Annotated in this window: 50 protein-coding genes (2 of these 50 only partly in view); all 50 read left to right on the plus strand. The window is 40.4% G+C overall.

From position 1 onward, the window contains the following. Window positions 1–95, plus strand: partial view of a ribosome recycling factor gene (gene frr / locus ACE1TI_RS02405; RefSeq protein ID WP_375005974.1) — the 3' end only. 463 nt of this gene lie to the left of the window's left edge; the window shows 95 of its 558 coding nt (coding positions 464–558); its start codon lies off the left edge, out of view; its stop codon occupies window positions 93–95. 152 nt (window positions 96–247) lie between these two features. After that, complete coding sequence (locus ACE1TI_RS02410; protein ID WP_375005975.1) at window positions 248–1,012, plus strand: undecaprenyl pyrophosphate synthase; 765 nt, start codon at window positions 248–250, stop codon at window positions 1,010–1,012. Window positions 1,013–1,036: 24 nt separating this feature from the next. Continuing rightward, window positions 1,037–1,837, plus strand: a complete 801-nt coding sequence (locus ACE1TI_RS02415) for a phosphatidate cytidylyltransferase (protein ID WP_375005976.1) — start codon at window positions 1,037–1,039, stop codon at window positions 1,835–1,837. A 46-nt stretch (window positions 1,838–1,883) separates the two neighbouring features. After that, a complete protein-coding gene (locus tag ACE1TI_RS02420; RefSeq protein WP_375005977.1) occupies window positions 1,884–3,032 on the plus strand; it encodes a 1-deoxy-D-xylulose-5-phosphate reductoisomerase in 1,149 nt (382 codons plus the stop codon). Between the two features lie 13 nt (window positions 3,033–3,045). Continuing rightward, the gene (gene rseP / locus ACE1TI_RS02425; RefSeq protein ID WP_375005978.1) at window positions 3,046–4,308 is read left to right on the plus strand and encodes an RIP metalloprotease RseP; all 1,263 of its coding nucleotides are present in this window, start codon (window positions 3,046–3,048) and stop codon (window positions 4,306–4,308) included. Window positions 4,309–4,365: 57 nt separating this feature from the next. Further along, window positions 4,366–6,078, plus strand: coding sequence for a proline--tRNA ligase (locus tag ACE1TI_RS02430; RefSeq protein WP_375005979.1), 1,713 nt, complete (start codon window positions 4,366–4,368; stop codon window positions 6,076–6,078). Window positions 6,079–6,245: 167 nt separating this feature from the next. Further along, window positions 6,246–10,544 (plus strand): PolC-type DNA polymerase III, encoded by a 4,299-nt coding sequence (locus tag ACE1TI_RS02435; RefSeq protein ID WP_375005980.1) that lies wholly within the window; start codon window positions 6,246–6,248, stop codon window positions 10,542–10,544. A 446-nt stretch (window positions 10,545–10,990) separates the two neighbouring features. After that, on the plus strand, window positions 10,991–11,461 hold the full coding sequence (gene rimP, locus ACE1TI_RS02440; RefSeq protein WP_375005981.1) for a ribosome maturation factor RimP: 471 nt from the start codon (window positions 10,991–10,993) through the stop codon (window positions 11,459–11,461). A 59-nt stretch (window positions 11,462–11,520) separates the two neighbouring features. Further along, the gene (gene nusA / locus ACE1TI_RS02445) at window positions 11,521–12,699 is read left to right on the plus strand and encodes a transcription termination factor NusA (RefSeq protein ID WP_375005982.1); all 1,179 of its coding nucleotides are present in this window, start codon (window positions 11,521–11,523) and stop codon (window positions 12,697–12,699) included. A gap of 24 nt (window positions 12,700–12,723) precedes the next feature. Continuing rightward, window positions 12,724–12,996 carry an RNase P modulator RnpM gene (rnpM, locus tag ACE1TI_RS02450; protein WP_375005983.1) on the plus strand — a complete coding sequence of 91 codons (273 nt, stop codon included), beginning with the start codon at window positions 12,724–12,726 and terminating at the stop codon, window positions 12,994–12,996. Continuing rightward, on the plus strand, window positions 12,993–13,295 hold the full coding sequence (locus ACE1TI_RS02455) for a YlxQ family RNA-binding protein (protein WP_375005984.1): 303 nt from the start codon (window positions 12,993–12,995) through the stop codon (window positions 13,293–13,295). Before rnpM ends, ACE1TI_RS02455 begins: the two co-directional genes overlap by 4 nt. A gap of 18 nt (window positions 13,296–13,313) precedes the next feature. After that, complete coding sequence (infB, locus tag ACE1TI_RS02460) at window positions 13,314–15,419, plus strand: translation initiation factor IF-2 (RefSeq protein ID WP_375005985.1); 2,106 nt, start codon at window positions 13,314–13,316, stop codon at window positions 15,417–15,419. Next, on the plus strand, window positions 15,416–15,694 hold the full coding sequence (locus ACE1TI_RS02465; RefSeq protein WP_375005986.1) for a DUF503 domain-containing protein: 279 nt from the start codon (window positions 15,416–15,418) through the stop codon (window positions 15,692–15,694). Before infB ends, ACE1TI_RS02465 begins: the two co-directional genes overlap by 4 nt. Window positions 15,695–15,711: 17 nt before the next feature. Further along, window positions 15,712–16,062 (plus strand): 30S ribosome-binding factor RbfA, encoded by a 351-nt coding sequence (gene rbfA / locus ACE1TI_RS02470; protein WP_375005987.1) that lies wholly within the window; start codon window positions 15,712–15,714, stop codon window positions 16,060–16,062. Between the two features lie 260 nt (window positions 16,063–16,322). Continuing rightward, entirely contained in the window at window positions 16,323–17,231 is a 909-nt protein-coding gene (truB, locus tag ACE1TI_RS02475) for a tRNA pseudouridine(55) synthase TruB (RefSeq protein ID WP_375005988.1), read from the plus strand. A 79-nt stretch (window positions 17,232–17,310) separates the two neighbouring features. After that, on the plus strand, window positions 17,311–18,270 hold the full coding sequence (ribF, locus tag ACE1TI_RS02480; protein ID WP_375005989.1) for a riboflavin biosynthesis protein RibF: 960 nt from the start codon (window positions 17,311–17,313) through the stop codon (window positions 18,268–18,270). Between the two features lie 154 nt (window positions 18,271–18,424). Continuing rightward, window positions 18,425–18,694, plus strand: a complete 270-nt coding sequence (gene rpsO, locus ACE1TI_RS02485) for a 30S ribosomal protein S15 (protein WP_375005990.1) — start codon at window positions 18,425–18,427, stop codon at window positions 18,692–18,694. 524 nt (window positions 18,695–19,218) lie between these two features. After that, entirely contained in the window at window positions 19,219–21,309 is a 2,091-nt protein-coding gene (locus ACE1TI_RS02490; protein WP_375006038.1) for a polyribonucleotide nucleotidyltransferase, read from the plus strand. A 165-nt stretch (window positions 21,310–21,474) separates the two neighbouring features. Then, on the plus strand, window positions 21,475–22,431 hold the full coding sequence (locus ACE1TI_RS02495; RefSeq protein WP_375005991.1) for a polysaccharide deacetylase family protein: 957 nt from the start codon (window positions 21,475–21,477) through the stop codon (window positions 22,429–22,431). A gap of 37 nt (window positions 22,432–22,468) precedes the next feature. Next, a complete protein-coding gene (locus tag ACE1TI_RS02500) occupies window positions 22,469–23,704 on the plus strand; it encodes a M16 family metallopeptidase (RefSeq protein WP_375005992.1) in 1,236 nt (411 codons plus the stop codon). Between the two features lie 25 nt (window positions 23,705–23,729). Then, the gene (locus ACE1TI_RS02505; RefSeq protein WP_375005993.1) at window positions 23,730–23,993 is read left to right on the plus strand and encodes a YlmC/YmxH family sporulation protein; all 264 of its coding nucleotides are present in this window, start codon (window positions 23,730–23,732) and stop codon (window positions 23,991–23,993) included. 163 nt (window positions 23,994–24,156) lie between these two features. Next, window positions 24,157–25,053 (plus strand): dipicolinate synthase subunit DpsA, encoded by an 897-nt coding sequence (gene dpsA / locus ACE1TI_RS02510; RefSeq protein ID WP_375005994.1) that lies wholly within the window; start codon window positions 24,157–24,159, stop codon window positions 25,051–25,053. 1 nt (window position 25,054) lies between these two features. After that, the gene (locus ACE1TI_RS02515) at window positions 25,055–25,651 is read left to right on the plus strand and encodes a dipicolinate synthase subunit B (protein WP_375005995.1); all 597 of its coding nucleotides are present in this window, start codon (window positions 25,055–25,057) and stop codon (window positions 25,649–25,651) included. A gap of 127 nt (window positions 25,652–25,778) precedes the next feature. Continuing rightward, window positions 25,779–26,831, plus strand: coding sequence for an aspartate-semialdehyde dehydrogenase (asd, locus tag ACE1TI_RS02520; RefSeq protein ID WP_375005996.1), 1,053 nt, complete (start codon window positions 25,779–25,781; stop codon window positions 26,829–26,831). A 13-nt stretch (window positions 26,832–26,844) separates the two neighbouring features. Next, the gene (gene dapG / locus ACE1TI_RS02525; protein WP_375005997.1) at window positions 26,845–28,077 is read left to right on the plus strand and encodes an aspartate kinase; all 1,233 of its coding nucleotides are present in this window, start codon (window positions 26,845–26,847) and stop codon (window positions 28,075–28,077) included. A gap of 40 nt (window positions 28,078–28,117) precedes the next feature. After that, complete coding sequence (gene dapA, locus ACE1TI_RS02530) at window positions 28,118–28,987, plus strand: 4-hydroxy-tetrahydrodipicolinate synthase (protein WP_375005998.1); 870 nt, start codon at window positions 28,118–28,120, stop codon at window positions 28,985–28,987. A gap of 161 nt (window positions 28,988–29,148) precedes the next feature. After that, window positions 29,149–30,816, plus strand: coding sequence for a ribonuclease J (locus ACE1TI_RS02535; protein WP_375005999.1), 1,668 nt, complete (start codon window positions 29,149–29,151; stop codon window positions 30,814–30,816). A gap of 237 nt (window positions 30,817–31,053) precedes the next feature. After that, complete coding sequence (locus ACE1TI_RS02540) at window positions 31,054–31,851, plus strand: ClpP family protease (protein WP_375006000.1); 798 nt, start codon at window positions 31,054–31,056, stop codon at window positions 31,849–31,851. Beyond that, window positions 31,848–32,072, plus strand: coding sequence for a YlzJ-like family protein (locus ACE1TI_RS02545; protein WP_375006001.1), 225 nt, complete (start codon window positions 31,848–31,850; stop codon window positions 32,070–32,072). Before ACE1TI_RS02540 ends, ACE1TI_RS02545 begins: the two co-directional genes overlap by 4 nt. A gap of 179 nt (window positions 32,073–32,251) precedes the next feature. Then, the gene (locus ACE1TI_RS02550; RefSeq protein WP_375006002.1) at window positions 32,252–34,618 is read left to right on the plus strand and encodes a DNA translocase FtsK; all 2,367 of its coding nucleotides are present in this window, start codon (window positions 32,252–32,254) and stop codon (window positions 34,616–34,618) included. 32 nt (window positions 34,619–34,650) lie between these two features. Beyond that, window positions 34,651–35,928, plus strand: coding sequence for an EF-P 5-aminopentanol modification-associated protein YfmF (yfmF, locus tag ACE1TI_RS02555; protein ID WP_375006003.1), 1,278 nt, complete (start codon window positions 34,651–34,653; stop codon window positions 35,926–35,928). Further along, complete coding sequence (gene yfmH, locus ACE1TI_RS02560; RefSeq protein ID WP_375006004.1) at window positions 35,925–37,220, plus strand: EF-P 5-aminopentanol modification-associated protein YfmH; 1,296 nt, start codon at window positions 35,925–35,927, stop codon at window positions 37,218–37,220. Before yfmF ends, yfmH begins: the two co-directional genes overlap by 4 nt. A 2-nt stretch (window positions 37,221–37,222) precedes the next feature. Beyond that, window positions 37,223–37,942 carry an elongation factor P 5-aminopentanone reductase gene (gene ymfI / locus ACE1TI_RS02565; RefSeq protein ID WP_375006005.1) on the plus strand — a complete coding sequence of 240 codons (720 nt, stop codon included), beginning with the start codon at window positions 37,223–37,225 and terminating at the stop codon, window positions 37,940–37,942. An 85-nt stretch (window positions 37,943–38,027) separates the two neighbouring features. Next, window positions 38,028–38,285, plus strand: a complete 258-nt coding sequence (locus ACE1TI_RS02570; protein ID WP_375006006.1) for a DUF3243 domain-containing protein — start codon at window positions 38,028–38,030, stop codon at window positions 38,283–38,285. A 262-nt stretch (window positions 38,286–38,547) separates the two neighbouring features. Continuing rightward, window positions 38,548–39,324, plus strand: a complete 777-nt coding sequence (locus ACE1TI_RS02575; protein WP_375006007.1) for a YmfK family protein — start codon at window positions 38,548–38,550, stop codon at window positions 39,322–39,324. Between the two features lie 16 nt (window positions 39,325–39,340). Then, window positions 39,341–40,255, plus strand: coding sequence for a helix-turn-helix domain-containing protein (locus ACE1TI_RS02580; protein ID WP_375006008.1), 915 nt, complete (start codon window positions 39,341–39,343; stop codon window positions 40,253–40,255). Between the two features lie 412 nt (window positions 40,256–40,667). Further along, window positions 40,668–41,246, plus strand: coding sequence for a CDP-diacylglycerol--glycerol-3-phosphate 3-phosphatidyltransferase (pgsA, locus tag ACE1TI_RS02585; protein ID WP_375006009.1), 579 nt, complete (start codon window positions 40,668–40,670; stop codon window positions 41,244–41,246). Window positions 41,247–41,270: 24 nt separating this feature from the next. Continuing rightward, window positions 41,271–42,512 (plus strand): competence/damage-inducible protein A, encoded by a 1,242-nt coding sequence (locus ACE1TI_RS02590; RefSeq protein ID WP_375006010.1) that lies wholly within the window; start codon window positions 41,271–41,273, stop codon window positions 42,510–42,512. Then, the gene (locus ACE1TI_RS02595; protein ID WP_375006011.1) at window positions 42,509–44,116 is read left to right on the plus strand and encodes a DEAD/DEAH box helicase; all 1,608 of its coding nucleotides are present in this window, start codon (window positions 42,509–42,511) and stop codon (window positions 44,114–44,116) included. The genes ACE1TI_RS02590 and ACE1TI_RS02595 overlap by 4 nt, the downstream gene beginning before the upstream one ends. A gap of 275 nt (window positions 44,117–44,391) precedes the next feature. Next, entirely contained in the window at window positions 44,392–45,432 is a 1,041-nt protein-coding gene (recA, locus tag ACE1TI_RS02600; RefSeq protein ID WP_375006012.1) for a recombinase RecA, read from the plus strand. Between the two features lie 375 nt (window positions 45,433–45,807). Further along, window positions 45,808–47,373, plus strand: a complete 1,566-nt coding sequence (gene rny / locus ACE1TI_RS02605) for a ribonuclease Y (RefSeq protein ID WP_375006013.1) — start codon at window positions 45,808–45,810, stop codon at window positions 47,371–47,373. A 290-nt stretch (window positions 47,374–47,663) separates the two neighbouring features. Then, window positions 47,664–48,458 (plus strand): TIGR00282 family metallophosphoesterase, encoded by a 795-nt coding sequence (locus tag ACE1TI_RS02610; RefSeq protein WP_375006014.1) that lies wholly within the window; start codon window positions 47,664–47,666, stop codon window positions 48,456–48,458. 139 nt (window positions 48,459–48,597) lie between these two features. Continuing rightward, window positions 48,598–48,858 carry a stage V sporulation protein S gene (locus ACE1TI_RS02615; protein ID WP_091270499.1) on the plus strand — a complete coding sequence of 87 codons (261 nt, stop codon included), beginning with the start codon at window positions 48,598–48,600 and terminating at the stop codon, window positions 48,856–48,858. A gap of 593 nt (window positions 48,859–49,451) precedes the next feature. Beyond that, window positions 49,452–51,191: a 2-oxoacid:acceptor oxidoreductase subunit alpha gene (locus ACE1TI_RS02620; protein WP_375006015.1), complete on the plus strand. Its 1,740-nt coding sequence runs from the start codon at window positions 49,452–49,454 to the stop codon at window positions 51,189–51,191. Continuing rightward, window positions 51,192–52,058 carry a 2-oxoacid:ferredoxin oxidoreductase subunit beta gene (locus ACE1TI_RS02625; protein ID WP_375006016.1) on the plus strand — a complete coding sequence of 289 codons (867 nt, stop codon included), beginning with the start codon at window positions 51,192–51,194 and terminating at the stop codon, window positions 52,056–52,058. It begins immediately after the preceding gene. A gap of 111 nt (window positions 52,059–52,169) precedes the next feature. Next, on the plus strand, window positions 52,170–53,846 hold the full coding sequence (locus ACE1TI_RS02630; RefSeq protein WP_375006017.1) for an ABC-ATPase domain-containing protein: 1,677 nt from the start codon (window positions 52,170–52,172) through the stop codon (window positions 53,844–53,846). 189 nt (window positions 53,847–54,035) lie between these two features. Beyond that, the gene (miaB, locus tag ACE1TI_RS02635) at window positions 54,036–55,652 is read left to right on the plus strand and encodes a tRNA (N6-isopentenyl adenosine(37)-C2)-methylthiotransferase MiaB (RefSeq protein ID WP_375006018.1); all 1,617 of its coding nucleotides are present in this window, start codon (window positions 54,036–54,038) and stop codon (window positions 55,650–55,652) included. Further along, entirely contained in the window at window positions 55,652–56,083 is a 432-nt protein-coding gene (locus ACE1TI_RS02640) for a YlbF/YmcA family competence regulator (protein WP_375006019.1), read from the plus strand. The genes miaB and ACE1TI_RS02640 overlap by 1 nt, the downstream gene beginning before the upstream one ends. Window positions 56,084–56,470: 387 nt before the next feature. Continuing rightward, complete coding sequence (gene cotE, locus ACE1TI_RS02645) at window positions 56,471–57,040, plus strand: outer spore coat protein CotE (protein ID WP_375006020.1); 570 nt, start codon at window positions 56,471–56,473, stop codon at window positions 57,038–57,040. 135 nt (window positions 57,041–57,175) lie between these two features. After that, a protein-coding gene (gene mutS / locus ACE1TI_RS02650; RefSeq protein WP_375006021.1) for a DNA mismatch repair protein MutS crosses the window boundary here: on the plus strand, window positions 57,176–57,671 show its 5' portion. It continues 2,153 nt past the right edge of the window; only the first 496 of its 2,649 coding nucleotides appear in the window; it begins with the start codon at window positions 57,176–57,178; its stop codon lies beyond the right edge, outside the window.

The following is a 57,671-nucleotide window of genomic DNA, read 5'->3' on the forward strand; positions in this document are numbered from 1 at the left end:
GATACCAGGATGAAGTTCAAAAAGTAACGGACAAACATATTAATGCCGTTGACAAAGCAGCTGAAGATAAAGAGCAAGAAATTATGGAAGTTTAATGCAAATCACGTTACAATGAGAGCATGCTGATAAACCCTCTTCTTAGTCAGGAGGGTTTTTTTGCACCGTAAAAGAATGAGAATGCAGCATTGCTTTTGTATGCTGCACATACATAGAAACGTGAGACATTAATAAAGGCTGGTGCCCAGTTATGATTGATCGATTTTTTCATACTGAAGATGTAAATAGTGAAAACAACAATACACCGTTAGATCCGCATAATATACCAACACATATAGCTATTATTATGGATGGTAATGGACGCTGGGCAAAAAATAAAGGACTGCCTAGAATCGCCGGACACAGGGAAGGCATGAAAGTGATTAATAAGGTAGTGGAAAAAGCAGATGAACTAGGAGTTAAGTATTTAACACTGTATGCTTTTTCAACAGAAAATTGGAAGCGGCCAAAAACAGAAGTTGATTTTTTGATGAAACTTCCGGAAAGATTTTTATCAAAAGAATTACCGAAACTGCAAAAAAATAACGTTAAAGTGAGAATTATGGGTGATGAATCCCTTCTTCCTTCTCATACAGTCCAAGCTGTTAGAAAAGCAGTCGAAGAAACTAGTGATAATACAGGGCTATTATTAAATTTTGCCTTAAATTACGGAAGCAGGCATGAATTAGTACAAATGATGAAAAAGACTGGAGAAGACATTGCATCCGGCAGCATTAATCCCGAAGATATTGATGAAGAAATGGTTTCTAAACGCCTTTTAAGCAATGGACTTCCAGACCCCGACTTGTTAATACGCACAAGCGGAGAAATACGTCTTAGTAATTTTATGCTTTGGCAGCTTGCCTACAGTGAATTTTGGTTCACAGAAGTATTATGGCCTGATTTTAAGGATAAAGATTTAATAGAGGCTATTCATACCTTTCAACAGCGTAAAAGACGTTACGGCGGCGTATAAGGCGTATAAATTGGAGGATACAAGATGAAACAGCGACTAATCACAGGCATCATTGGTGCTATTGCATTATTAAGCATAGTTATTATCGGAGATACTGTCTTCACTCTAGCTATTGCCGCTGTAGCTTCTATAGCAATGTATGAGCTGCTTAAGATGAAACAAATAAAGCCTTTATCATTTATGGGAATCATTAGTTTAATAAATATGTGGATTTTACTTGTGCCTGCAGCTTGGATTGATATTCCGCTTCTTTTGCATGTATCAAAAGTGGAACTATTCTTAATGATGATTTTATTGCTTTTAGCTTTAACAGTCGTGACGAAAAATACTTTTACATTTGATGAAGCAGGGTTTGTTATCTTATCTTCTGTTTATATTGGATATGGATTTTATCATTTAATATCAGCCAGAAATTTAGAAGATATCGGACTCATCATGGTATTTTTAATATTATTTATTATTTGGGCAACGGACTCAGGAGCTTTTTTTGTTGGAAAAAAATGGGGCAGGCGCAAGTTATCTCCACATATCAGCCCTAAAAAAACGGTTGAAGGGTTTATCGGAGGAATTATTGCTGCTGCTATTGTCGGCGTGCTGTTTCATTCGTTTTTCCCTGTTTTTTCTTCGCTTTATACCCTGGCTGCTTTTATCATTGTTACATCGGTATTTGGACAGCTTGGGGATCTAGTTGAATCGGCATTGAAACGACATTATGCTGTGAAAGATTCAGGCAATGTTCTTCCAGGCCATGGAGGAGTTCTTGATCGGTTTGATAGTTTAATCTTTGTGATGCCGATCTTACACTTTTTACACTTTTTTGGCTAAGATGAAAACAAAACACGATAACCTATACATTTGAAGGAGCGTATCCATGAAAAAGATTGCATTAATTGGCTCGACCGGCTCGATTGGCACCCAGACGCTTGACGTTATCAGGCAGCTTCCAGACCACTTTTCTCTCATTTCTCTTGCAGCAGGCAGAAACGTCGATCTCGTGGTTGAACAAGTGTTAGAATTTCAACCGCGTATAGTAGCTATAGAACGTAAAGAAGATGCAGAGAAGATCAAACAGCAGGTCGGAGAAAATGTGAAGGTGTTTTATGGTAAAGAAGGTTTGATTGAAGCTGCTGTCGTGCAGGAGGCCGATTTTTTGATGAATGCTTTAGTTGGCAGTCTTGGCCTTGAACCGACGATGCAGGCAATAGAAGCGGGTTTAGATATCGGTATTGCCAATAAAGAAACTTTAGTAACTGCTGGTCATTTAGTAACGGAAAAAGCAAAAACATATAACGTAAATCTATTGCCCGTAGACAGTGAACATTCGGCGATCTTTCAGAGTTTGGAAGGGAATCGTTTGGAAGAAGTAGAAAAGCTGATTGTGACCGCTTCAGGAGGAAGTTTTAGAGACCGAACGCGTGAGCAGCTGAAAGGTGTATCTGTAGAAGATGCTCTAAATCACCCAAATTGGGATATGGGAGCAAAAATTACGATTGATTCAGCGACAATGATGAACAAAGGCTTTGAGCTCATTGAGGCACATTGGCTATTTAATATTCCTTATGATGATATTGAGGTTCTTCTTCATAAAGAGAGCATTATTCATTCGTTAGTCGAATATCGTGATAAAAGCGTTCTTGCTCAGCTTGGCACCCCGGATATGAGAGTTCCCATTCAGTATGCAATGTCTTATCCGGAAAGGCTTGAATTAAGAGATACGAACAGGTTAAACTTATGGAAAATAGGAAAACTTCATTTTGACAAGCCTGACTTTGACCGTTACCGGTGTTTAAGCTATGCTTATGAAGCAGGGCGTAAAGGCGGGACGCTGCCGACAGTTCTGAATGCTGCTAATGAAGAAGCAGTGAAACATTTTTTAGATGGGAAAATAACGTTTTTAGCAATTGAAAAACATATCGAAGAAGCATTAGAACGTCATCAAGTAATAAACAGCCCGGCCCTTGATACTATTTTAGAAGTAGATAAGGAAACAAGGGCTTATGTTAGCTCTCGAATAGGATGAAGGTGGGAAAAACGTGGATACATTAATTGCGATTATTATTATATTCGGTGTACTGGTAGCTGTTCATGAATGGGGACATTTGTACTTTGCTAAGAAAGCAGGAATTCTTTGCCGTGAATTTGCTATTGGTTTCGGACCGAAAATCTTCTCCACAAAGAAAAATGAAACTGTCTATACTATACGGCTCCTCCCTCTGGGCGGTTTTGTCCGCATGGCCGGGGAAGACCCGGAAGTGGTGCAGATAAAGCCAGGTTACGAAGTGGGGCTTGTTTTTAACCATCATAATAAAATCCGGGAAATTATAGTAAATAACAAATCAAAGCATCCAGAAGCTAAAATAGTGTCTGTGGAACGTATAGATCTCGAAGATCGCTTACAGATTGAAGCTTATACAGACGATGAAGATGGCCTGCAAACGTTTCATGTGGATGAAAAATGTGATTTGATTGTTGATGAAAAGCCTGAACAAATCGCGCCTCTAAACCGCCAATATGGCTCGAAAAAGCCATGGCAGAAAGCAGTTGCTATTTTTGCAGGACCGTTTATGAATTTTGCGCTGGCTTTTGTTATCCTTGTGGGTTTTGGATTAATTAGCGGTGTCCCTCAAGATGATGCGGTGTTAGGTGAGTTCACAGAAGACAGCCCGGCCAGAGAAGCTGGACTTGAAGAAGGCGATGAAGTCAGGTCGATAGAAGGAGAAGAAGTAAGCAGCTGGGAAGAAATGACAACTGCTATTCGAGAACACCCCAATGAAGAAATTACATTCGAAGTAGTGAGAAATGGTGACACGGTAACCGTTCCTGTTGAAACTGGCTCAAGATATGATGAAATGGCTGAACAGGAAGTTGGTATAATTGGTGTGGCAAGTGTAATGGCACACTCTCCTCTTGAAGCTGTCCAATATGGTGCGGCTCAAGTTTATCAAGTGAGCATGCTTATTTTTGATGTGTTAGGAATGATTGTGACAGGTGAATTTTCTCTAGATTATTTATCCGGCCCTGTCGGCATTTATAATTACACTGGAGAAGCAGCCTCACTCGGTATGGCAGTGCTTATTCAATGGGCGGCCATGCTAAGTGTCAATCTGGGGATTGTGAATTTACTTCCGCTGCCTGCACTAGATGGAGGAAGGCTGTTATTTATTTTTGCAGAAGCAGTGCGAGGGAAACCAATTGATCCTCAAAAAGAAGGAATGATCCATTTTATTGGGTTTGCCCTGCTCTTTTTGTTGATGCTGGTGGTCACCTGGAATGATATTAATAAATTCTTTATGTAGGTGCTATTCCATCAAATTTTTTTGTCGTAATAATTTTAGAAAGAGGGTTCTTCGTTTATGAGACAGCAATTATTTTTTAGTCCTACTATGAGAGAGGTTCCCCAGGGGGCGGATATACCAAGTCATCAGCTGATGCTTAGAGCTGGTCTTATTCGTCAGACTGCCTCAGGGATATATTCTTATCTTCCATTGGGATGTAAAGTACTGCGTAAAGTCGAACAAATTATTCGCGAGGAAATGGACAGAGCTGGCGGCCAGGAATTATTAATGCCTGCTATTCAGCCCGCAGAATTGTGGGAAGAATCAGGGCGGCTGGATGATTACGGACCAGAGCTTATGCGGCTGAAGGACAGGCATGAAAGAGATTTTGTTCTTGGGGCCACTCACGAAGAAGTTATCACCAGTCTTGTTCGCGATGAAGTAACTTCCTATAAAAAGTTGCCTATGAATTTGTATCAAATTCAAACAAAATATCGGGATGAACGCCGGCCAAGATTTGGTGTGCTTCGCTCTCGTGAATTTATAATGAAAGATGCTTATTCTTTTGATACAGATAAAGACGGACTTGATAAAAATTACAAAGCTATGTATGAAGCGTACACAAACATATTTAAACGTTGTGGTTTAGATTTTCGAGCTGTAAAAGCTGATGCAGGGGCAATTGGCGGAAAAGGCGGCACCCATGAGTTTATGGTGCTTTCTGATGTTGGTGAAGACACAATCGCTTACTCTGATGCCTCTGATTATGCCGCCAATATTGAAATTGCTGATTTGCCGGATATGTACGAAAAAGCAGAAGCACCGTTTGAAAACATACAAGAGATAGATACTCCAGAGATGAAAACAATTGAAGATTTGACGACTGGATTAAACACTAAGAGCAGCAGCTTATTAAAATCAGTTCTCTTTCTTGTAGATGAAAAGCCTGTATTGATTGTTTGCCGTGGCGACCATGAGATTAATGAAATAAAAGTAGCGAATGCTTTTGAAGCAGATAATGTGGCATTAGCGGATGAAGAAGACATCAGGCGCATTATGGGGACAGAAGCAGGTTTTATCGGACCGGTAAACGCTCCGGAAGAAGTTACGATTGCTTGTGACTATGCCGTGAAATCTGTAAAAGAAGGAATATGCGGGGCAAATCTAGTAGACAAGCATTACCAAAATGTGCATCCGGACCGCGACTTTAAAGTAGAGACATACGGGGATTTTAGATTAGTGCAGGAAGGGGATCCGTCTCCTGATGGCAAAGGGACGATTCAGTTTGCTAAGGGAATAGAAGTCGGGCACGTTTTTAAATTAGGAACAAAATACAGTGAAGCTCTCAGCGCTGTTTATTTAGATGAGAACGGCCGGTCGCAGCCCATTATTATGGGATGTTACGGCATTGGTGTAAGCAGGACCATTGCAGCGATTGTGGAACAGCACCATGATGATAATGGATTAATTTGGCCAAAGGCTGTTGCGCCGTTTGATTTGCATTTGTTAGTGTTGAATCCAAAACAGGAAGAACAGTACGAGCTCGGTGAAGCATTATATGAAAAGCTGAAAAATGAAGGATATGATGTGCTTTACGATGATAGAAAAGAACGGGCGGGCGTGAAGTTTAAGGATTCTGATTTGTTTGGACTTCCAGTACGAATAGCTTGCGGTAAAAAAGCCGGTGAAGGAATTGTCGAGGTAAAAACGAGAAGAGATGGCAGCATGAAAGAAGTTCACGTAGATGACCTGCCTTCCTATTTAGCTTCCTTAGAAAAAGAATTATTTTGATAAATGCAAGAAGGCTGTTTTCAAGGCTCCGTTTCAGAGCCTTTTCAAAACAGCCTTTTTGTTACTAAATTAATGTTTAAATAAGATCCCGTACTAAAATGTACTCTTATTAAAGCCTGGTGTATCAGGCATATATGTTTTTTAATATGGGGGAGGATGACTTTATTATGAGCACCGAGGAAAACCAAATTAGAAGAGATAGATTTCAATTGCTCCTTCAACAAATCATGATGCCAGAAGATGTAATCGACAACCATTTTAAAGAGGGGAAAGTTGATAAATTAACAATATGGAAAGATGAAAAGAAATGGCATTTTCGCTTCACGTTGTTAACCCCTCTTCCATATGAAGTTTTTGTACAGTTGGAAGAAAGAATTTCCAGAGCGTTTCAGCAAATTGCTTCTGTGCAATTTTCTATTATGTATGAAAATGAAGCACTATCCCCTGCAGCAATCCCTTCTTATTGGCCATCTATTATTAGCAGGCTGGAGGGTATTGCCCCTTACGTAAGGCAGCGATTAAACGGAACAGCTCCCTCTGTTACAGGGAACAAGTTAACGATTGCTTGCAAAAATGAAGCAGAAGGCGCCGCACTGGAGCGCAGACTCCATGAACCTTTAAATAGAATTCTGGCTGACTTAGGGTTTCCTCCTTGTCAAATGGAAACGGAAGTGAAAACGTCTGCAGAAGAAATTGCCCAATTTGAGGAAAAAAAGAAGCAGGAAGACCGCTCCAAAGTAGTAGAAGCGATGATGGAAAAGAAAAAGCAGGAGCAGCAGGCTCAGGAAGAAAATAAAGTTAAAACCCTGCAAATTGGTTATCCAATAAAGGATGAACCGGTGCCGCTCGAAACGATTCAAGAAGAAGAAAGACGAATAACTGTTCAAGGCTACGTTTTTGAAGCTGAAACAAAAGAATTACGCAGCGGCAGAACGCTGCTGACATTTAAAATTACCGATTATACCGATTCTATATTGGTGAAAATGTTTTCTAGAGATAAAGAAGATGTGCCGCAGTTTGAAGCTTTGAAAAAAGGAATGTGGCTGAAAGTGCGCGGCGGAGTTCAAAACGATACATTCGTTCGCGACCTTGTAATGATTGCTAATGACGTCATTCAACTTCAACCGGAGGTTCGTACGGATGAAGCAGAAGAAAAAAGGGTGGAACTGCACGCCCATACTGTGATGAGCCAAATGGATGCCACTGTTACGGCTTCTCAGTACGTAGAAAAGGCAGCCGAATGGGGGCATGATGCTGTAGCTATTACAGATCATGGGGTAGTGCAAGCTTTTCCGGAAGCTTATAGTGCGGCGCAAAAGCATGGAATGAAAGTGCTGTACGGAATGGAAGCCAATCTCGTAGATGATGGTGTACCAATTGCTTATAATGAAGCAGATAGAAACCTGTATGATGACACTTATGTTGTATTTGACGTAGAAACAACCGGCCTTTCTGTCGTTTACGATACCATCATTGAGTTAGCGGCAGTAAAAGTAAAAGACGGAGAAATTGTAGATCGATTTGAATCTTTTGCCAATCCACATGAAAAGTTGTCAGATACAATAATAGATCTGACAGGTATAACCGATGATATGCTCGAAAGTGCTCCTGAAGTGGATGCGGTTTTAAAAGATTTCAAGGAGTTTACAGGGGATGCTGTACTTGTTGCTCACAATGCCAGCTTTGATATGGGTTTTTTAAATGAAGGATATAAGAAAGCAGGCCTGGATACAGCGGAAAATCCAGTAATCGATACGTTAGAACTCGGTCGTTTTCTATATCCGCAATTAAAAAATCATCGTCTAAATACGCTTTGTAAAAAGTTTGACATCGAACTTGTCAGTCACCACCGGGCCATTTACGATGCAGAGGCGACAGGCTATTTGTTGTGGAAAATGGTAAAAGACGCGATCGAAAAAGGAATTAACCACCATTTTGAGTTAAATAAAAATATGGGACAGGGTGATTTTCACCGACTCCGGCCGTCTCATTGCACTTTAATTGCTGAAAACCAAGAAGGGTTAAAAAATTTATATCAATTGGTCTCTATGTCTCATATTGATTATTTTTTCAGAACGCCTCGTATTCCGCGTTCCAAACTGCAAAAACACCGCAAAGGTATTTTAGTAGGCTCAGGCTGTGACAAAGGAGAAGTCTTTGAGACAATGATGCAAAAATCAGGAGAAGAGGCAAAGAAAGCGGCTGAGTTTTATGACTATCTAGAAGTTCAGCCTCCTGATAATTACGCCCACCTCGTCGAAAAAGAATTACTTCGAAACGAGGATGCCGTATATGACGTTATTAAAAAAATCACGGCACTTGGTGAGGAATTGGGAAAACCAGTCATTGCCACTGGAAATGCCCATTATATAGAGCCTGAAGATCATATCTACCGTAAAATTTTAATTGCATCACAGGGCGGAGCAAATCCATTAAATAAACAAACGCTGCCGCAAGTTCATTTTAAAACAACAAATGAGATGTTAGAGAGTTTTTCATTTCTTGAAGCAGAAACTGCTCGAAAAATAGTTATTGAAAATTCCAGAGAGCTTGCTGACCGCGTTGAAGAAATACACCCTATACCAGAAGATTTGTATACTCCAAATATTGAAGGATCCGACCAGGAAATCCGCGACATGAGTTACGGAATGGCTAAAAGTATTTACGGAGATCCCTTGCCGGACATTGTAGAAAAAAGGCTCGAAAAAGAGTTGGAAAGTATTATAGGGCATGGATTTGCTGTCATTTACTTAATCTCTCAGAAACTCGTAAAAAAATCCTTAGATGACGGCTATCTGGTAGGTTCACGAGGATCAGTAGGGTCATCGTTTGTAGCAACGATGACAGAAATTACGGAAGTAAATCCGCTGCCGCCTCATTACGTCTGCCCATCGTGCCAGCATTCATATTTCTTTAATGACGGTTCTGTAGGTTCTGGGTTTGACCTGCCGGATAAGGATTGCGAAAAATGCGGAACACCTTATGTGAAAGACGGACAAGATATTCCGTTTGAAACGTTTCTTGGATTTAAAGGGGACAAAGTACCGGATATTGACTTGAACTTTTCTGGAGAATATCAGCCAATTGCACATAACTATACGAAAGAACTTTTTGGAGAAGACAGCGTATATCGTGCGGGTACTATAGGTACAGTGGCTGATAAAACAGCGTATGGTTTCGTGAAAGGATATCAAAGCGATTTGGACATTCATTACCGCGGTGCAGAAATAGATAGGCTTGTCTCTGGGTGCACCGGTGTGAAGCGGACTACAGGACAGCATCCCGGCGGAATCATTGTTGTACCAGACGAATATGACATTCATGATTTCTGTCCAATTCAGTACCCTGCTGATGATAAAGGATCAGAATGGAGAACCACGCATTTTGACTTTCATTCCATTCATGACAATTTATTAAAGCTGGACATACTAGGACACGACGACCCCACTGTTATTCGTATGCTTCAAGACCTGAGCGGGATCGACCCAAAAACAATACCAACCGATGACGAAGAGGTTATGAAAATATTCAGCGGACCGGAAGTTCTTGGCGTCACTCCAGAACAGATCCTATGTAAAACAGGAACTTACGGCATACCAGAATTCGGCACCAGGTTTGTTCGGCAAATGCTGGAAGAGACAAATCCAAGTACGTTTTCTGAACTTGTTCAAATTTCCGGTTTGTCACACGGGGCCGATGTTTGGCTTGGCAATGCCCAGGAACTTATCCAAAGCGGGACGTGTGAATTAAAAGATGTGATCGGCTGCCGTGACGATATTATGGTATACCTCATTTATAAAGGAGTAGAGCACTCTCTGGCTTTTAAAATCATGGAATTTGTTCGAAAAGGCAGAGGGCTGCAGGAAGAATGGGTAGAAGAAATGAAAAAACACGGCGTTCCGGATTGGTACATTGAATCGTGTTTAAAGATCAAATATATGTTCCCGAAAGCTCACGCTGCAGCTTATGTGTTGATGGCCGTTCGTATAGCTTATTTCAAAGTACATTATCCTATATTGTTTTATGCTGCATATTTCACCGTTAGAGCTGATGACTTTGATTTGGGAACGATGGTGAAAGGAGCGGCTTCTATCCGGTCGAGAATTGAAGAGATTCAAGCGAAAGGTCTGGATGCCTCACCGAAAGAAAAAAGTTTGGTGACGGTATTAGAGCTAGCTCTTGAAATGTGTGAAAGAGGCTTTACATTTCAAAAAGTAGATTTATACTGTTCCAAAGCAACAGAATTTGTCGTTGATGGAGACAGTTTAATCCCGCCGTTTAACGCTCTCGACGGGGTAGGGACTAATGCAGCCATTAATATTGAAAAAGCACGAGAAGACGGCGAATTTTTATCTAAAGAAGATTTGCAGCAGCGGAGCAAAGCAACGAAAACAGTCATTGAGCATTTAGATTTACATGGTTGTCTCGAAGGATTGCCGGATTCTAATCAGCTCTCTCTTTTCTAAGAGCTGTTGTGTTTTGACGAAAGCAAGTTTGTTGCATTCTATGGCAGAGTGTGGTAGTCTTTTTTGTGGATACTCAAATAAGCACGGCCGGCAAAGAGTGGGTTATTACCCACTCTTTCGTTTGCACTTATAGGACTGTTTTTACCCTTATCGATTATACACATGGAAAATTTTAATTTGATCTATACTAAGAAAAGAAGTAATGGTTGTAAGAAGATAAACATAGCGCAGGGGAACAGCTCAGCGTCCAATTAAGGGCGCTTCAGCTTTTCTAATAAGGTAAGAAAATATATAATTTTGTGCTTTGTGTCTAGCTTCAACGCCCAGCCTCTCGGGGTTAAATAACCTCCAGTCATTAAAGGCAAAAAACGACTTTATTGCCTGGAGAACATTTACCTGTCGAGGCTGATCAGGGCGCTTCCGCTTTTCTAATAAGGAGGTAAGTGATGAGCGAGAGAATAAAAGATACAACATCCAGGCTGGCACAGCCTATCTTAGAAGAAATGAATTTAGAACTAGTTGATGTGGAATACAAAAAAGAAGGGAAAAACTGGTTTCTGCGCGTATTTATAGATGGAGAAAACGGCGTAGATATTGAAGACTGCGGCAAAGTAAGCGAACAGCTCAGTGAAAAGCTTGATGAAGAAGACCCTATTCAAGGCATGTATTATCTAGAAGTGTCTTCTCCAGGCGCTGAACGCCCGTTGAAACATGAAAAAGACATTGTCCGTTCTATTGGTAAGCATGTATATGTAACTACCTATGAAGCCATTGACGGAGAAAAAGCATTTGAAGGATTACTAAAAGACTTTGATGGTGAAACATTGACTATCGAAGGAAAAGTGAAGCAAAAAACGATAACGTATGCTGTACCTTACAACAAGGTGGCAAAAGCAAGACTTGCTATCCAATTTTAAGAGGATGCCGAAACTGAAGAGAAAACGGCCAACCGGCAATAAAGGGGGAACCAAAGTCCATGAATAGTGATTTTATGGATGCACTAACGACATTAGAAACCGATAAAGGTATTGAAAAAGAGGTTATTATAGAAGCCATTGAAGCAGCATTGATTTCAGCTTACAAACGAAACTTTAATCAAGCTCAAAATGTGCGTGTGGATATTAACCGGGAAAACGGCAGTATCCGGGTATTTGCCCGAAAAGAAATAGTTGAAGAAGTGTTTGACCCCCGGCTTGAAATTTCGCTCGATGCAGCAAAAGAAATTAACCCCAGCTATGAACTGGATGACGTGGTAGAGCTTGAAGTAACGCCGAAAAACTTCGGAAGAATTGCAGCTCAAACCGCTAAACAGGTTGTTACCCAGCGGGTGCGTGAAGCAGAAAGAAGCATCATTTATTCTGACTTTATTGACCGGGAAGAAGATATCATGACAGGCATTGTACAGCGCCAGGATAATCGTTTCATTTACGTTGATCTTGGGAAAGTAGAAGCGCTGCTTCCACAGGGAGAGCAAATGCCAAATGAAACCTATAAACACAATGACCGAATTAAAGCATATATAACAAAAGTAGAAAAGACCACAAAAGGTCCTCAAATTCTTATTTCCCGCAGTCATCCTGGATTATTAAAGCGATTATTCGAGCTCGAAGTTCCAGAAATATATGATGGAACGGTAGAAATCTTATCGGTCGCAAGAGAAGCAGGTGATCGATCTAAAATTTCTGTTTACGCTGAAGATCCAGACGTAGATCCGGTAGGAGCTTGTGTTGGCCCAAAAGGACAGCGCGTCCAGGCTATTGTCGATGAGCTGAAAGGTGAAAAGATCGATATTGTGCATTGGTCTGAAGATACGTTTGAATATGTATCTAATGCGTTAAGCCCATCTAAAGTACTCGATGTCCAAGTGGATGAAGAAGAAAAAAGCACACTCGTAATTGTTCCTGATTATCAACTTTCACTGGCGATTGGTAAACGAGGGCAAAACGCTAGACTTGCAGCAAAATTAACAGGCTGGAAGATTGATATTAAAAGCGAATCAGAAGCGGAAGAACTCGGAATGTATGACCCTAATTCTCCGGCTTCTGCACATTCTGCTTCAAACAACGAAGAAGAATCGGACGAACTGCTTGAAAGTGATGAAGCTCTTTCATTTGAAGATACAAGCAGTGACGAAGATAATTTGGAAGAAGATTGATGGGTGGAAAAGGAGCGAAGAACCTTGAAAAAGAAAAAGGCTATACGAAAATGCATTGTTACCGGTGAAGCGAAAGAGAAAAAAGAACTCATTCGTATCGTAAGAGACCCGGACGGAAATGTCTTTGTCGACCATACTGGCAAGAAAAACGGCCGTGGCGCTTATTTGACTAATGATGAACAATGCTTTCTTGAGGCCAAAAAGAAAGACGCTCTCTCCCGTCATTTAAACATTCAAGTTTCTCCGGAGGATTACGAACGCCTGCTCGAAGAAAGAAAGAAAGGAACGAAGAAATGAACCGTTCTTTTTACTCATTCCTCGGGCTGGCTGCTAAAGCCGGTAAAATAAAGACTGGAGAAGAAACAGTACTGAAAGAGATTAGAAGTCAGTCTGTACATCTTGTCATTATGGCCGGAGATGCTTCACCAAATACACAAAAAAAATTCAAAGATAAGTCCAGCTATTATCAAGTGCCGCTCTTCATTGCAGGTAACCGGGATGTGCTCGGTCATGCTATTGGGAAAAATAGCCGTGTAATTATTGGCGTTACAGATAAAGGATTTGCCAAAAAGCTGATCTCAATGCTGGATCATTAGAAGGTGGAGGTTATGCTTATGAAAAAAATGAGAGTTTATGAATATGCGAAATCGGTAAATAAATCAAGCAAGGAAATAGTAGAACAATTAAAAAACATGAATGTAAATGTTTCTAATCATATGTCCGTTATTGATGAAAGCACCATTGCAAAGCTAGAAGGCGGTCCAAAAAATAATACGGCACAAGCTGCTAGCTCAAACAGCGAACGAGAGGATTCTAAGAAAAAAAATATGAAAGACAACAATAAAAGCAAACCAAAGAACCCGCAGAATAATCCAAACAAAAACAACGCAAAAAAAGGTAAAAAGCAAAAAGGGAAAAAAGATAATCGCAAGCAGCACCCTAAAGAATCCAAGCAGGCTGCAGCTGTACCTGAAAAGATTACGTACAGCGGTTCTCTAACCGTTGGGGAACTCGCTGAGAAGTTAAATAAAGATTCTTCAGAGCTTATAAAAAAATTAATGTTTCTCGGCGTGATGGCTACCAAAAATGAGGATTTAGAAAAAGAAACCATTGAGCTTATTGCAGAAGATTATGGGGTAGAAGTAGAAGAAGAAATAGAAATTGATGAACTTGATATTGAGAATCAAGTGGAAGACGATGATCCGGCAAAATTGGAAGAACGCCCACCAGTCGTTACGATCATGGGACATGTCGATCACGGGAAAACGACACTTCTTGACTCCATCCGTCACACAAAAGTCACCGCAGGAGAAGCAGGCGGGATCACACAGCACATCGGTGCGTATCAAGTAAGAGAAAACGGAAAAAAAATAACGTTTTTAGATACCCCTGGGCACGCAGCTTTTACTACTATGCGGGCTAGAGGTGCGCAAGTAACGGACATTACCATTCTAGTTGTAGCGGCAGATGACGGGGTTATGCCGCAGACGAAAGAAGCAATTAACCATGCTAAAGCAGCAGAAGTGCCGATCATTGTCGCTGTAAATAAAATGGATAAAGAAGGAGCCAATCCGGACCGTGTCATGCAGGAGTTAACCGAATTTGAACTAGTCCCTGAAGCATGGGGCGGTGACACCATTTTCGTAAATGTGTCCGCATTAAAAGGGGACGGTATTGACGAACTGCTTGAAATGATTCTACTTGTGGCTGAAGTAGAAGAACTTAAAGCAAATCCTGATAAGCGTGCCCGCGGAACTGTTGTAGAAGCAGAACTTGATAAAGGACGAGGTCCTGTTGCAACCCTCTTGGTGCAAGAAGGGACAATGAACGTAGGAGATCCAATCGTTGTTGGTAACACGTATGGTAAAATACGTGCGATGGTTAACGACCTTGGGAAACGAGAAAAAACAGCCGGCCCTTCCACTCCGGTAGAGATAACAGGCTTGAACGGAGTTCCTAATGCCGGGGATCAATTTATTATTTTTGAGGATGAGAAGAAAGCCCGTCAATTCGGGGAAGCAAGAGCCAGCCGTGCACGGGAAGAAGAAAGAAGCCAGACATCAAAAGTAAGTATTGATGATTTGTTTGAACAAATACAGGAAGGCGATGTAAAAGAGATCAACGTAATTGTAAAGGCAGACGTACAAGGTTCTGTCGAAGCCGTGAAAGGGTCTCTTGAAAAAATTAACGTGGAAGGTGCCAAAATAAATATCATTCACGCAGGAGCTGGAGCCATTGCCGAATCCGATGTCATTCTAGCTTCCGCATCCAATGCACTTATTATCGGCTTTAACGTAAGACCAGATGCCAATGCAAAACGAACAGCAGAAGCTGAAAAGGTAGATATTCGTCTCCACCGTGTCATTTATGATGCAATTGAAGAAATTGAATCTGCGATGAAAGGTATGCTTGACCCTGAATATCAAGAAAAAGTTATTGGTCAGGTAGAGGTTCGTCAGCTGTTTAAAGTTTCCCGCATTGGAACCATTGCTGGAAGTTATGTTCTTGAAGGAAAAGTGACAAGAGATTCCAGCGTGCGTTTAATTCGTGATGGTGTTGTCATATACGAAGGAAACATCAACGCATTGAAACGTTACAAAGATGACGTAAAAGAAGTAGCTGCCGGGTATGAGTGCGGTATTACACTTGAAAACTTTAACGATGTAAAAGAAGGCGATATTATTGAAGCTTACATCATGGAGGAAATTAAGCCCGCATGATAGGTGTCGTGCATTGTGAATGCCTTATTTACCAAGCCCAGTCATTAAAAGAAAAACGAGCGGTACTAAAAAGTATAACTGCGAGATTGAAGCAAAGGCTAAACGTATCGGTCGCAGAAATGGATTATCATAACCTCTGGCAGCGCACAGCAATTTCTATTGTTACTATTAATCAAGAAAGACAAATAGTGGAAAAAGAACTGCAGACAGCCCTGGAAATAATAGATCGAATGCCAGAGATGGAACGGACCGTAACAGAATACGAATGGCTTTAATAAAGGAGGCAGCGGATATGAGTAATGTCAGAGCTGACCGAGTAGGTGAACAAATAAAAAAAGAGCTTGCCGATATTTTAGCCCGTGAGGTAAAAGATCCGCGCGTTCAATTTGTAACGGTTACCGGTGTAGATGTAACAGGTGATTTGCAGCAGGCAAAAGTTTTTGTAACTGTTTTAGGTGAAGAAAAAGATAAAGAAGAAACGTTAAAAGCGTTGCAAAAAGCAAGAGGTTTTATAAGAAGTGAAATTGGAAACAGAGTTCATTTGCGTAAAACCCCTGAACTTTCTTTTCATTTTGATGAATCTATTGATTACGGCAATCGCATTGAAAGATTACTAAAAGAGATAAATGAAGAGGAAAGCTAAGAAAAGCTTTAACAATAAACGGCAAAGCTGTCTCTAAAGTAAAAATGGATGCAAAAGGGTACATCACCTGTACGAGCCTGCCTTCTGCAGACCCGGGGCATCCTTCTTTATGGACAGCTTTTTTACACTGTTAAGAAAGCACAACATGGTATCGGTGTAGAGCTTAGTTAAAACGATGGCCGCCGCCATAAAAGGTTCGCGATAAGCCGGATTTTCTAACAAAGAAAATGATTGAGATGGTGTAAGTAGGTGACATACATATGACGGATGGAATTGTTCCTTTATACAAACCTAAAGGCATGACATCTCACGACTGTGTAATGAGATGCAGGCGTATATATGAAACAAAAAAAGTAGGACACACGGGAACACTAGACCCTGATGTGGAAGGAGCGCTTCCTATTTGTATCGGGAAGGCTACCAAGGTAGCAGAGTACATTACTTTTCTTCCAAAACAGTATGAAGCAGAGGTAACGTTAGGAATGTCGACCACTACAGAGGATGCCAGCGGGGAAGTAGTGGAAAACAAACCAGTGCAAACGGTACTGACGAAAGAAAGCATTGAAACGGTTTTTCGGCAATTTCTTGGCAAACAAAGGCAAACCCCTCCCATGTATTCAGCTGTGAAAGTTAATGGGAAAAAATTATATGAATATGCCCGCGAAGGTTTGACCATAGACAGGCCGTCCAAAATGATTGATATATATGATTTGTCTTTGAGGGAAGAAACATTAAATCACTCAGATGAAAAAGCATCTTTTCGGTTTCGCGTGACATGCAGTAAAGGCACTTATATTCGAACACTTGCAGTAGATATTGGCAAAGCACTTGGATATCCTGCACATATGTCCTTTTTGAAAAGAATAAAATCCGGTCCATTTGCTGCTAAAGAATGTTATACTTTGGAAGAAATACAACAAAAAAAAGATGCAGGCATGCTAGAGAAAACAATTCACCCCATTCACAAAGCTTTACAGCATTTAGAACATATTGAAGTTGATGAAAAGACGGCTGATAAGGTTCTTAACGGCAGTGTAATGCCCGCATGGAAACAAACCGAGGATTCTATATTTCTGTTTTTATATAAGGGTGAAGCTCTGGCCATTTATCAACACCACCCGCGTAAACCAGGATTGATAAAACCAAAAACGATGCTTAAGTCGAAGTAAATGACCCTACTATCAGCTGAGAACTAGTATGGGGTGCTCTTTTTGTAGTAATTATAGTAAAACGGCAGGTGAAAGACCGGTGGAAACCATATATTTATATCATCAGGAAGATTATCCGGCTTCTTCCTATCCCGAAATCGTTCTTGCGCTTGGATATTTTGACGGCGTTCACCGAGGGCACCAGGAAGTAATACGGACAGCCCGGGATATTGCGGATATAAAGGGGAAGGCACTTGGTATAATGACTTTTCATCCTCATCCCAAAGTGGTTCTATCTTCTAAAGTAACTGAAGAAAGCATGCGTTATATAACCCCTTTACCTGAGAAAGAAGAGCAATTAGCAAAAGAACAGGCAGATTATTTATTTATCGTTCATTTTGATAAGGCATTTGCTGCTCTTGAGCCGCAGCAATTTATAGACCAGTATGTTATCGACCTCCATGCGGTGCATGTAGTAGCTGGTTTTGATTTTTCATACGGCAGGATGGGAAAAGGAACGATGGAAACACTGCCTTTTCACTCAAGAAAAAAATTTGACCAAACTACTGTCGGAAAAGTCACAGACCAGGACCAAAAAATCAGTTCTACGCTCATCAAAGAAAACATTTTACATGGAGAAATCAGCTCTGCCAATCGGCTTTTAGGCCGTCCATACAGCTTAACAGGCGTAGTTGTAAAAGGGGAACAAAGAGGAAGAACAATTGGTTTTCCCACTGCGAACGTTCAAATTAACGAACCGTATATTGTCCCAGGGGTCGGTGTGTACGCTGTTCAGCTGAAAGTAAAGGGGAAATGGTATGACGGGGTATGCAACGTTGGATACAAACCAACTTTTCATGATGAAAAGAGCCCTGTTCCTGAAATAGAAGTACATTTATTTGATTTTAAGGACAATATTTACGGGGAAGCCGTGGAAGTTTGGTGGATTGCTTACATTCGCGGAGAAATTAAATTTTCGTCAGCTGAAGAGTTGGTCGATCAAATTGGACGAGACAAAGAAAAGGCAATACAAATTCTACAGTCCATACCAGCTCCTTAAAAGTGCTATTGTAAGAAATGGTAATCTACTCTTGCATTTTTCAATGAAAAAAGGTATTCTAGTCATTGTACCACATAGAAGCCGTTGCTTGGCCTGTGCGATTCTCCGCCGACTGGCTAGGGAATTGGCGATTAAAAAACAAGGAGGTGTCAGGATGGCTTTAACACAAGAAAGAAAAAAGGAACTTGTTGAAGAGTTCAAAACTCACGACAATGATACTGGTTCTCCAGAAGTTCAAGTAGCTATCCTTACTGAGCAGATCAACAGTCTTAACGAGCATTTACGTGATCATAAAAAAGATCACCATTCACGCCGTGGTCTTTTGAAAATGGTTGGTAAGCGTCGTAACTTGCTAACGTTCTTGCGTAAGAAGGATGTCACTCGTTATCGTGATTTAATTAAGAAACTCGGCTTGCGCCGATAAGAAAAAAAGCGGGAGAAATCCCGCTTTTTGTTATTGTTTAGGAAATTATGTTTTTACAATTTGTGGATAACTATCTCCATATTGTTTGATCCGCGTCTTGCTAAAGTGCCCAGCCTCTCGGAGGCCCAAGACGGTTTAAGGAACTTTTGCTAGAATCGCGAACATCGTGTTCGCAACGCAAAAGTCAGCACATCCTGTGCAAGCCAGTTCGACGTTGTCACAGGACGTAACGTTTTTGGCGACGAAAGTGCAACGCAGAAGTCACCACATCCTGTGGAAGTAAGAGCGCCTTTAGTGACTGGAGAACATTTACCTGTCGAGGCTGAACAGGGCGCTTGCGCTTTTGTTCTACCCAATAACTTTTTAATAAAAGGAATATAAAGGATATTTTGGTCGTAACACAACTTATTATTAGGAAGACCTTTCTTTTTCCTATATTACAATTGTAAAATAGATAATGGACGGCTACACTAGAAAGTATAATGTGTAATTATGTTTAAAAACAGGAGGAAGATCCTTTGGAAATGGAACAAGAATTAAAAACGTTTACGCTTGATTGGGCAGGAAGAGAGCTGAAAATTGAAACAGGGCAGCTGGCCAAGCAGGCAAATGGAGCAGTAATGGTAAGATATGGGGATACAGCAGTGCTTTCCACTGCTACGGCTTCAAAGGAAGCGAAAGATCTGCCATTCTTCCCGCTTACTGTTAATTATGAGGAACGATTATATGCAGCAGGGAAAATTCCAGGAGGGTTTATTAAAAGAGAAGGACGACCAAGTGAAACAGCAGTATTGACAAGCCGTTTGATTGACCGGCCGATTCGCCCTCTTTTCCCTGATGGTTTCAGAAACGAAGTACAGGTAGTAAGTATTGTAATGAGTGTTGACCAGGACTGTTCTTCAGAAATGGCGGCAATGCTAGGTTCTTCTCTCGCGTTGTCACTATCTGATATTCCATTTTCCGGTCCCGTTGCAGGGGTGAATGTAGGCAGGGTAGATGGTGAATTTATCATTAATCCTACATCCGAGCAAATGGAAAAAAGTGATATTGAACTCACGGTTGCTGGTACAAAAGATGCAATTAATATGGTGGAAGCTGGTGCGAATGAAGTACCGGAAGAAACGATGCTTCAAGCAGTCATGTTTGGACATGAAGAAATTAAACGTCTCGTTGCTTTCCAGGAGCAGGTGATGAAAGAAGCCGGTGTGAAGGAGAAAATGGATGTAGAGCTTAAAACGCTTGATGAAGAACTTACGGGCAAAGTTCGGGAAATGGCGGAGTCCCGCTTGAAAGAAGCAGTTCAAGTCCAAGAAAAGAAAGCAAGAGAAGAAGCAATCGGCGAAGTGAAAGAATCTATTGCTGAACAATTTGAAGAAGAAGAACAAGAAGAGGTTAAAGAAATATTACAAGGACTGGTGAAAGAAGAGTTTCGCCGCTTAATAACGAAAGAGAAAGTTCGTCCGGACGGAAGAGGACCTGATGAAATAAGAAACCTTTCCTCTCAAGTGAAGATGCTGCCAAGAACGCACGGTTCCGGTCTCTTTACACGCGGACAAACCCAGGCCCTCAGCGTATGTACCCTTGGCGCACTGGGAGATGTTCAAATACTCGATGGACTCGGCATGGAAGAGTCGAAACGATTTATGCACCATTATAATTTTCCTTCTTTCAGTGTCGGGGAAACGGGTCCAATGAGAGGACCAGGACGCCGCGAAATCGGGCACGGCGCACTTGGTGAAAGAGCTTTAGAACCTGTCATTCCACCAGAAAAAGATTTTCCTTATACCATCCGTCTTGTTTCTGAAGTGTTAGAATCAAATGGTTCTACCTCACAAGCAAGTATTTGTGCAAGCATATTGGCTATGATGGATGCGGGTGTTCCTATAAAAGCACCAGTTGCCGGCATTGCCATGGGATTGGTAAAAGAAGATGAAGATCTCACTGTGTTAACGGATATTCAAGGAATGGAAGATGCCCTTGGAGACATGGACTTTAAAGTTGCAGGAACAGAGCATGGAGTAACTGCCCTTCAAATGGACATCAAAATTTCTGGAATTGACCGTAACATACTTGAGTTCGCTCTGGAAAAAGCTCGTGCAGCCCGCCTGAAAGTACTTGAAAACATGCTGACCGCGATTAGCGAATCGAGAAATGAACTATCGGTTTACGCTCCGAAAATCCTGACGATGAGCATTGACCCGGATAAAATTCGTGATGTGATCGGTCCGAGCGGAAAGACGATTAATCAAATTATTGAAGACACTGGCGTAAAGATAGATATTGAACAAGATGGAACCATTTATATTTCATCTACAGAAGCTGAAGCAAACAACAAAGCCAAGCAGGTAATTGAAGATCTCGTCCGAGAAGTAAAAGTGGGAGAGACGTATCTTGGCAAAGTAAAACGAATCGAAAAATTTGGTGCGTTCGTGGAACTTTTCAAAGGCAAAGACGGTCTCGTCCATATCTCCCAGCTTGCTGAAGAACGTGTAAATAAAGTAGAAGATGTGGTTAAAATCGGAGATGAAATAATGGTTAAAGTAACAGAAATTGATAACCAGGGAAGAGTAAATCTTTCTAGAAAAGCTTTGTTAAAAGAACAAAATCAAAAGTAAAAAACGAAATCAGGATGCACTTGAGAGAAAAGACGCTTGGCCTAGGCCAAGTGCTTTTTACTGGGAGTGCCATATTTTTTTAGACCTATAAAATTAAATGGTTATCCCATAACAGTTCTATCCCTTGAAGGCATTTGCATAGAATGTGGACAGGGGGGAGAACTAATGAAAAAACAAATCACTGCATTCAGTCTTTTCGTTCTTATCATCCTATTTTTTGTGCAAGGGGAGGTCCCTCTTGAAATTATTCCATACATACATGATGATCAACAGGCAGTCGCGCCTGTTTCCAGTGAGACGTCTTCGCTTTATGAGCAGTTAGAAGAAGCTGCAAAAACATATAATGAACCTCCGGTTGATGCGGTGGTGGATAAGGTATGGAAAGGCATACCTGGTTATAATGGAAGAATGATTGATATTAAAGCGTCTTATGAGAAAATGAAAAAAGAGGGCTCATATGACGAAAGGAAGTTAGTTTTTGAGGATATATCTCCAGAGGTACACCTTGAAGATCTTCCGCCTACTCCCATTTACAGAGGAAATCCTCAAAAACCAATGGCTGCTTTTTTAATAAATGTATCTTGGGGCGAAGAGCATATTCCAGCCATCTTAAAAACACTGCGGGAAGAAAAAGTTAAAGCTACCTTTTTCCTCGAAGGAAAATGGGTGCAAAAACAGCCTAAATTAGCTAAAATGATCAAGGAGGAAGGGCATGAAATAGGCAGCCATGCTTATTCCCACCCAGATTTAAATGCTTCCTCCCGGGCTGATATAAAAAAAGAGCTTCAGCAGACAAATGAAGCATTGGAAGCAGTATTATCTGTAAAACCGAAACTATTTGCTCCGCCATCGGGAAGCTTTAACCAAGATGTGGTGGATATCGCCGCAGATATGGATATGTACACGATATTATGGACGGTTGACACGATTGACTGGAAAAACCCCGAACCGTTCGATATGGCCGTAAAAACAGCATCTAAAGTAGATAATGGATCCATGATATTAATGCACCCGACTCCTTCTACAGCTGAGGGAATAAAAGAAATGATACGTATCATTAAAGAAAAAAATATTGAATTAGACACGGTAAGCAATCTCTTTGATGAGACACGCATACGCTGACTAATTAACAGCATACCATTTGGAGGAGGCTTTATTTTTGTTACAAACAACGACATTAGACAATGGACTCCGAATTGTAACCGAACATATTTCATCTGTTCGCTCTATAACTATGGGCATTTGGGTTGGAACAGGCTCAAGATATGAAACACAAACAGAAAATGGAATTTCTCACTTTTTGGAACATATGTTTTTTAAAGGAACAGCTTCTAGGACCGCTGCAGATATTGCGGAAAGTTTTGATAAAATCGGCGGTCAGGTAAACGCGTTCACATCCAAAGAGTATACTTGCTTTTACGCAAAGGTATTAGACGAACATGCTGCAAAGGCTTTGGATATTTTAGCAGATATGTTTTTTCACTCCACATTTGACGCAGAGGAATTAGAAAAAGAGAGAAATGTTATTTTTGAAGAAATTAGGATGGTTGATGATACACCCGATGACATCGTTCATGATATTTTAAGTGAAGCAAGTTATGGAAATCATTCTCTTGGAAAACCTATTCTTGGAACGGAAGAAACAGTATCTGCTTTCAATAAAGCAAGCTTAGAGGCTTACATGGATCGTTTTTATACGGCTGACAATGTTGTCATCTCTCTTGCAGGTAATATTAATAAAAACGTAATAAAACAGCTGAATGAACTATTCGGGTCGCTTCCTTCAAGTAAGGACAAGAAACAAGTGACCCAGCCAGTTTTTTTAACCGGCAAAAAAACGAAAAAGAAAGATACGGAACAGGCTCATCTTTGTTTAGGTTTTCCAGGCCTGCCTATTGGTGATGATGATATTTATTCTTTAATCCTGTTAAACAATGTGCTTGGCGGAAGTATGAGCAGCCGCTTGTTTCAAGAAATACGGGAGAAAAGAGGGCTTGCTTATTCCGTGTTTTCTTATCATTCGTCCTTTCAGGACAACGGAATGTTGACTATATATGGAGGAACTGGGTTTAATCAGTTAGATAAACTATTTGACGCAACGATGGATTGTGTAAGTCAATTAGGCGCGAACGGTTTAACAGAAAAAGAGCTTGCCAACGGAAAAGAGCAGTTAAAAGGTAATCTAATGCTAAGCCTTGAGAGCACAAGCAGTCGTATGAGCCGTAACGGAAAAAATGAATTGCTTCTCGGGTACCACCGCACGTTGGATGAGGTAATGAAACGCATAGAAGAGGTTCAATTACAGGATATAAAAAGAACGGCGGAAAAAGTTTTTCAAGAAGACTTTGCTTTATCATTAATTAGTAAAGACGGGAAGCTGCCTACTTACATATAACTTGCAAAGGAGAGGGGATCTGGGTGTGAGATTAAGTGAGATAAGCAAAAAAGAAGTACTGGATGCCAATACAGGCCAAAAACTAGGAATGCCTGGTTCTGCTGACATTGTGATTGAAAAAGAAACAGGAAAAGTAGAATCCTTGGTACTTCCTTCTTCTCCTGCTTATCCATTTCGGAAAAGAACAAAAGAATGGGTAATCCCCTGGGAAAATATTCAGCGAATTGGGGAGGATTTTGTGATCATCGATACTGCTCAGTTAAAACAGGCCCCCGGGACAAATCAATAATGAATTATCTGTGCGGTCACAAGCACAGCAGCTTTGTTGAAAGAGCTGCTGTGCTTTTATAATGTTTTTTTTCTCAAATGTTGGGCGATTGTATTTCACTATTAAATTATTTTCTCATAAGGTATAAAAGGCGGATACGCAGTGCGAAGGAGAGGAGCCGATTATGGGAAAAGGAAAAAAGGTGGCACTAATTGGAGGAGATGCCAGACAGATCGAAATTGCAGAGTGTTTACTTGATGCAGGAATCAAAGTCTACCTAGTAGGCTTTGATCAATGGATGCGAAATGTGGCTGGCATTACAAAAGCTAGTGGTGAAAAAGATGTTTTATGGCATGAATTAGACGCTGTTTTGCTTCCGGTCAGCGGTCTCAAACCAGGTAATAAAGCAGAGGCTTGTTTTGCATCAAAAGAAGTAACATTACAAGAATCATGGCTGCAGCAGACACCGGAAAATTGTTTAATAATAAGCGGTATTCATACAGATACACTCGAGTCGTTGATTCATAAGGTCAAGCGCCCATTGATTAAACTTTTAGAAAGAGATGATGTGGCCATTTACAATTCGATACCATCTGCAGAAGGTACTCTTTTAATGGCGATGCGCGAAACAGATATAACGATCCATAAATCCAATACAGTAATTTTAGGATTTGGCCGAACTGGTCAAACGATAGCAAGAACCTTTTCTGTCCTGGGTGCATATGCAAAAGTAGGAACAATACATCCATCCGAAAAAGCACGCGCAGAAGCTATGGGCCTGGAAACGTTCGAATTAGAAGATTTAAAAACCGCAGTACAGTCAGCTGACCTTTGTATAAATACTATTCCGGCTATGGTGTTACATGAAGATATACTTGTAGAATTTCCTGTTCGTTCCGTCATTATTGATATTGCGTCACCGCCAGGAGGAACAGATTTTGAATATGCCAAAAAACGAGGTATAAAAGCAATTTTAGCTCCCGGTCTTCCTGGAGCAGTTGCCCCTAAAACAGCTGGACGTATTTTAGCTAAAGTTATTAGTCAATTGCTTGGTGAAAACCAGGTAGAAAAGGAGGCTTAACATGCCTTTTCAAAATAAGAAAATAGGTTTTGGTGTAACCGGTTCGCACTGTACTTTAGAAGAAGCTATCCCTTATATGAAAGAATTACGGGACAAAGGAGCCAATGTCTATCCTTTCATTACTCCAACTGTACTAAAGACAGATACGAAATTTGGGGCAGCGGAAAAATGGTTAAAACAAATTCAAGAAGCATCCGGAAAAACAGAAGTTATTGATTCCATAGTGAAAGCAGAGCCGTTTGGACCAAAAACACCGCTTGATGCAATGATTATCGCGCCTATTACAGGAAATTCAATCAGCCGTTTTGCAAATGCCATTACAGACTCACCGGTATTGATGGGGGCAAAAGCAACGCTTCGAAATAGTAAACCAGTAGTGCTTGCTATTTCAACAAATGATGCATTAGGGCTGAATGGTCCTAATATAATGAAGCTGATGAATTCTAAAAATATTTTTTTCGTTCCCTTTGGCCAGGATAATCCAGTGAAAAAACCAACTTCTCTAGTTGCCAGAATGGAAGATATCTCTGCAACATTGGAAGAAGCCGTTTCTGGTCGCCAATATCAGCCAGTCATTGTGGAAAAATTCAAAGATTAAACGATTACCGCTATTGCTAAATTTTGCGTGATCTTTTATGTTAAAATAGATGCAGTCAAATACGAAGCTTCCATCACCATAAATATGGAAGTAATCTTCACGAAAATTGGGAAGGAGTAATCAACACATGGCTAATGAAGCAGGTTATAACGTAGCAGTTGTCGGAGCTACTGGTGCAGTAGGTCAACAAATGTTAAAAACATTGGAAGATAAAGATTTTCCTATTAAGGATTTGAAATTATTATCCTCTAAACGTTCTGCCGGTAAAAAAATCTCGTTTAAAGGCATTGAATTTACAGTGGAAGAGGCTGTACCAGAAGCTTTTGAAAATGTACAGCTGGCATTGTTTTCCGCCGGAGGATCCGTTTCAAAAGCACTAGCTCCTGAGGCTGTAAAAAGAGGAGCTGTAGTGGTTGATAATACAAGTGCTTATCGAATGGATGAAAATGTTCCGCTTGTAGTACCGGAAGCAAATGAAAATGACTTAAAGGATCATAATGGTATTATCGCAAATCCTAATTGTTCTACTATCCAAATGGTAGTTGCTTTAGAACCAATCCGGGAAAAATTTGGATTAAAGAAAGTGATTGTATCTACGTATCAAGCCGTATCCGGTGCCGGGCTGGCAGCTGTGGAAGAGATGAAAGAACAGTCTAGAGATGTCCTGAACGAAAAAGATTTTAAACCTGAAATCCTGCCGGTAGGCGGGGATGAAAAGCATTATCAAATCGCTTTTAATGCCATTCCACAAATTGATAAATTTCAAGAAAACGGCTATACCTTTGAAGAGATGAAAATGATTAACGAAACAAAGAAAATCATGCATCAAAATGAGCTTGAAGTGGCAGCAACTTGTGTAAGGCTCCCAGTAGAAACAGGTCACTCTGAATCTGTATATATTGAAGTAGAAAATGGATCACCTGAAGTAGATGAATTAAAGCAGCTTCTCTCTGAAGGAAAAGGAATTACATTAAAAGACAATCCATCAGAGCAGGAGTATCCAATGGCTGTAGACAGCGTTGGTCTTCCAGATGTATTTGTCGGAAGAATCCGTCGTGATCTTAACCGAGATAATGCTTATCATTTATGGGTGGTTTCTGACAACCTCCTAAAAGGAGCAGCATATAATTCGGTTCAAATTGCAGAAAGCCTTGTGAAGCTGAATTTGTTAAAGGGATAAAGAGGGTTTACCTATGAATGTAGTCGTTCAAAAATTTGGCGGAACCTCTGTCCGAAATAAAGACACGAGATTGGCAGCAGCCAAACATGTACAAAAATCTGTGGAAGAGGGCTTCAAAGTAGTGGTCGTCGTCTCTGCTATGGGAAGAGAAGGCGATCCATATGCTACAGATACATTACTTGGTCTTGTGCATAAAGAAGCTTCTCACGTGGGAAACAGGGAAAAAGATTTACTTGTTTCTTGTGGAGAAGTGATTTCTTCTGTTGTTTTCACAGACCTTTTGCAATCACTGGATATAAAAGCAAAAGCAATGACAGGCCCGCAAGCTGGATTTCGCACAAGTGAAGAATTTAGTGAAGCCAGGATTGTGGATATGCAGTGCAGTTCTTTAGAACAGTCATTAAATCAAGTTGATGCAGTGGTCGTTGCAGGTTTTCAAGGAGTTTCTTCTAATGGAGAAATAACTACTCTCGGCCGTGGAGGAAGCGACACATCAGCTACAGCACTTGCAGCTGCGTTAAAAGCCGAACGAGTGGATATTTTTACGGACGTTGAGGGAATTATGACTGCTGATCCTCGTATTGTTGAAGAGGCAGCGATTATAGATTCTGTTACGTATCAGGAAATTTGTAATATGGCCTATCAAGGTGCAAAAGTAATTCATCCAAGAGCAGTAGAAATTGCCATGCAGGCGAAAATTCCTGTACGAATACGCTCCACTATGTCAGATGCACCGGGCACGCTCATTACTGCAGGGTCTGATCCGGGTGTAGACCTTGAAGACCGAACGGTAACCGGTATAGCTCACATGGCGGGTTTATCTCAGATTACGGTGAGGGGAAAAGATTATTTAAACCTCCAGACAGAAGTTTTTCAAGAAATGGCAAAGGCTAACATATCAGTCGATTTTATTAACATTCAACCTGCAGCGATCGTTTACACGGTTCCTGATGAAAAGGCTGAGCAGGCAATGAACGTATTAAAAGCGAAAGGGTATGAGCCTGAATGTCTATCAAATTGTGCTAAGGTTTCTGCTGTCGGTGCAGGCATGACAGGTGTTCCCGGGGTAGCATCAAAAATTGTGGCTGCACTTACTAAAGAAAATATTCAAATTTTCCAATCAGCTGACTCTCATACGACCATTTGGGTGCTTGTCAAAGGGGAGGACATGAAAAAAGCAGTCCTTGCTCTTCATACCATGTTTCAGCTAGAAAAACAGAATACTTCTGCCCAAAATGATGAATAGGTCATAGGCGGCAGATAATATGGAAAGGGGCGGAATATGAGTGGATTTCGGTCGATTGCTCACCGCTATGGTAACTCCATTTGACGAGAATGGGGCGATAGATAAGCCGGCGCTAGAACCATTGGTAGAACATTTAATATCTACCGGAACGGAAGGTTTAGTGGTGGCTGGAACCACTGGTGAGTCCCCTACACTTAAATCAGATGAAAAATTATTTTTGTTTCAAAGGGTAAAGGAAATTGCCGGAAACCGTGCATTTGTAATTGCCGGAACAGGTACAAATGATACTGCGTACTCTGCTGCTTTAACCGAAAAAGCTGCTGCGCTTAGGGTGGACGGGGTAATGGCAGTGACCCCGTATTACAACAAGCCTAGTCAGGAAGGAATGTATTTTCATTTTGAAACGATTGCGAAAGCTTCCACACTTCCTTTAATGATATATAATATTCCAGGAAGGTGTATAGTAAATCTACAAGCTGAGACACTGCTTCGTCTTAGTAAAATACCAAACATTACGTCGGTTAAAGAAGCAAGCGGCGACATGGAGCAGATTTCCTATGTCATAGAAGAAAGCCCCCATAATTTTTATGTCTATAGCGGCGATGATTCGATGACGCTTCCGATTATGTCTGTAGGCGGAAATGGAGTAGTATCAGTAGCAGCTCATATTATTGGAAATGAAATGAACCAGATGATCAATAGCTTTACAAAAGGGGAGGCCGAGATTGCTTCTGCGTTACACAGAAAGCTTCTTCCAAAAATGAAAGCATGCTTTATTGCGCCAAACCCTTCACCGGTAAAAGCTATGCTTGATCAGCTTGGATTAGTTTCTAAATATACAAGAGCACCTATTCTGCCATTGAATGAAGCGGAAATGAAGCAGCTTGAACAATGGTTCAGCCTGGCATAATGCCAGGCTTTCTTATTTTTCTAAAACATGGAATATACCTTGTATTCTCTTTTAAATTTAAGTTATACTACTAACAAGTGATCTGTCCGGGTTTAAAAAGTAAATACAAAAATGAACGTATCAATCCATTAGAGAATTGAATACATTAGGAGGAAATAACGTTGTCAAAGGAGTCTTTAGAGAGCATACGTGTTTTTGCCCTGGGCGGAGTCGGTGAAATTGGCAAAAACATGTATATTGTAGAAACAGATGAAGATATATTTATGATTGATGCAGGGTTGATGTTCCCTGAGGATGATATGCTCGGAGTAGATGTTGTCATTCCCGACATCTCTTATATTGTCCAAAATAAAGATCGGTTTCGCGCCATTATTCTGACTCATGGACATGAGGATCATATAGGTGCACTGCCATATATTCTAAGAAAAGTAAATGTACCCGTTTACGGAACAAAATTAACATTAGGCCTTGTAGAAGATCACTTAAAGGAAAAAGGCCTGCGAAAAAAATCGGACCTTCGTTTAATTGATGGAGACAGTCGAATTAGTGCTGGACAAGTTCCATTGAGTTTTTTTCGTGTAAACCATAGCATCCCTGATTCAGTCGGAGTTTGCATTCATACGCCGCAAGGAATCATCGTGCATACAGGTGATTTTAAAATTGACCAAACCCCGGTAGATGGTAAATTTGCAGACATTGATACACTCTCAAACATCGGTAAAGAAGGAGTGCTCTGTTTATTATCAGATAGCACGAATGCGGAACGGCCAGGCACCAGTCCTTCCGAAACCTCTACTGGTGAAGGTATTAAAGAAGTATTTCAAGAAGCTGAAGGACGTATTATTGTAACCACCTTCGCTTCCAATGTGCACCGGATTCAACAAGTGATAGATGCTGCCCAAAAGCAGAAAAGAAAAATAGCTGTTGTGGGGCATTCCATGAAAAAAGTGATTGATATTGCTCGTGACATGGGATACTTACTTTGTCCGGACGATCTTTTTATCAATACAGATAAAGTTAACGATTTTGATAATGATAAAGTAACGATTCTTTGTACAGGCAGTCAGGGTGAACCGATGTCGGCGCTTACTCGCATGGCGAAAGGAGCACACCGGCAGGTCACCATTGAAAGCGAAGATACAGTGATTATTGCAGCCAACCCTATCCCTGGCAATGAAAAATCTGTTTCGAGGATTATTGATTTTCTCTATCAGATTGGAGCAGAGGTCGTTTATGGTGATAGGAATGTTCACGCATCCGGCCATGGATGTCAGGAAGAATTAATGTTGATGCTGAACCTTTTAAAACCAACCTATTTTATTCCGGTTCACGGGGAATACAGGATGCAGCATGCACATGGAGAGCTTGCTGAAAAAACAGGAGTCGACCCTAATCATATTTTCCTGATTGATAAAGGAGAACGAATAGAATTTAATAACGGTAAAGCAAAGCATGCCGGCAAAGTGCCAGCTGGGAATGTATTAATTGACGGTCTTGGTGTAGGTGATGTCGGGAACATCGTATTGCGTGACCGCAGACTTCTTTCAGAAGATGGAATATTAGTTGTTGTCGTAACGCTAAATAAAAAAAGCGGCGGTATTGTTTCAGGCCCTGATATTATTTCACGAGGCTTTGTATACGTCAGAGAATCAGAAAAACTTCTTGAAGAAGCGAACAAAAAAGTTTCCACTACTCTAGAAAAATGTATGAGTGAAAATATTAATGAATGGTCTTCATTGAAAAGCAGTATACGAGATGTATTAAGCCGCTACTTATATGAAAAAACAAAAAGACGTCCAATGATACTGCCAATTATTATGGAAGTGTAAAAAGAATGCTGTTCCTAAGTGATTTATCACTGCAGAACAGCATTTTTCTTTTGCAGTATAGATAAACAAGGATAGATAAACAAGGCTTGTCACCATCAAAACTTGATAGCAAGCCAAGTTTTTCTAAACCGTGCCCTCAAATATACTAATAAAATTCTTTAATATTTGAGAAGAAAATGTATGAATAAATATGGTGGTTGTCATACTAACATTATATTCTATAAGGGAGGTATTGTTATGCCTGACAATCAAGGCCCATCTACTCCTCAGACGCCAAATCCTGGAACAACTCCTAATCCTGGAACAACTCCTAATCCTTCTCCTCAACAGCCGCAGCAGCCGAACAAAGATGATAAAAGTTCTGGTCTTGTAAATAAAATTCAACAGCTTGGGCAAACCAACGTTGCCCAAATGGAAAATTCAAATATTCATTGCATTACTATAGTGGGCCAAATCGAAGGCCATATGCAGCTCCCTCCGCAAAACAAAACAACCAAATATGAGCATATTATTCCTCAGCTTGTTGCGGCAGAACAAAACCCAAAAATTGAAGGGCTTCTGCTCGTTTTAAATACAGTAGGGGGAGATGTTGAAGCAGGGCTGGCCATGTCAGAAATGATAGCAAGCATGAGTAAGCCTGCGATCACTATTGTATTAGGAGGCGGTCACTCGATTGGTGTGCCGATTGCCGTAGCTGCTGACTATTCGTACATTGCTGAAACGGCAACAATGACCATTCATCCCATTCGTTTAACCGGACTGGTCATTGGTGTTCCGCAAACATTTGAGTACCTTGATAAAATGCAGGAAAGAGTGATTAGTTTTGTCACACGCCACTCTAATATTGAAGAAGAAAAATTTAAAGAATTAATGTTTGCCAAAGGGAATTTAACGAGGGATATAGGGACAAATGTTATTGGACCAGATGCTGTAAAATACGGTTTAATAGATGATGTTGGAGGAATTGGCCAGGCATTGAAAAAACTAAATACACTCATTGAGGAAAAGAATGAGAAAGGGGATATGCTGCAATGATCATTTACACGCCGCTATCCATGGACTCCATTTTCCCTCCTGATGAAAATGCCTGGAAAAATAAAAAAGAAGTAACTATTGAAAATGGAACACTGGTAATTGAAAAAACAGATGATTTCAATTGGAAAGTTGTTTCCTTGCATAGTTCTAATCCTCAGGACTATTTATTGGATAAATATCAGCCAGGAACAGTTTGGACAGGAAATAACGAACTTTCTTAAAGGAAATGAAGGAAAAATGTGCTATAATGAAAAAAGAATAGACATACAAGCAGGGCTGTCTCCTATATTTTCTCAGATGAGACAGCCCAATTCGTTGTGGTTAACATTTAAATAGGATGCGCTCTTTATACATATCGTTTTCTACAACAAATCAGCATCGGAAGGTTCGAGGTGATAGGATGGCAAAAAAGTCAAAGCGTAAAAAAAGAACGGCCAAGCATTGGAAAGCTCAGATGAAATTTGAACTGAGCGGTCTTATAATATTTACTTTCGGAATACTTGCGCTATTCCATTTAGGACGTGCAGGAGAAGTAACTTTGTCTCTTTTTCGTTTTATTGCAGGCGAATGGTACCCCCTAATAAATATAGGTATATTAATTTTAGCAGCGTCTCTAATAATAAAAAGAAAATTCCCTGTGTTGATCGGAAAACGTTTAAACGGTTTATATTTGGCTGTTACTACTTTATTATTATTAAGCCATGTTCAAATGTTTGAAAACCTGGGAATGCAGGGGCAGTACCAGGAAAGCTCAGCTATTGTAACGACGTGGGAATTATTTATACTCGACCCTTTTGATAATGGACGTGTGGAAGATTTAGGCGGCGGTATGATCGGTGCATTATTGTTTGTTACCTCCCAATTTTTATTTGATGCTGGAGGCACAAGGGTTATAGCCGTATTGTTATTTTTGCTGTCCTTTTTATTAATTACAGGGCTGTCTTTGCAAGAGATCATTCAGTATATTTCTAAAAAAAGCGGACCAAAATTTAAACAAGCAATCCTTTCAGTAAAAGAGAAAACACGGCAGCAAAAAGAAGCTTATGAAAAAAGAAAATCAAGTAAAGTTCATTCAGCGGTACCATCAGCTTCAAAAACAAACAAGAAAGATAATAAGTCAGTTGGTCCTGTGCAGCCAGCTGATGAAACAGTTGAACCGGTTATCTATAATTTTGCTGAGCAAACTTATCAAACACCTGCCGAAAAGTATGAACCAAATGGTGAATCAGTGAAACAACCTGGAATGTCGGTCTCAGCACCTAAAGAAAATGGAGTAGAAAGCGCGTCTGATACAGCGGCTCCGTTAATTTCACAAGAAGAAGAAAATAAAGATTACGAGCTGCCTGCCATTCGTTTACTCGGTTCTCCTAAACATAATACTCAAAATCAAGAGAGAGGCTTAATTTCCTCCAACGCTCGAAAGTTAGAAGAAACGCTGAACAGCTTTGGCGTAAAAGCCAGGGTAAATGAAGTTCATTTAGGCCCGGCCGTGACAAAATACGAAGTGCAGCCGGACACCGGGGTGAAAGTTAGTAAAATCGTTAATTTGGCTGACGACCTGGCACTAGCTCTTGCAGCAAAAGATATCCGCATAGAAGCCCCAATTCCTGGAAAAGCGGCGGTGGGCATTGAAGTACCAAATCAAGAAGTAGCGATGGTTACACTTAGGGAAGTTCTAGAAGCTGGTTATCAAAAGGATGATCATGTGCTTTCGGTAGCGCTTGGGCGGGATATTTCAGGCGAACCTGTACTTGCATCTCTGCATAAAATGCCGCACTTACTCGTAGCTGGAGCTACGGGAAGTGGAAAAAGTGTATGTATTAACGGTATTATTACAAGTATATTAATGAAAGCAAGACCGCATGAAGTAAAGCTAATGATGATTGATCCAAAAATGGTGGAGTTAAATGTATATAACGGTATCCCGCACTTGCTGACTCCTGTTGTCACCGAGCCTAAAAAGGCTGCTCAGGCATTAAAAAAAGTCGTCGCAGAAATGGAAAGAAGGTATGATTTATTTTCCCACAGCGGTACGAGAAATATTGAAGGGTATAATGAGCTGATAAAAAAGCAAAATGAAAAAGGAGAGGAAAAGCAGCCAGAACTTCCATACATTATTGTTCTTGTCGATGAACTGGCGGATTTAATGATGGTAGCTTCAAGTGATGTAGAAGATGCTATTACAAGGCTTGCACAGATGGCGCGTGCTGCCGGGATTCACATGATTATTGCAACTCAGCGTCCTTCCGTCGATGTTATTACAGGAGTAATTAAAGCCAACATTCCATCTCGAATCGCTTTTGGGGTTTCCAGCCAAACGGATTCACGTACGATTTTAGATTCAGCTGGTGCAGAAAAGCTGTTAGGAAAAGGGGATATGCTGTTTCAGCCGGTAGGAGCAAATAAATCAACACGCGTACAGGGCGCATTTGTTTCTGACGAAGAGGTGGAAGCTGTAGTAGAAGCTGTGGTTGCCCAGCAAAAAGCCAACTATCAAGAAGAAATGATTCCAGAAGACAAACCAGAAGTAAACGAGGAAGTAAATGATGACCTCTACAACGATGCTGTTCAACTGGTCCTTCAAATGCAAAGTGCGTCTGTTTCCATGCTACAGCGCAGATTCCGGATAGGATATACGAGAGCAGCCAGATTAATTGATGAAATGGAGATGCGGGGAATTGTAGGACCTTATGAAGGCAGCAAACCAAGAGAGGTCCTTGTCAGTCAGCATAATGATCAAAGCAGCGAAGAAATGCCGTCAAGGTAGTATGGATATCAAACAAGGAGGTAAAGAACAATATGCTAGAAGAACAAATTATAAATGTAAATGGGCTGGATGTACATGTCGTATCCACTTCGAAATACAAAACAACAAACTTTGTTTTACAAATTAAAAGCACCCTGTCAAAAGAAACAGCTACAGAACGATCGTTGCTGGCAAATGTATTAAAAAGCGCATCAAAACAATTTCCGTCCCGTAAAGAAATCAGATTGTATTTAGACAATCTTTATGGAGCCTCTTTTCATGCAGACGTTCAGAAAAAAGGAGAAAATCACATCATCTCTTTTCGATTAGAAGCGGCAAACGAAAAATTTTTAAAAGATAATACCCCGTTATTTAAAAAAAGCTTATCTTTTTTGCATGAAGTGCTTGAGAATCCGTTCCTTGATGACAAAGGCGGTTTTTCAGAAAAAGTAATTCGTGAAGAGAAACGAACATTAAAACAGCGGATGGAATCTATATATGACGATAAAATCCGGTATGCCAATAAACGTTTATTAGAAGAAATGTGCAAAGATGAACCTTATTCTGTCCATCCTTTCGGCGAAATGGAAAAAATAGATAAAATCAACTCCGACACTTTAATGCAGGAATATAAAAGAATGCTTCAGGAAGACGATATTCGCCTCTACATTGTGGGAGACGTAAAAGCAGAAGAAGTAGAAGAGGCTGCTTCCATTTTTTCTGTCACTTCCCACTCTCCACAAAAGCAGGCAGATACCCAACAATCTAAGCCATTAAATGAACCAAAAGAAAAAACGGAAACAGATGATATTAACCAAGGTAAACTGCATTTAGGCTATAGAACTGCTGTAACTTTTGCAGATGAACGTTTTCCTGCTATGCAAGTCATGAATGGATTATTTGGAGGATTTCCTCATTCTAAATTATTTATGAATGTTAGAGAAAAAGAAAGCATGGCTTATTACGCAGCTTCTAGATATGAGAGTCTAAAAGGACTTGTGTTAGTCTTTGCTGGCATTGAAGCTTCTAAATATGAAAAAGCTGTGGAAATTATTAAGAAACAGTTAGATGATATGAAACAAGGGAATTTTACTGATGAAGCTGTAGAACAAACGAAAGTGATGGTCAAAAACCAGCTCCTTGAAACAGCAGACTCTGCAAGAGGCCTTGTCGATTTATATTATCAAAGCATAGCAGCAGGCAATCAGCGGGAATTAACAGAGTGGGTCAAAGCAATTGATTCTGTGACAAAGCATGATGTAATAGACGCTGCCGCTACAGTCGAATTGGACACTTGCTATTTTTTACGCGGTGAGGAGGCTGCCAAATGACAAATATGAAAACTTTTGAACAGCTGCAAGAGACGATTTATAAAGAACAGCTTGATAATGGGTTAACCGTATATGTTCTTCCAAAGCCCGGGTTTCACAAAACGTTTGCTGTTTTTTCAACGAATTATGGTTCAATAGACAATCACTTTGTCCCAATCGGGAAAAACGAAGCTGTTACTGTTCCAGACGGTATAGCACATTTTCTCGAACATAAAATGTTTGAAGATGAAAAAGGAGATATATTTCAAACATTTGGAGAACAGGGAGCATCTGCGAATGCATTTACCAGTTTCACCAAAACAGCTTATTTGTTTTCAAGCACGCAGGATACTGATAAAAATTTAGAGACGCTGCTTGATTTTGTCCAGCATCCTTATTTCACCGATGAAAGTGTGGAGAAGGAAAAAGGAATTATTGAACAAGAAATCACGATGTATGAAGATAATCCCGATTGGCAGTTGTTCTTTAACCTTCTCGGCAATATGTACCATAAACATCCGGTTAAAATTGATATTGCCGGCAGTGTTGACTCAATTTATGATATTACAAAAGAAAACCTCTATGAATGCTATGAAACGTTTTATCATCCATCGAATATGATTTTATTTGTAGCCGGTGATGTAAATCCAAATGCAGTAATGGAGTTAGTGCGTAATAACCAAAATAACAAATCATTTAAAGAGCCAGAAACGATTGAACGAATAATAGACGAGGAACCAAAAGAGGTCAAAAGTGATAAATCAGTAGCCGAAATGAGTGTGAATACTCCGAAATGCATGGTCGGTTATAAGGTCGATGCTAGTAATTTAGAAGGAAAAGAGCTTTTGAAATATGAATTTTCTATGCAGTTAATGCTTGACGCTTTGTTTGGTCCTGGTTCAGATGCTTATGAAGCTTTATATGAGGATGGCTTAATTGACGATTCGTTTTCAACAGAATTTACAGCAGAACGCTCTTTTTCATTCCTGGCAGTAGGTGGAGACACGAAAGAACCTGAGAAGCTCGAACAGCGAATTATTCAAACCATTGATAAAGCTCGCCAAAATGGATTATCGAATGATCAGTTAGAACGCGTTAGAAAGAAAAAAATCGGTAACTTTTTAAAACAACTGAATTCGCTTGAGTTTGTAGCAAATCAATATACGAGCTTTGCGTTTCATAACATCCATTTGTTTGAAGCCATACCAGTACTAGAAGGTATTACAGTAGAAGAAGTAAATAAATTGATGCAGACCCATTTTGAAGAAAGTACGCGTTCTGTTTCTCAAATTATTAAAAAACAGGCGGATTAATAATGGCAGGTTATACATTAATTACAGGGGCAAGCGGCGCTATAGGCAGAGCCGCTGCCCTTAAACTTGCTGCTAAAAAAAAACCATTGTTCCTTCATTATCATCAATCAAAAAACGAAGCATTTGCTTTAAAAGAAAAATGTGAGGCCTATGGCGTTCCGGTTTACTTAGTAAAGAGTGACCTTTCAAAAAAAGGCGGAGCAGAAGAACTTTTTAAGCAGCTGCACTCCCCTGTGCACACGCTCATTTATAATTGCGGAATATCTCACTATGGTTTTTTTCAAGACATTCAAGAAAAGGAACTTTATGAGCTGGGGAACCTTCATCTTTTAAATGCTATGCTGCTAACTAAAAAACTGCTTCCTTCTATGATTTCAAACAAACAAGGAAATATCGTTATGATATCTTCTATTTGGGGAAACCGGGGTGCGGCAATGGAAGTGGCTTATTCTGCCTTTAAAGGCGGTGTGAATAGTTTTGTTAAGTCACTTTCCAAAGAAACAGCTCGATCAGGTATCCGCGTTAATGCGCTAGCCCCCGGGGTCATTGAGACTCCGATGATGGCAGGTTTTTCAGACGAGGAGCGCGCGGCGTTAAAAGAAGAAATCCCTTCAGGAAGATTTGGTACAGCCGAAGAGGCAGCAGAAGCTATATCATTTTTAACTAGTGAAAAGGCTGGTTATATTAACGGCCATGTACTTGATATCAACGGAGGCTGGTAATAAAATAATTTTCCTTTTGTCAACACATAATTTTCCTCCTGCCTGAACATCCTAGTGATGATGACACCTTTAAGGAGGGAATTACATGTCTGTATTGGATAATTGGGATCAATGGAAACAATTTTTAGATGGAAGGCTTGACCAGGCCAAGCAAGATGGTATGGCAGAAAATGTTGTTTCTGACATAGCGTACGAAGTTGGTGAATACCTTGCAAACAATGTAGATCCTAAAAATGAACAAGAGCGTGTATTATCGGATATGTGGAAAGTAGCGGACGAGCAGGAGCAGCATGCAATCGCAAATATGATGGTGAAACTCGTTCAATCTAACTCCGCTCAATAAGATGCAAAAATGAATGCTGTCCTTCTTCGAGAAAGAGGGGCAGTTTTCTTTTCTAAAAACACTGCCGCCTGGCTTCCATATCTAAAAACCATTTTACCTGCAAGGGTTCTCGGGAGAAAAGCGGAAGGTACTTGCTCTTTATTATAAAAAATCCAGGGACATTCGTTTTAAAATAACTTTATTGCTCTGTTCAAATGGAGAAAAATAGCGTAAAATGACAGATATCTGAAAAGAAAGATCTGTAAGTAGAGGTGAAAGAAGGATGGAGGAAAAAAAAGAATGGTATTTAGAATATGAAATCCATCAAAACCGTCCAGGCCTTCTTGGGGATATATCCTCTTTATTAGGCATGCTGTCGATCAATATTATTACTATTAATGGTGTGGAGGACCGGCGGCGTGGTATGCTTATTCGAAGCAAACACGATGATCAAATTACCCGTTTTCGAGCGATCCTCGATACGATAGAGAATATTACTGTTAGAAAATTCAGGGAACCGAGACTGCGTGACCGGCTTGCAGTTATGCATGGCCGTTACATAGAACGTGATGCTGACGATAAAAAAACATTTCGATTTGTACGCGATGAGCTTGGACTGCTCGTTGATTTCATGGCAGAATTGTTTAAAAAAGACCGGCATTACCTTGTAGGCATTCGCGGAATGCCTCGTGTTGGGAAAACAGAATCCCTTGTGGCCGCCAGCGTCTGCGCTAATAAACGATGGTCATTTATATCGTCGACTCTCTTAAGACAGACGGTCCGAAATCAGCTTGCTGATGACGAACTCGAAGAAGGACATATTTATATTATTGATGGAATTGTGTCTATGATGAGGGCTTCGGAAAAACATAGAATGTTAGTAGATGAAATTATGAGACTTCCCGCTGTAAAAGTCGTAGAACATCCTGATATATTTGTAAGAGAATCTTCTTATACGCTTGATGATTTTGATTGTATGATAGAATTACGAAATGATGAAAAAGAGGAGATCACGTACGAAGTGGTAGAATCAGGTTTTTCTTCTTTCGATATCAGTTAGGTGGTAGGTGTTAACATTGTCAGAGCTTGGTCATTACTTAAAAACAAAAAGAGAAGAAAAAGAACTGTCACTTGAAAAGCTGCAGGAAATGACTAAAATACAAAAACGTTATTTGACAGCTATTGAGGAAGGCAATTATGATGCTCTCCCCGGAGCGTTTTATACAAGAGCATTCGTTAAAAGTTATGCGGAAGCGTTAGAACTCGAACCGGATGAAGTTTTTGAAACATATGGAAATGAACTGCCTCAGCCAAAACAACAGACAACAGATTTACCATCGCGGGCCGAACGGGCAAGACCAAAAGTCCAAAAAAAGAAAAGAAAGAATTCAAATATATTTCCTGTTTTAATGGGAATATTATTTTTAATTGTCGTAGCAGCTGGAGTGTATCTTGTCGTCCAGGGTACAGGAGGAGGCAACCCGGGAGGAGTTTCTCCTGAAGACGATCCTTCCATTGAAGTAGATTCCAATGACGAATTAGATTCCACTGAAGAAAATGAGGAAAACGAAGAGGAAGAATCACAAGAAGAACCATCTGAAACCGATGCCTCAGGGGAAGAAAATGAGTCTGAGGAAAAAGAAGAAGAGGAAGAAGAAACAGAAATTGAAACACCTGAGCTGGTCTCTACAGAAAACCGCCGGTCTACTTTTGATGTTTCCGGCACTGATGAAATGATTATCAAAATTGAGCTTTCTGGAGATTCCTATCTGGATGCCCAGGATAAAGATGGCAATATTCTTGAAGATTTTGCAGGTGTGTCAGAAGGTGATCAAGTAGAACTTGATTACAGTGATGAAGAATATGTGAAATTAAATATCGGAAATACAACTGCCGTAACGGTTCTTTTTAATGGAGAGGAAATCGAATACCCTATTGAACCTTCAGAAGTAGTTCACCAGCATTTAATATTTGAAAAACAATCTGAATAACAATTTCCCTGGGGAAAACCCCCGGGGATTTTTCAGTTCAATGATAAACGGGCAGGTGTTCCATCACAATTTTACACTAGAAAATATAAAATTTTATTGGTGAACAGTATAAATAAAACTACGGGTTTCGTCGACGTACAGGACGTACTAATGCCGCTGTTGCCACAAGACGTACTTCCACACGATGTGGTGACTTCTGCGTTGCGAACAGGACGTTCGCGAACTTAGCAGAAGTTCCTTTAACGTAGCCGGTTTCCTTTAAAAAGCGATAAGCCGAGTTTTTTTAATATGGAAACGATAAAATATACTTGATTTTCCGTTCTTTTCCTCGATTTGAATATTATATGGTACAATGACGAAGGAATGTTTATTTCTAGGAGGAACGTAAAGTCATTAGAAACGAGGTATTACGATGAATCTGCCAAATAAAATAACGGTCGCGCGTATATGTTTAATACCAATTTTTATGATATTTATGCTTGTTCCTTTGCCAATGGGAAGTTTTGAAATAAGCGGTAATGTCCTTCCAACAGCATATGCCGCAGGCTTTTTTCTATTTATTCTCGCAGCATCCACCGATTGGCTTGATGGGTATTACGCCAGAAAATATAACTTGGTCAGTAACTTCGGCAAATTCCTTGACCCGTTGGCAGATAAACTGCTTGTCACGGCTGCTTTGCTGTCATTAATTGAATTGCAAGTGCTTCCTGCCTGGATGGCTATCGTCATTTTAAGCAGGGAATTTGCAGTGACAGGAATCCGGCTCGTAGCTGCTTCTGATGGAGAAGTGATCGCGGCAAGTAGTCTAGGTAAGTGGAAAACTGTTTTTCAAATGACTGCATTAGCGGTCCTTCTCCTAGACGGTCTTTTTTATGCCATATTAAATATTCCATTAGGAATGATTCTTATGTGGATTGCAGTAACATTGACAGTAGTATCCGGTGTTGATTATTTTGTGAAAAACAAACATGTATTCAAGCATTCGATGTAAAAAGTCAAGAATGGAGTGAAAAAAATGAACGCAGAAATCATCGCAGTTGGGTCGGAACTTCTGCTGGGTCAAATTGCAAATACAAATGGACAATATTTATCTCAGGAACTTGCGAGTATTGGCATAAATGTTTACAGGCATACAGTCGTTGGTGACAATAAAAAACGCATGACTTCAGCTTTTCAAGAAGCCTGTGAAAGAGCAGATATCTTATTTATTACAGGTGGTCTAGGGCCTACAGAAGATGATCTTACAAAAGAAGTAACAGCTGAATTAACAGGAAAACGCTTAATGTACCATCAGCCCACTCTCGATTTCATGAAGCAGTTTTTTAAGCAGCGAAAAAGAACAATGTCAGAAAATAATAAAAAACAGGCTCACTATACAGAAGGCAGTGATGTATTTTATAATAGAGCCGGACTAGCTTGTGGTATGGCAGACAACTACAAGGATACATTATTAATCTTGGTACCGGGCCCGCCTCGGGAATTAAAACACATGTATGAAAACACAATAAAACCTTACTTATTAAAAGAGTTGGCTGGAGAATTTTTAGTGCTGTCAAGAGTTCTTCGTTTTTTCGATATTGGAGAATCCAGGCTCGAAGAAGAGCTGATAGATATCATTCAAGCACAGACTAATCCGACGATTGCGCCGCTCGCTTCTGATGGGGAAGTGACTATCAGATTAACCGCTAAAGCAAAAACCCGTTCGGAAGCTGACGTTTTATTAGATAAAGTAGAAACACAAATCCAACAGCGTGTAGGAAAATATTTTTATGGCAGAGAAAACGAAACATTGCCTGTTCAGGTAGTGAAAAACTACGGCAAAAAAGGAGTTACACTGTCCGCGGCGGAAAGTTTAACCGGTGGTTGGTTTGCCAAACAACTCGTAGATGTAGCTGGTGCTTCAGCGATGTTTGAAGGTTCTTCCACCGTTTATTCTCAATCAGCAAAAAATAAGGTATTAGGGATAAGTCATGATTTGATGGATAAATATGGAACGATAAGTAAGGAATGTGCCGAAGCGATGGCTGATAAAGTCCGTCTGCAGTATCAGACTGACATAGGAATTAGTTTTACTGGTGCGGCAGGTCCGGAACCATTAGAAGGGAAGGATCCGGGAACCGTATGGATCGGTATTTCCGGGCCAAATGGAGTAACTTCATATGCATTAAATCTCGCCGGGAGCCGTGAACTAATACGACGTTTAGCGGTTTATTACGGCTGCTGGTTTTTACTGAAAGAAAAGGTGGTAAACAAATGACGTACTTTGAAGATTTTGATGTAAAAGAGGAAATTAAAAAAGCGATTCGGGAAATGGGGTTTGAAGAGCCCTCTCCTGTTCAAGAAAAAGCAATCCCTGAAATTTTGCAATTGAAGGACTTAATTGGCCAAGCACAAACTGGGACGGGAAAAACGGCGGCATTCGGAATACCGCTTATTAACCGGATTACAAATGAAGGCTATGTTCAGGCGATGATTTTGACACCAACCAGAGAGCTTGCTATACAAGTATCCGGTGAGCTTCAGAAGCTTTCTAAGTATTTAAATATTCGAACACTTCCTATTTACGGCGGACAGTCCATTGGTCATCAGATTAAAGCTTTAAAGCAAGGTGTTCAAATTGTCATCGGTACTCCCGGGCGGGTGCAGGATCATTTACGCCGCAAAACATTAAAGCTTGACCGGGTGAAAACTGTCGTTCTTGATGAAGCGGATGAAATGCTTGATATGGGTTTCATTGACGATATAGAAACCATATTAAAGCAAATTAATGTGGATAGACAGACACTGCTTTTTTCAGCTACAATGCCCCCGGCGATTCGTAAACTTTCTAAACGGTATATGGTTAAGCCGGTGACTGTGTCAATAAACAAAAGTGAAGTAACAGCCCCTTCCATTGACCAATGGTATTACAAAGTTCTTGAGAGAAATAAACAAGAATCATTGTGCCGTATTTTAGATAGTCAGGACCCTGAGCTTGGAATAATTTTCTGCCGTACAAAAAAAGGTGTCGCCGAATTAACAGAAGTTCTTCAAGCCAGAGGCTACCTTGCTGACGGCCTGCATGGGGACCTTACTCAGTCCCAGCGCGACGCAGTTATGAAAAAGTTTCGTGAAAGCTCGATTGAACTACTTGTAGCAACAGATGTTGCAGCCCGCGGGATTGACGTGCAAAACGTCAGTCATGTCATTAACTATGATATCCCGCAAGACCCGGAAAGTTATGTGCACCGCATCGGCCGCACCGGAAGAGCCGGACGCACAGGTCAAGCTCTAACCCTTGTAACGCCAAGAGAAATGAAGCATCTGCGTTCGATAGAGTCTGAGATAAAAATGTCCATACCAACAAAGAGTGTTCCCTCTATTGAAGAAGTGGTGGAAAAGCAGCAAGAAGCATGGAAAAACCTTATTATTGATCAATTTGAAGATGAACAGGAGCTTTCTTTATTTGATGATCTTGCTGATGAACTTTTAGCGGAATATGACCCAAAAAACATTATTCGCTCTCTAATGAAAATGAACTTCTCCACAGCAATTGGTGAAAATGATGACGGTTATAATTTTGGTGAAACCGGCGGCGCAAAAGGAATGATACGATTCTTCATTAATGTAGGCCGAAATGTAAATATGAGTCCTAAAGTGCTTATTGAAGAGATCTCGGATGCAGTAGGCATCCCTGGAAAAGCAATTGGCCGAATTGATATTTTTGAGAAATTTACATTTGTAGAAGTGCCGGAGGAGGTGGCTCCGTTCGTATATGAAGCGCTGCGCTATTCCCGTATTAATGGAGCGCGGGTAAATTTAGAGCCAGCTAAGCCTCGTCCTAAAAGAAACACAGCCTCCTCAAAGTCTCGTTCCAAATAAAAATAATAATGAAAAAACTGTTCATAGGACGATCCTTTGAGCAGTTTTTCATTAAAAAACTCCATTTTGCTGAGTCTGTTCCTCTTAATAAAAAACCGAATAAATGTTCGTGAAAACTATTGGCAAATCTAATAAAAAAAGGTATGATGTAATAGGTGATAAAAACAAAACGGTCCTTCATTTGTCAGGGCGTTTTTATGGAGCTGTCTTTTGGTTTCGGGGGAAATAAATTCTGATTTTACGGTTGGATTTTGGCAAAATAAAGGAGAGATAAAATGAGTGAGCGAAAAGCAGCGCTTGACCAGGCGCTTAGAAATATTGAGAAACAATTTGGAAAAGGATCTATAATGAAGCTTGGGGAACAAGCCGAACGAAAAGTCTCCACAATATCCAGCGGGGCATTAGCTGTAGATATTGCGCTTGGAGTCGGCGGGTATCCTCGCGGCAGAATTGTAGAAATATACGGTCCGGAATCTTCTGGTAAAACCACCGTGGCTCTTCATGCGATTGCGGAAGTGCAGCGAAAAGGCGGGCAGGCAGCATTCATCGATGCCGAACACGCTCTGGATCCGGCTTATGCTCAAAACTTAGGTGTTAATATTGATGAGCTGCTACTATCCCAACCAGATACCGGTGAACAGGCTCTTGAAATTGCTGAAGCCCTTGTGCGCAGCGGTGCTGTAGATATTATTGTAGTTGACTCTGTCGCAGCGCTTGTACCAAAAGCGGAAATCGAAGGGGAAATGGGAGACAGCCATGTCGGATTGCAGGCACGGTTAATGTCTCAGGCTCTTCGGAAACTTTCTGGAGCGATCAGTAAATCGAATTCCATCGCTGTCTTTATTAACCAGATTCGTGAAAAAGTCGGTGTAATGTTTGGCAGCCCCGAGACTACTCCAGGCGGCCGTGCACTGAAGTTCTATTCGTCTGTAAGGCTGGAAGTCCGCCGTGCAGAGACACTCAAGCAAGGCAATGAAATGGTAGGAAATAAAACCCGCATTAAAATTGTGAAAAACAAAGTTGCTCCGCCATTTAAGCAGGCTGAGGTAGATATTATGTATGGGGAAGGAATTTCAAGAGAAGGATCTATTCTTGATATTGGTGCTGAACTTGATATCGTACAGAAAAGTGGTGCCTGGTATTCATATGAAGGAGAACGCTTAGGGCAGGGTCGAGAAAATGCCAAGCAGTATTTAAAAGAAAATGAAGAAGTAACAGCCACTATTGAAGGAAGTATCCGTGAGCACTATAACCTTGATGCAATCCAATCTCAAGCCGAAGAAGAAGGATTATTAATAGAAGCAGATGAAGAATAACGTTTCAACCACCCTTTATTCTAAAAAGGGTGGTTTTTAAATCGTCTAAATCCATTTACAGATAGGGGATTGAGGACATTGGGAAGTCTTGACATGTCTACAGTGGGAGGATACAATTAAAGGGAGTGATGCTTGAAAAAGTGTCACGGAATGTTCACCGTATTTGCTCTAAAAGGCTTTTTTATTGGAGAAATTAGCAGATCACTCTCCTATAAACCAAGCCTTTTTTATCGACGGCACAACCGGTCGACACCACGTCAAAGAAACATTCACATGTATGCGAAGTTTTATGAACAAAAATGAAAAAACACCCCCTTTAGGCAAAAACAGTGGAACCAAAGGGTACAACCAGATAGCAAGAGGAGGTGAAAAGACTTGGAAAACATCTTTCTCATCTCCATTTTGCTTGTTGTCGTTGCAGCTTTGAGTGGATTGATTGGTTATTTTGTTCGTAAATCTATTGCGGAAGCGAAGATAGCGAGCGCGGAACAAGCCGCCAAACAGATCGTAGAAGATGCTGAGCGGAAAGCAGAAGCCAGTAAAAAAGAGGCAGTGCTCGAAGCAAAAGATCAAGCGCATCAGCTTCGTGCAGAAGCAGAAGAAGATTTGCGGGAACGAAGAAATGAAGTTCAGAAACAAGAAAACCGCTTAATGCAGAAAGAAGAGATTCTTGACCGAAAAAGTGAGACATTGGACAAGAAAGAAGAATCGTTGGAAAAGAGAGAAGAATCTCTCGCCGACAAACAACGACAGGTAGATGAAAATAACAGCAAAGTGGAGGAGATTTTAGCAAAACAGCAAGATGAGCTAGAGAGAATTTCAGGGATGACCCGTGAAGAAGCAAAAGAAATGATTAGACGAGACGTCCAGCAGGAACTCGAGCATGAAACAGCCTTAATGGTGAAAGAACATACTGAACGTGCTAAAAATGAAGCGGACAAGAAAGCACGGCAAATTCTTTCATTGGCTATTCAGCGCTGTGCAGCAGATCATATTGCAGAGACAACCGTTTCTGTTGTAAATCTTCCAAATGATGAAATGAAAGGCCGAATCATTGGAAGAGAAGGAAGAAATATTCGCGCTCTCGAGACACTCACAGGAATTGACCTAATCATTGATGATACACCGGAAGCTGTTATTCTCTCCGGATTTGATCCAATTAGAAGAGAAATTGCCCGGACGTCACTAGATAAACTTGTACAGGATGGACGAATTCATCCGGCCCGCATTGAAGAGACGGTTGAAAAATCAAGGCGGGAAGTAGATGAATTAATTCGTGAATACGGTGAGGAAACCACCTTTCAAATGGGGATTCACGGACTTCATCCAGATTTAATTAAAATTCTCGGCCGATTGAAATTTAGAACGAGCTATGGGCAAAATGTTCTTAACCACTCGATGGAAGTGGCTCATCTAACAGCATTGATGGCTGCAGAGCTTGGTGAGGATGAACAGTTAGCTAAACGAGCGGGGCTTCTCCATGATATTGGGAAAGCAATTGACCATGAGGTGGAAGGCAGTCACGTGGAAATTGGTGTAGAGCTTGCTCAAAAATATAAAGAGCATCCAGTAGTGATAAATAGTATTGCATCCCACCATGGAGATACGGAAGCGACTTCTGTTATCGCAACACTGGTTGCTGCTGCAGACGCGTTATCTGCTGCCCGCCCTGGTGCTCGAAGAGAAACGCTTGAAACGTACATTCGTCGATTAGAAAAGCTTGAAGAAATAGCGGAATCGTTCGAAGGGGTTGAAAAAACGTACGCCATTCAAGCAGGCCGTGAAGTAAGAATTATGGTGAAACCTGATTTAGTTGATGACGCATTGGCGCATCGGTTGGCCAGAGATATTACGAAACAAATTGAAGAAGAGCTCGATTATCCCGGTCATATAAGAGTGACAGTAATAAGGGAGACGAGAGCAGTAGAATATGCTAAATAAAGCGGCGATTTCGCCGCTTTATTTTTACACTGTCAGGAATGTCTAACATTTTATTGGTGAACTATAATTAAAAACGGCATTCGCCGCAATAACTCGGCGGTAAGCCGAGTTTTTCTAATGATTATAGTAATAGATATTCGTAACTAAGATTTAAAGCTTTCTTGATAAGTATTTAGGAAAAAGCCAGGTTTTTCTCCTTTCCCATTAATAAGAGAAACTTGCACTTTACTATTTAGTTTTGATATAAAAAAATTACGCTCACTGATTGAAAATTTTAAAGGAGACGTTGTATGAAAATATTATTTGTAGGAGATGTCGTTGGCTCTCCTGGCAGAAACATGGTCAGTGAATACCTTCCCAAGCTAAAAAAGAAGTATAAACCTGCCGTTACTATTTTAAATGGGGAAAATGCAGCAGGCGGCAAAGGAATTACCGAGAAAATTTATAAAGGGTTTTTAGAAAAAGGAGCCCAGGCTGTTACTTTAGGAAACCATACATGGGATAACAAAGAGATTTTTGAATTTATAAATGACGCACCTCTTATGGTACGACCCGCAAATTATCCAGAAGAGACGCCAGGGAATGAATATATCATTGCGAAAGTAAACGATCTTGAAGTAGGGGTTATCAGTTTAATGGGCCGAACCTTTATGCCTCCAAATGATTGTCCCTTTAAAAAAGCTGACGCTCTTATTGAAAAAATTAAAAAGCGGACTCCTATTATATTCGTTGATTTTCATGCGGAAGCTACTAGTGAAAAGCAGGCAATGGGCTGGTTTCTTGATGGTAAAGTTACTGCGGTAGCAGGGACTCATACTCATGTGCAAACAGCGGATAATAGAATATTACCAGATGGCACGGCTTATATAAGTGATGCAGGAATGACAGGACCGTTGGATGGTATTTTAGGAATGAAAAGAGAGGATATCATCAATAAATTTTTAACAAATCTTCCAGTTAGGTTTGAAGTTGCCAAAGGTAGGGAACAATTAAACGGAATCCTTATTGAAGTAGTTCCAAAAACAGGAAAAGCCAAAAAAATTGATCGTATTCAAATAAGTGATGAACATCCTTTTTTTGAATAAAAAGATCTCCTTAAAGTAAGGCACCTTGCGCATACAATTAGAAAATTTAGAAAATATCACTATACTAAGCAGGAATACAAGTGGAATATAATGAATATAGTTAACGAGGGGCATTATCCCACATAAGGAGGTACTAAAAATGGAAGTATTAAAAGTATCAGCCAAATCCACTCCCAATTCTGTAGCAGGCGCTTTGGCAGGAGTCATTCGTGAAAGAGGCGCCGCTGAAATTCAGGCGATAGGCGCAGGTGCCCTTAATCAATCAATTAAAGCCATAGCAATCGCCAGGGGCTTTGTTGCTCCAAGCGGTATTGATCTTGTTTGTATTCCAGCCTTTACCGACATTCAAATCGATGGCGAAGAACGAACGGCAATTAAGTTAATTATAGAGCCCCGTTGATGAAAAATGGTTATAACGAAAGCCTGGCTGTCTCATGACAAGCCAGGTTTTTCATTGTCTAGAAAATTATATTTTTTCCATTATGGATAACTATCTCCATATTGTTTCTAGCTTCAGGCCCAGACTCTCGAAGGCCCAAGACGGAGTAAGGAACATCGACGCACAGGACGTGCTAATACCGCCAATGCCAAGGACGTGGCGTTTTTGGCGACGAGTTCACAACGTCAATACTTCCTGTACAAGCCAGTTCGACGTTGTCACAGGACGTACTTCCACAGGATGGGTGACTTCTTCTACGTTGCACACAGGACGTGTGTGAATTTAGTAGAAGTTCATTAATGTCGTTAGCTGAACGTCATTTAAAACAGGGCGCTTGCACTTTTGTTTTTATAAAACCTATAGCCCGGATAAGAATACTTTGATACAATGTTTAAATAAATAAAAAAAGCTTCTTTCCTTGCTTTTTCAGAAGGTTCATTCTACGATTAATAAGTGTGTATTTAACTTCCTAAAAAAAACACAATTACAAAATAGAGATTCATACCGCAACGAAATAGAAGACAGAGAGGTAAGGAACCGAAAGGATGAGATAAATGATTGATCAGCTTTCTTGGAAAGTCGGCGGTCAGCAGGGGGAAGGGATTGAAAGCACCGGTGAGATTTTTTCGGTGGCTCTCAACCGGCTCGGCTATTATTTATACGGCTACCGTCATTTTTCCTCGCGTATTAAAGGCGGACACACGAATAATAAGATTCGGGTAAGTACAAAGCAGATTAACGCCATTTCAGATGATCTAGATATATTAATAGCATTTGATCAAGAAACAATTGATGTAAATTATGACGAACTTCGCCAGGGCGGCATTGTTATTGCCGACGCTAAATTCAATCCAACGATACCAGAGGATGGAAAAGCAGATTTGTATGATATACCGTTTACAGAAATAGCAAAAGAATTAGGCACACCCCTCATGAAAAATATGGTGGCCGTCGGAGCATCCAGCGCAATCCTTGGTATTCCGGCCGATCATTATCAAGAGGTCGTTGAGGAAATATTCTTAAAAAAAGGCGAAGCGGTAGTAGAAAAGAATATGGAAGCCATAAGAAAAGGAGCTGCTTATTTTGCTGATCAGGCGGGTGGCCAGCATGAAGACTTTCTTTTAAAAGAAGCAGATGGCAAAAAACGTATGTTTATGATTGGAAACGATGCAATTGGCCTTGGAGCCATTGCAGCAGGGACACGTTTTATGGCTGCTTATCCTATTACCCCGGCTTCTGAGATTATGGAATACTTAATTAAAAAGTTCCCTGACTTTGGCGGAACGGTTATTCAAACAGAAGACGAAATAGCGGCAGCCAATATGGCAATCGGTTCTAATTATGCTGGAGTCCGTGCTTTTACAGCTTCTGCTGGTCCTGGTTTGTCTTTAATGACAGAAGCTATTGGTCTTGCAGGTATGACGGAAACACCGATAGTGATTGTAGATACACAAAGAGGAGGCCCAAGTACAGGTCTTCCAACAAAGCAAGAGCAATCCGATATGATGGCGATGTTATATGGCACACACGGAGAAATACCTAAAATAGTAATAGCACCGAGCACTGTTCAGGAAGCTTTTTATGATACCATTACAGCTTTTAATATGGCAGAAGAATATCAATGTCCGGTCATATTAATGACAGACCTCGCGCTTTCTTTAGGCAAACAGACAGTAGAGCCATTAAACTACGATAAGATTAAAATCAGAAGAGGAAAGCTTGAGAAAGAGCCTTCCTTGCCGAAGCAAGCACCTGAAGAATATTTTGAAAGGTATGCAGCTGGAGAAGACGGAATTTCAACGAGGCTCTTGCCAGGAACCGAAAATGGTATATTTCACGTAACCGGAGTAGAACATGATGAAACAGGAAAGCCTTCCGAAAAGCCTGAAAACCGCCAAAAACAAATGGACAAACGTCTGAAAAAAACAGAAATGGTTCCATACCGATTTGACGAACCAATTTATGCTTACGATCCTCATGATGAACCTGACTTACTTGTTATTGGAATTAACTCTACGCGTGGAGTTATAAATGAAGCCATTACCCGTTTAGAAACAGAAGGATATAAAGTAAACCATGCGCACATACGACTGCTGCACCCATTCCCAGCAGAAGAGCTGGAACCAAAACTGCACAGGGCTAAAAAAACAGTCGTCATTGAAAATAACGCCACCGGTCAGCTTGCAAGTATTATCCGTTTAAACACAGGTGTCAAAATGGAAAGTATTTTAAAATATAACGGAAACCCGTTTTTACCTGCTGAGATTCACAGCAAGTGTAAGGAGTTGTTATAATTGGCTACAGTTAAAGATTTTCGTAATAAAGTAAAACCAAATTGGTGCCCTGGCTGCGGTGATTTTTCTATTCAAGCTGCTATTCAGCGTGCAGCTGCAAATGTTGGCCTTGAGCCTCATGACCTGGCGCTTATTACCGGTATTGGTTGTTCAGGAAGAATTTCAGGCTATATCAATGCTTATGGTTTCCATGGTGTCCATGGAAGGGTCCTGCCATTAGCGCAAGGCGTTAAAATGGCAAATCGCGATCTCACTGTCATCGCATCCGGCGGAGATGGGGACGGTTTTGCCATTGGAATGGGGCATACCATTCATTCTATCCGGAGAAATATTGATATGACTTATATTATCATGGACAATCAAATCTATGGATTGACGAAGGGCCAAACCTCTCCGAGAAGCGATGCCGGCTTTAAAACGAAAAGTACACCAAACGGTTCCATTGAAGCTTCACTTAACGTCATGGAAACCGCATTAACTGCTGGAGCAACTTTTGTTGCTCAAAGTTTTTCAAGTGATTTGAAAGAATTAACATCGTTAATTGAGCAGGGCATTAATCATAACGGATTTTCACTTATTAACGTATTCAGCCCCTGTGTAACGTTTAATAAAGTAAACACGTATGATTGGTTTAAAGAAAATTTAACAAAGCTCGATGCTATGGAGAACTATGATCATACCGACCGAACAAAAGCAATGCAAACATTAATGGAACATAATGGCTTAGTAACAGGGCTCATTTATCAAGATGAGAACACTCCTTCTTATCAGGATAAAATTCCAGGTTATAAATCAACTCCGCTTTCAGAAGATAATTTGAAGCTTGACCGTGAGAAATTTGATCGGCTTACGAAAGAATTTATGTAAGGGAAAATAAAAATGGAGGTTTGGTCTGACTTACAGACCAAGCCCTTTTTGTTTAAAAATGTGTAGTTCGGGAAACAGTTGTGAGGAAATGATGAAGAAAGGAGTCAAAAGATGCAGCAGTTAATAAAAACATTAGACAGAATAGATAACAAAGGGTATAAAGCATACAACGATATAAAGGGTACGTTTCAATTTCAAGATTTTCGTTTACATATGGACCATATCCAGGCGGATCCTTACGCAAGTCCTTCCCGTGCCCGTGTTGTGATAAGCAGGAAGTCACTTGGGCTGGATAAGGATTGCGACAAAACGAGTGCCAGAAAAATTGCCACGATTGATTTTTTTGCAAAAGAAATTCAAACCGAGCTTAAAAAAAGAAATCAGCGAAACGCCATTGTCATTGACGGCCCTGGCCAAGAAATTATAGACCGAACAGCTGTGATGCTAAAAGAAAATGAAATAGACATCCGTCTATCGATCCATCTACCAGCAAGAGGAAGAACCATTTTAGGAAAACAAGCAAAACAGCGCCTGACAAAAGATTTACCTGAAATGTTAAATAGTGCAGTAAAACAATATAACAAACAGCATCTGCTGAACCAATTAGAGCTTTCTGACCAGCAGGAAGCCATTCGGGAGTATCTTAAGGAAAATAACTATATAACCTTTATTGCCAATGGTTCTATTCTTCCAAGAGAAAGCGGGATCAGCAATAAACCTCTTCGTGACGATCACGTGGTTCCTTTTTATGCGCCTTCTTCTTTAGAAGTAGAAATAGAGCTGCCTCATCGTTCACCCATTAAGGGGATGGCCTTAAAAAGAGGCGTTAATATTATTGTCGGAGGAGGCTACCATGGTAAAAGTACACTTCTAGAAGCAGTGGAACGCGGGGTATATAATCACCGTGCCGGCGATGGAAGAGAATATGTGATTACGGACGAAACGGCAGCAAAAGTCCGTGCCGAAGACGGACGAAGTGTAGCAGGAGTTAACATTTCTCCTTTTATTTCAAATTTGCCTATTCAAAAGGATACTCGTACTTTTACGACAGAAAATGCCAGCGGAAGTACTTCTCAGGCAGCTAATATTATAGAAAGCTTAGAAGCAGGAACAAAATGTCTTCTAATGGATGAAGATACAAGTGCTACGAATTTTATGATCCGTGACGGCCGTATGCAGGCTCTTGTTGCGAAAGAAAAGGAACCAATTACGCCTTTTATTGATAAAGTAAAAGCATTATACGAAGAGCATGACGTTTCAACTATTCTCGTTGTAGGCGGTGCAGGAGACTATTTCGATGTAGCTGATTGTGTAGTGATGATGGAAGAGTACAAGCCAAAAGATGTGACAGAAGAAGCAAAAAATATTGTAAAACAATTTGGATCTGACCGGGAAAAAGAAGCTGGTGCCCAATTTGGAGAGGTGACAAACAGAACCATATTTACTTCAAGTTTCCATCCGAGAAAAGGAAAAAAAGAAAAAGTCAGTGCGAAAGGCCGCACGACAATTATGTATGGAAAGGATATTATTGACCTATCCGGGGTAGAACAGCTTGTTAACAGCAGTCAGACGAACGCCATCGCCAATATGATTCGTCATGCATGTGCTGCTTTAGGAAAAGAAGCATCAATAGAAGAGATCCTGGCTTTTATTGAAAAGGACGTGAAACAAAAAGGTCTCGACAGCGTTTCTCCATTCACCGGGAAACATCCTGGAGACATGGCAATGCCTCGAAGGTTTGAAGTCGCAGCAGCAATTAACCGCCATAGAGAACTTATCGTGAAATAAACGAGGAAAAGCGCACGGTATAAAAGCAGTGCGCTATTGTTTTCCTTGCCTATAGCAGGTATAATTTAAAATTGGACCTTCCATGTATCGCTCATATAACTTCATACTGTTCCTTGGGAGCAGATGTTCTAATATGGTATATAAATCCCAGCTTAATTTAAAAGAAATGGAAGAAAGGAGAGCTGGCTCATGAATGAAGAACAACGAAAGCAGCAGCAAGGTGAATGGACCTCGCAGGATGCTTCTTCTAAAAATGATAAAAATTCATCAAAAGATTACAGTAAATATTTTGATTTCTCAAAAGCTCAAATGGAAGAAGACAGTAATGGAAAGCAATATATGAAAATCGGCGGCCGCAGTATTTTAATAAATGAACAGCCTGACTACAAGAAAGGAAAACGCCGCGGTAAAGAAGATGTAGAAGTACACTACAATTTCTCTATTCCATCTGAAATGCAGGGCATTGGAGCCGGGAAAAATTATTTAATTCGTACCTACGGCTGCCAAATGAATTATCATGACACAGAAAATATGTCAGGTATTTTAGAAGAGATGGGTTTTTCTGAAACCGATAAGGCCGAGGACGCAGATGTTATTTTCTTAAATACATGTGCTATTCGTGAAAACGCAGAAAACAAAGTTTTTGGCGAAATCGGCAATTTAAAAACATTAAAGCGGGAAAAGCCGGAGTTGATTTTAGGCGTCTGCGGCTGTATGTCCCAGGAAGAATCCGTTGTTAACCGCATTATGCAAAAACACCAGCATATCGATTTAATTTTCGGTACTCATAATATCCACCGCGTTCCGCACCTTTTAAAAGATGCGATTCAAGGCAAAGAAATGGTAATTGAGGTATGGTCTAAAGAAGGTGACGTAGTTGAGAACATGCCTAGAAAACGTGCCGGTAAGACACAGGCCTGGGTAAATATAATGTATGGCTGTGACAAATTTTGTACGTATTGTATCGTACCATATACACGCGGAAAAGAAAGAAGCCGGCTTCCAGAAGACATCATAGCAGAAGTTAGAGACCTTGCCCGTCAAGGATATAAAGAAATTACACTTCTCGGACAAAATGTGAATGCGTATGGAAAAGACCTGGATAGAGAATATGGGCTCGGTCACTTGATGGATGAGCTTCATAAAATTGATATTCCACGTATTCGATTTACAACCAGCCACCCACGCGATTTTGATGATCACTTGGTTGAGGTGCTTTCCCAAGGCGGCAATTTGGTAGAGCATATTCACTTGCCGGTGCAGTCTGGGAATAATGCTGTGTTAAAGCTAATGGCCAGAAAATATACAAGAGAACAATATGTGGAGCTTGCTAGAAAAATAAAAGAAGCAATGCCTCACGCTTCCTTTACAACAGACCTTATTGTAGGCTTTCCGAATGAAACGGAAGAACAGTTCCAGGATACTCTTTCTCTCGTGAAGGAGATGGACTATGATAGTGCCTTTACGTATATTTATTCTCCAAGAGACGGCACACCGGCAGCAAAAATGAAAGATAACGTACCGATGGATGTGAAAAAAGATCGTCTTGCCCGGTTGAATAAAGTAGTTAATGAAATTTCTGCCCGCCGCAATAAAGAACTGCAAGGGCAGATTGTAGAAGTTTTGGTGGAAGGGGAAAGCAAGAAAAATCCAGATATTCTCTCTGGAAGAACCCGTACTAACAAACTCGTTAACTTCCGCGGGCCTAAATCCTGTATAGGTGAAATAGTTTATACGAAGATTACAGAGGCGAAAACGTGGACACTTGACGGGGAAATGGTGGAAATGGCTGAGGTGAATAAATAATGAGCGACACAGTTTACTCCAAGAAAGAAGTACTTGATAAAGCGAAAGAGCTGGGGAAGTTAATTTCTGAAACAGAAGAGGTAGACTTCTTTAAAAGAGCCGAAGCGCAAATTAATAAAAACATTAAAGTCCAAGAGCTGATAGGTAAAATAAAAAATAAGCAGAAACAAGCCGTGAATCTGCAGCATTATGAAAAGCATGAGGCGTTAAAACAGGTTGAAAAAGAAATTGATGAGCTTAATAAAGAAATTGATGACATTCCGTTAGTGCAGGAATTTAAACAGAGCCAAAAGGATGTCAATCATCTGCTTCAGCTCGTTTCTACTACTATTTCTAACACGGTGACAGATGAAATCATTGAGTCAACGGGCGGAGATAAATTAAAAGGTACTACAAACAAAAGTCCTTTTATCGATATCAAAAATAGCTGACTAATCCGGGCTGTCCCATGAGTAAATCAGGGACAGCTCTTTTATATATGGAATGGGTATGATATGTTATTCCCATTTACAAAATTTCACGTACCGTATTTAATAGACATATATTTCAAAGACAACTAATAAATATAAAGTAAAAGAGCCGCGCACATTAGAAAAACTTGGCTTGCCGCCAAGTTCAAATGGCGGAAGCCTTAATTTTTACTTATACTTTATTCCTTAAACTGTCATAAAGTATAAGAAAAGTACAAGTGACATACCTGCAAGCACGGCTGAATAAAATTGACAACATAGACGTTTGCCATGCATATAGTTAAACATGAATGGTTGTGAATGCATCTTAGAGCTGGTGTTTTTCATGTTTGAAAAGGAGGGTACTACATGCCATCGGAAAAAGATAAGGCACAATATCGGGAGATTGTAACAAAAGCCGTGTGTGGAAAAGGGAAAAAGCATTGCAAAGACACTCATGTCGTAAAGCCGCCACAAAAGCCAACAAGTATTTTAGGGTGCTGGATTATTAATCATGAGTACGAAGCAGACAGAAAAGGAGATTCTATTGAAATTATTGGCAGCTATGACATTAATGTCTGGTACTCGTATGATGAAAACACAAAAACAGATGTGACTTCAGAAAATGTGACATACTCTGAAGTTGTACCTCTTGCGATGAAACAAAAAGAGATGATCGGTGATGAAGTCGATATCATCGCTAGAACTATTAAGCAGCCGAATACCTTAGAAGCATCTATTGGGGAAAAAGGAAAAGAAGTCAAAGTGGACGTCGAAAAAGAATTTTCGGCTGAATTAGTAGGAGAAACGAAAGTCTGTATTCAAATTCACCCTGACGCTGAAGATGATGATTACAAAAATATTAATTGGGATGAACAGGTTTCAGATGAAGAGCTGAAAAAAATTGACACAGATTTTCTAGATGAAAAAAAACAATAATTACATGTTTAGCGGCCAGGCTTGCGTTAGTACGTGAGACTGGCTGAATTTTTTCTCAGCCTTAAAGCTTCTGCTGTATGATATAATAAACAATAGGTTTTTACAGGTATACAATCAATTGCTGGAGGAATAAAAGTGGCACAAGAAACACCCATGATAAAGCAATATAAACAAGTGAAATCAGAATATGAAGATGCTTTTTTATTTTTTCGGCTCGGTGATTTTTATGAGCTTTTTTTTGATGATGCAATAAAAGCAGCAAGAGAATTAGAAATCACCTTGACTAAACGAGGAAGTAAAAATGAACAGGACATACCTATGTGCGGAGTACCTTATCATTCCGCTGAACAATACATATCCACTTTAATAGAGAAAGGTTACAAAATTGCGATCTGTGAACAGGTAGAAGATCCGAAAACGGCTAAAGGAGTCGTTAAAAGAGAAGTTGTACAGCTGATTACACCAGGAACTGTGATGGAGGGAAAGGCTATACAAGCGAAAGAAAATAATTTTATTGCTGCTTTGTATCCATTTGAAGATGGAACCGCTGCTTTTATAAAAGCAGATTTAACAACTGGAGAAACTGCAGCAGCCATGCTTGGAGAACAGCATAGCGAATGGGAACGAGAAA

The organism is Alteribacillus sp. JSM 102045 (assembly GCF_041949975.1).
In the GTDB taxonomy this organism is placed as follows: domain Bacteria; phylum Bacillota; class Bacilli; order Bacillales; family Marinococcaceae; genus Alteribacillus.

Excerpts from the sequence above, each read along its gene's own strand:
- ACE1TI_RS02410 (WP_375005975.1), top strand. The coding sequence starts at position 248 with ATGATTGATCGATTTTTTCATACTGAAGATGTAAATAGTGAAAACAAC.
- ACE1TI_RS02415 (WP_375005976.1), top strand. The coding sequence starts at position 1,037 with ATGAAACAGCGACTAATCACAGGCATCATTGGTGCTATTGCATTATTA.
- ACE1TI_RS02420 (WP_375005977.1), top strand. The coding sequence starts at position 1,884 with ATGAAAAAGATTGCATTAATTGGCTCGACCGGCTCGATTGGCACCCAG.
- ACE1TI_RS02430 (WP_375005979.1), top strand. The coding sequence starts at position 4,366 with ATGAGACAGCAATTATTTTTTAGTCCTACTATGAGAGAGGTTCCCCAG.
- ACE1TI_RS02435 (WP_375005980.1), top strand. The coding sequence starts at position 6,246 with ATGAGCACCGAGGAAAACCAAATTAGAAGAGATAGATTTCAATTGCTC.
- rimP (WP_375005981.1), top strand. The coding sequence starts at position 10,991 with ATGAGCGAGAGAATAAAAGATACAACATCCAGGCTGGCACAGCCTATC.
- nusA (WP_375005982.1), top strand. The coding sequence starts at position 11,521 with ATGAATAGTGATTTTATGGATGCACTAACGACATTAGAAACCGATAAA.
- ACE1TI_RS02455 (WP_375005984.1), top strand. The coding sequence starts at position 12,993 with ATGAACCGTTCTTTTTACTCATTCCTCGGGCTGGCTGCTAAAGCCGGT.
- infB (WP_375005985.1), top strand. The coding sequence starts at position 13,314 with ATGAAAAAAATGAGAGTTTATGAATATGCGAAATCGGTAAATAAATCA.
- ACE1TI_RS02465 (WP_375005986.1), top strand. The coding sequence starts at position 15,416 with ATGATAGGTGTCGTGCATTGTGAATGCCTTATTTACCAAGCCCAGTCA.
- rbfA (WP_375005987.1), top strand. The coding sequence starts at position 15,712 with ATGAGTAATGTCAGAGCTGACCGAGTAGGTGAACAAATAAAAAAAGAG.
- truB (WP_375005988.1), top strand. The coding sequence starts at position 16,323 with ATGACGGATGGAATTGTTCCTTTATACAAACCTAAAGGCATGACATCT.
- rpsO (WP_375005990.1), top strand. The coding sequence starts at position 18,425 with ATGGCTTTAACACAAGAAAGAAAAAAGGAACTTGTTGAAGAGTTCAAA.
- ACE1TI_RS02490 (WP_375006038.1), top strand. The coding sequence starts at position 19,219 with ATGGAACAAGAATTAAAAACGTTTACGCTTGATTGGGCAGGAAGAGAG.
- ACE1TI_RS02495 (WP_375005991.1), top strand. The coding sequence starts at position 21,475 with ATGAAAAAACAAATCACTGCATTCAGTCTTTTCGTTCTTATCATCCTA.
- dpsA (WP_375005994.1), top strand. The coding sequence starts at position 24,157 with ATGGGAAAAGGAAAAAAGGTGGCACTAATTGGAGGAGATGCCAGACAG.
- ACE1TI_RS02515 (WP_375005995.1), top strand. The coding sequence starts at position 25,055 with ATGCCTTTTCAAAATAAGAAAATAGGTTTTGGTGTAACCGGTTCGCAC.
- asd (WP_375005996.1), top strand. The coding sequence starts at position 25,779 with ATGGCTAATGAAGCAGGTTATAACGTAGCAGTTGTCGGAGCTACTGGT.
- dapG (WP_375005997.1), top strand. The coding sequence starts at position 26,845 with ATGAATGTAGTCGTTCAAAAATTTGGCGGAACCTCTGTCCGAAATAAA.
- ACE1TI_RS02540 (WP_375006000.1), top strand. The coding sequence starts at position 31,054 with ATGCCTGACAATCAAGGCCCATCTACTCCTCAGACGCCAAATCCTGGA.
- ACE1TI_RS02545 (WP_375006001.1), top strand. The coding sequence starts at position 31,848 with ATGATCATTTACACGCCGCTATCCATGGACTCCATTTTCCCTCCTGAT.
- ACE1TI_RS02550 (WP_375006002.1), top strand. The coding sequence starts at position 32,252 with ATGGCAAAAAAGTCAAAGCGTAAAAAAAGAACGGCCAAGCATTGGAAA.
- yfmF (WP_375006003.1), top strand. The coding sequence starts at position 34,651 with ATGCTAGAAGAACAAATTATAAATGTAAATGGGCTGGATGTACATGTC.
- yfmH (WP_375006004.1), top strand. The coding sequence starts at position 35,925 with ATGACAAATATGAAAACTTTTGAACAGCTGCAAGAGACGATTTATAAA.
- ymfI (WP_375006005.1), top strand. The coding sequence starts at position 37,223 with ATGGCAGGTTATACATTAATTACAGGGGCAAGCGGCGCTATAGGCAGA.
- ACE1TI_RS02570 (WP_375006006.1), top strand. The coding sequence starts at position 38,028 with ATGTCTGTATTGGATAATTGGGATCAATGGAAACAATTTTTAGATGGA.
- ACE1TI_RS02575 (WP_375006007.1), top strand. The coding sequence starts at position 38,548 with ATGGAGGAAAAAAAAGAATGGTATTTAGAATATGAAATCCATCAAAAC.
- pgsA (WP_375006009.1), top strand. The coding sequence starts at position 40,668 with ATGAATCTGCCAAATAAAATAACGGTCGCGCGTATATGTTTAATACCA.
- ACE1TI_RS02590 (WP_375006010.1), top strand. The coding sequence starts at position 41,271 with ATGAACGCAGAAATCATCGCAGTTGGGTCGGAACTTCTGCTGGGTCAA.
- ACE1TI_RS02595 (WP_375006011.1), top strand. The coding sequence starts at position 42,509 with ATGACGTACTTTGAAGATTTTGATGTAAAAGAGGAAATTAAAAAAGCG.
- recA (WP_375006012.1), top strand. The coding sequence starts at position 44,392 with ATGAGTGAGCGAAAAGCAGCGCTTGACCAGGCGCTTAGAAATATTGAG.
- ACE1TI_RS02610 (WP_375006014.1), top strand. The coding sequence starts at position 47,664 with ATGAAAATATTATTTGTAGGAGATGTCGTTGGCTCTCCTGGCAGAAAC.
- ACE1TI_RS02615 (WP_091270499.1), top strand. The coding sequence starts at position 48,598 with ATGGAAGTATTAAAAGTATCAGCCAAATCCACTCCCAATTCTGTAGCA.
- ACE1TI_RS02620 (WP_375006015.1), top strand. The coding sequence starts at position 49,452 with ATGATTGATCAGCTTTCTTGGAAAGTCGGCGGTCAGCAGGGGGAAGGG.
- ACE1TI_RS02630 (WP_375006017.1), top strand. The coding sequence starts at position 52,170 with ATGCAGCAGTTAATAAAAACATTAGACAGAATAGATAACAAAGGGTAT.
- miaB (WP_375006018.1), top strand. The coding sequence starts at position 54,036 with ATGAATGAAGAACAACGAAAGCAGCAGCAAGGTGAATGGACCTCGCAG.
- ACE1TI_RS02640 (WP_375006019.1), top strand. The coding sequence starts at position 55,652 with ATGAGCGACACAGTTTACTCCAAGAAAGAAGTACTTGATAAAGCGAAA.
- cotE (WP_375006020.1), top strand. The coding sequence starts at position 56,471 with ATGCCATCGGAAAAAGATAAGGCACAATATCGGGAGATTGTAACAAAA.